Origin of the sequence: Paraeggerthella sp. Marseille-Q4926 (assembly GCF_916618935.1) — a bacterium.
GTDB classification, from domain to species: Bacteria; Actinomycetota; Coriobacteriia; order Coriobacteriales; family Eggerthellaceae; genus Paraeggerthella; species Paraeggerthella hominis.
This window is the reverse complement of sequence record NZ_CAKAKF010000003.1, coordinates 57,672-115,342: the sequence shown is the minus strand read 5'-3', so window position 1 is coordinate 115,342 and position 57,671 is coordinate 57,672. Positions and strand designations below refer to the sequence as shown.

Below are 57,671 nucleotides of genomic sequence, written 5' to 3'. Positions count from 1 at the left end.
CAGAAGGTGCGCGTCGACTACGTGACGGTGGACGGGCGCGAAACCTACTGGTACATCGAGTGGGAGGGCGCGCTGGCCGCCGTGCAACGCCGCTACCAGGAGGCCCAAAGCGATTCCCAGCGCGAGAAGCTGGCCACCTACTTCGCCGTGGTGCCGTGCCAGACGTGCGGCGGCAAGCGCCTGAAGCCGGAGATCCTGGCCGTGACCGTGGGCGGAAAGTCGATCCACGACGTAACGGAAATGAGCGCGGCGGATTCCCTGCGGTACTTCGAGGGGCTTTCCTTCGACGGCCAGGACGGCCATATCGCCGGACCCATCGTGAAGGAGATCAAGGCTCGCTTGAAGTTCTTGGTCGACGTGGGCTTGGACTACCTGACGCTCGAGCGCGCCACGGCCACGCTGTCGGGCGGCGAGGCGCAGCGCATCCGCTTGGCCACGCAGATCGGGGCGGGCCTTATGGGCGTGCTCTACATTCTGGACGAGCCGTCCATCGGCTTGCACCAACGGGACAACGAGCGCCTTATCGCCACGCTCGAGCACCTTCGCGACCTGGGCAACACCGTCATCGTGGTCGAGCATGACGAAGACACCATCCGAAGCGCCGACTTCGTGGTGGACATGGGCCCGGGCGCGGGCGAGCACGGTGGGGAAGTGGTGGCCGCCGGCACCCCGGAGGAGGTCATGCGCACGGAAGGGTCGCTTACCGCCGACTACCTGTCGGGCCGTCGCGCCATCGAGGTGCCCGAGACGCGCCGCAAGCCGCGCAGGGGGTCGCTCAAGCTGACGGGCGCGACCGAGAACAACCTGAAGAACGTCACCCTCGAAATTCCCTTCGGCACGCTGACCGTGGTGACGGGCGTGTCGGGTTCGGGTAAAAGCTCGCTGGTCACCGACACGCTGGCCCCGGCGCTGGCGAACCGCGTGAACCGAGCGCATCGCCGCACGGGAGCGTACCGCAAAATCACGGGCCTGGACAAGATCGACAAGGTCATCAACATCGACCAGAGCCCCATCGGGCGGACCCCGCGCTCGAACGCGGCCACGTACATCGGCTTGTGGGACGATATTCGCGCGCTGTTCTCCTCGACGCAGGAGTCGAAGGCGCGCGGCTACGGGCCCGGACGGTTCAGCTTCAACGTAAACGGCGGCCGCTGCGAGGCGTGCAAGGGAGACGGCCAGATCAAGATCGAGATGCACTTTCTGCCGGACATCTACGTGCCGTGCGAAGTGTGCGGAGGCGCGCGCTACAATCGCGAGACCTTGCAGGTCACGTACCGTGGCAAGAACATCGCCGACGTGCTTGACATGACGGTGGAGGACGCCTTGGCGTTCTTCGAGAACATCCCCGGCATCAAGCGTAAGCTGCAAACGTTGTTCGACGTGGGGCTGGGCTACATCCGCCTGGGACAGCCCGCCACCACGCTATCGGGCGGCGAGGCTCAACGCGTCAAGCTGGCCAGCGAGCTGCAGCGCCGCCAGACCGGCAAGACGTTCTACATCCTGGACGAGCCCACCACGGGCCTGCACTTCGAGGACGTGCGCCAGCTGCTCATCGTGCTGCAGCGCTTGGTGGACGCGGGCAACACCGTACTGGTCATCGAGCACAACTTGGACGTCATCAAGTGCGCGGACCGCATCGTGGACCTGGGTCCCGAAGGCGGCGACCGCGGCGGCACGATCGTGGCGCAGGGCACGCCGGAGGAAGTGGCCCAGGTCGAGGGCAGCCATACCGGTTCGTTCGTGAAGCGCATGCTGGGCTAGCGGGCGGATTTCGCGCCATTTATGCGGCGCAATGCATATATTGCGAGAATTTACCGATTCTTGTCTTTACCAAGGCCGTCGCGCGTGAGACTATACGCGGCGGCCTTGGCGCTTGACGGCGCCGGGGAAGCATTCGGAATCGATCAAGAGTCGGAGGAGACGTGGCGGAAGCGGTAGCGGCGACGGGTGGAAGGCGCCATGTGGCGCGCGGTGTGGCGTGCGCGTTGGCGGGCGGCATCTGCTGGGGCTTTTCGGGTACCTGCGCGCAGTTGCTCATGGAGTACGGCGCGCCGGCAACATGGATCACCTGCGTGCGCATGCTGATAGCCGCCGCATTCTTCCTGACCATAACCGCTATGCGCAACTGGCGCGATCTTGTTGCGGTGTTTCGCGACTGGCGCTCGCTTGTCGAGATAGCCGCCTTCGCGGTGTTCGGCGTCGTGCTCACGCAGATCAGCTACCTGTACGCCATCGAGTACACGAGCGCGGGGGTGGGCACCACGCTCGAGCAGGTGGGACTCGTCTTCATCATGCTGTACGTGTGCCTGCGCAAGCGCCGCTTCCCGAAGCTGCGCGAAGCGGGCGGCCTGCTGCTTGCCCTTGGCGGCATGCTGGTCATCGCGACCCAGGGCGACTTCGGCGGCCTGGCCATTCCGGTGGAAGGCCTGGCCTGGGGCCTTCTGTCTGCCGTCGCGCTGTCCTTCTACACGCTCATGCCCGTGCGCGTCCTGAAGAAATGGGGCGCCATGCTGGTGACGGGCCTGGCCATGCTGTTCGGCGGCTCGGCGGCCTCTGCGGTGTTCCAGCCCTGGACGGTGCCGGTCCAGCTTTCGGGCGGCGCGCTGGCGGCGCTTGTGGCCATCGTGCTGGTGGGCACGCTGGGCGCGTACATGCTGTACCTGCAGGGCGTGGCGGATGCCGGCCCGGTGAAGGCGAGCCTGCTCTGCTGCGTGGAACCGGTGTCGGCTACGTTGCTGGCGCTCTTTTGGCTGCATACCCCCGTTTCGGCGTGGGACATGCTGGGCTGCGCCATGATCGTGGTCATGATCTTCCTGGTGACCGAGCGCGAGCCGAAAGCGGCGCCCGGCGATGCGGCAGGCGCGCCGGCTGCGGATTTCGACGATCCGCCGCTGTTCGCCGGCCGGGCATCGGTTCTGGGCTACTACTCCTCGCGCCCTGCCGCGCGCGAGGACTTCGATCGCGTTGCAGCGCTGTTGGACGTGGGGCATGAGACGTTCGCCGAACTGGGGATCGACGAGGGGCGCAGCAAGAAGTACCCCTCGGCGCGCCGTCTCATGCACAGCATAAAGAACGGCACCACGCACGTGATCGAGGACGGCAACGGCCGCGTCATCGCGGTGTTCGCGGTGTCGTTCTCGCCCGACAAGAACTACGACAACGAGCTTGACGGCGCGTGGCTCACCGACACGAAGGCCAGCCCGCAGCCCTACGCCGAGCTGCACTGGGTCTCGGTCGACCGGCATGCGCGGAGGCGCGGCGTGGGCATGTTCATTTTGGACAAGGCGGATCAGATCGCGCGCGCGGGAGGCCGTTCGAGCGTGCGCGCCGACGTGTACCCGCAGAACCTTCCCATGCAGAAGCTCTTGGAGAAGCACGGCTACGAGCGATGCGGCGCCATGGTGATACGCGACGTGTTCGGGCGGGAGAAGCATCGCGTGGCCTACGAGAGGGTTCTACGCTCGCAGTTCTAAAACGGCCGTTTGACGGGGAGTTTTCGCTCAACTGCAAAAAAGTTTTCAAAGTATGCGGAAAGTCCTTTACCGGAGCTGTTCCCGCGTGCGAGAATGTGCTGACGAACATGCAGGCGCCACCCCGATCGAACGCGACTAAACGATGGACAGTCAGCCGGAGAGCACGCATCCCGACCTTATGCCCCGAAGCGCTTCGCTCGGCGCGGCGAAATGCGCGAGGGGAGGTCGGAATGGGCCAGACAGCTGATGCGACGAGCGCGAACGACGGGGGTTCTTCGAGCGAACGATCGCGCGGGCGTATTTTTCGAGGTGTCGTATGTGCTGCGCTGGGCGGCATCTGCTGGGGCTTCTCCGGCACGTGCGCTCAGTTCCTCACGGGAGACGCCGCCGTTCCCGTTTCATGGATCACGTGCGTGCGCCTGTTGTCCGCTGCGTTCATCTTTTTGGTGGTGTGCATGGTTCGCGAGCCGCGCAATCTGTTCGCGGCTTTGCGCGATGCGCGCTCGATCGGGCGCATCGCTGCGTTCGCGCTGCTTGGCGTGCTGCTTACCCAGGTAAGCTATCTGACGGCCATATCCTACACGAACGCCGGCACCGGTACGGTTCTGGAGCGGCTCGGCCTTATCCTCATCATGCTCTACGTGTGTCTGCGCACGCGGCGGCTGCCCAGGATAAGCGAGGCCGTCGGTCTGGTGCTGGCCATCGCGGGCACGGTGGTCATCGCCACGAAGGGCGACCTCGGGTCGTTGGCCATCCCTGCGGAAGGCCTGTTCTGGGGCTTTATCTCTGCGTTCGCGCTGGCGTTCTACACGCTTCTTCCCGGCAAGGTGCTCGAGAAATGGGGAAGCTTCATCGTAACGGGTTTGGCCATGCTCATCGGCGGCGTGGTGGCGACGGTGTTCGTGCAGCCTTGGACCATTCCCGTGACCGTGAGCCCGATGATGATCGGCGTCATGACCGCCATGGTGATCGTGGGCACGTTCGCCGCGTACCTGTTCTACCTGCAGGGCATCACGGACGCGGGTCCCGTGCGCGCCGGGTTGGTGGGGTGCGTGGAGCCGGTGTCGGCTACGGTCATCTCCGCGGTATGGCTGGGCACGCCGGTGGGCATGTTCGACATCGTGGGCTGCATCATGATCATCGCCATGGTGTTTCTGGTCACCGATCGCGGCAGCGGCAACGGCAAGGGGGCGGCTGCCTACGACGGTGCCTCCGAAGATCTTCCGCTGTTCCAAGGCCGTGCGTCCGAGCTGGGATACTACGCCGCGCGCCGGGCGACGCGCGACGATTTCAGGCGCGTGCAGCTGCTGCAGGAGGAGACCCATCGCGCCATCGCGCGCCTTGGAGTTGACGAAGGGCTGAAAAAGTACCCGTCGTCGCGGCGCATCATGCGCTCGATCGACGCCGGCAAGACGTACGTGGTGGTGACGGCGGGCGAGGCGAGCGACGGCGATTCGGAGAAGCCCGCCGAGCGCGTGCTGGGCATGTTCGCGGTAAACCCGGCGGGAGATCCCGCGTACGGGCGCGCGACGGGCGCGCGATGGCTCACCGATTCGCCCGAGCCGCCTGATGGCGAGCCTGATTACGCCGCGTTGCACTGGGTGTGCGTTCAGGAGAAGGCGCGCCGGTGCGGCGTGGGCGCCTATATCCTGGGCACGGCGGAGCGCATTGCGCGCGATGCCGGACGGCGCAGCGTGCGCGCCGACGTGTACCCGGAGAACCAACCCATGCGCGCGCTGCTTGAGAAGTGCGGCTACGTGTTCTGCGGCGATATCGAGATACGCGATAGGCTGGGCCGCGTGAAACGCAGGGTGGTCTACGAAAAGTGCTGGTAGCAGGTTAGCGCGCGCCTTGGTCGGACGTATCGGCAAAGGCGCGCGCCAACGTTGGAACCTGTCGAGATTCTGTCTGGTTTGCGCATCCGCCGCCGGCCTGCGCGCGCAAGGGTATAATAACCGGCATTATGTCTCCTCAATCACGTGAAAAAATAGCGCTGGCGGTGTTCGCCGCCTTGATCGTGCTCAGTTTGGGCGGCTTGGGATGGTACCTGGTCGCCGGGCATTCGTGGAACGTTGCGGCTTCCAACATCGACGACACGTTCGGCAACATGGACGGCTACACGGCCATCGTGTACGCGGGCACGGTCCCGCCCGAGGACCCCGATGCTGACGATGCGCTTGTCCCGGACGCGGGCGTCGGGTCGGCTTCTCCCCAAGAGTCCGAAGCGTCCAAGAGCCCCGAGGGCGAGCAATCGGCGGCTTCGGCAGCTGCTTCGGCTTCCGAGGCCGATGCCGCGCGCGCGAAGCCCGAGGCGCTTGACGAAGCGGCTCGCAAGAACAGCGCGCTTGAAACGGCGTCGTCGGCGGCCAGTTCTACGGCATCGAAAGCGAAGAAGCCGTTGACGGTCGAGGAAGCCCGTGCAAGCTACGAGGGCAAGGGCGCTACGGTGTTCGAGCTGGATACGGAATCTCCCGAGCGCTACGCCGAGGGCACCATCCTCAAGAAAGGCGCGCACCGGTTCGGTGTGTTCAGCGTGGACCGCCCGCTGTCGAAGCGCGCCCTCGAGAAGCAGGTGGCGTATTTCGTCGAGCACAAGGTCGACTTCATTGTGGCGGTGACTAACGACAAGGCGCATCTCGAGGGAGTATCCGGGGTGGACATCGTGGTGTCGACGCAGGACGAGGGGCTGTTCGTCATGGGCGAAACGCTTTCCGGAACCTTCTACGTCGACGCGCCGGAAATCGGCAAGGTCGGCGCCATCCTCATATCGCCGAGCAACGTGGTTTCCGCCAAGGTCATCGAGGACCTGTAATAACTCGTTCTTGCTGTATGCAATGCGCGGACGAGTCCTCGTTCGTCTCCCGGAAGGGTCGCTGCTACCGCTCCCGTTTTCCTGCGCGCCGTCTGCCACCGGAAACACGCCGTTGGCCTTCGCACCTTGTCAGAGGGCATTTTTGATGGAATGCCGTTCACCGAGTAAAAACAGCCCGGTTACGCATGTACGCGCATAAAGCCCCCCGTTTCATCAGAAACTGATGAGGTGGCTTTCGGCCGAAATGGTACGATCGCGACAGCGAGGCAGCGGAGGGCTGCTGCCCGCGGCCCTGCATGCGAACCGGGCACCATGCGAACAAGACGACGTCTCCCATGCCCTCGGCGCCGTTTCGCTCGTTGGTTCCCGAAGCGTGCATTCACTGGACGAGAAGGAAGGAGAACGAGGACATGAACCTGTCACGCAGGGGCTTTTTCAAAGCCGCTGGCGCAGCGGCAGCTGCGACCATGGCGTTTGAGCTGTCCTCTCAGTCGGAGGCGTTCGCGGTAGAGCCGTCTTCAGACTGGAAGCTCGTGAACACCGAGGAGTACACGAACATCTGCTGTTACTGCTCGGGTGGGTGCGGGGTTATCTGCTCGACGCGCGACGGCGAGCTGATCAACCTCGAAGGCGACCCCGATCATCCCATCAACCAGGGCGGCTTGTGCCCGAAGGGCGCGACGATGTTCCAGTTGCGCAACGTGGTTGATCCTCAGACGCGCGAGGTCATCAAGAACCCGAACCGTAAGACGAAGCCGCTGGTGCGCCGCCCCGGTTCTTCCGCATGGGAAGACATCACCTGGGACGACGCTATTGCGGAGATCGCGCGCTGGGTCAAGCAGACGCGCGACGCCACGTTCGAGGAGACGTCCAACGGCGTCACGGTCAACCGCACGCCCGGCATCGCAAGCCTGGGCGGCAGCCAGCAGAACTCCGAGGAAGAGTACCTCATCTTGAAGATGATGCGCTCGTTAGGGGTGATAGCCATCGACAACCAGGCTCGTGTTTGACACAGCCCCACGGTTGCCGGTCTGGCAGCTTCATTCGGTCGCGGCTCGATGACGGGCCATTGGTGCGACTACCAGAACGCCGACGTCATCATGACGATCGGCTCCAACAACGTCGAGAACCACCCTGTTTCCGCGAAATGGGTGCAGAAGGCGCTCGACCGGGGCGCGACATGGATCGTCGTCGACCCCCGCTACACCCGCTCGGCCGAGATGGCGGACATCTACTGCCCCATCCGCTCGGGCACCGACATCGCCTTCTACGGCGGCTTGTACAACTACATCATCGAAAACGACCTGTGGCAGCACGAGTACGTGTTGAACTACACGAACGCCTCGTACCTGCTCGATTCCGAATACTCGTTCGACGTGAACACGGGCATCTTCTCGGGCTTCGACGACAAGACGGCCACGTACAACAACCATAGCTGGCACTATCAAGTGGAGTCCGAAACGCAGTGGGACACCTCGGCTGCGGGCGACTACGCGTGGGTGAACAAGCCCATCACGCCGGCGTTCACGCCCCTGACGCTGGAAACGCCCAAGAAAGACGAGACCCTCCAGGATCCGATGTGCGTGTTCCAGCAGTTCAAGAAGCATTATTCCCGCTATGACCTGGATACGGTGTCCAGTATCTGCGGCATGGACAAGGACCTGCTCGAGAAGGTGTACGCCACGTACGCCGCAACGGGCGCGCCCGACAAGTCCGGCACCATCCTGTACGCGCTCGGCCAGACGCAGCATCACTACGGCGCTCAGAACTGCCGCGCCATGTCCATCCTGCAGCTTCTGCTGGGCAACGCGGGCATGCCGGGCGGCGGCGTGAACGCCATGCGCGGCGAGCCGAACGTGCAGGGCGCAACCGACATGGGCATGATGGTGCACGAGCACCCGGCCTACCTCAAGTGGCCGACCGAGTACGGCACGCCCACGCTGCGCGATTGGTGCGAGAAGGAAACCTACGCCGACGGCTACTACACCAACAAGCCGAAGTTCCTGGTGTCCTCGCTCAAGGAATGGTGGGGCGACGCGGCCACGGTCGAGAACGACTACGGCTACGATTGGTGGCCGAAGGTTCCCAAGAGCCCGGACTACACTATCATGAGCTCGTTCGAGCTGATGAACAAGGGCGTTATCAAGGGCTACTTCAACTGGGGCATGAACCCGTGCCACTCCGCTCCGAACGCCGGAAACGTGCGCCGCTCCATGGCGAAGCTCGACTGGCTGGTCGTGGCCGACTGGGTTATCACGGAATCCGCCACCTTCTGGGAAGCTCCCGACATGGACGCCTCCCAGATCGACACGACGGTGTACTTCCTTCCCGCCGCGTTGATCTACGAGAAGCCCGGCATCATCCTGAACTCGGGCCGTTGGCTGCAGTACCGCTACGCGGCCGTGGATCCGTGGGAGGAAGCGAAGCCCGACTACGAGATCTGCGACCTTCTGTGGACGAGCATCGTGGACCTGTACAAGAAGGAGGGCGGTGCGAACCCGGCCCCCGTTCTCAACGCGAAGTGGGACTACTACGTGGACGGCAAGATCGATCCGCGTCCCGTGGCATGGGCCCTCAACGGCTACAAGATCGCCTCGTCCGACTTCGGCAAGGCCGACGTGGACCTGCTGGGCACCTACGGCGACCTGCAGGCGGACGGCACCACGGCGTGCGCCATGTGGATCTACACTGGTTTCTGGGCTAACAAGAAGGCTCCGCTCGATCCGGCCGAACAGCCTATCGGACGCCGCAACACCGAGGACAAGTCGGGTATCGGCCTGAACTCCGAGTGGGCGTACTGCTGGCCGTCGAACCGCCGCATCCTGTACAACCGCGCGTCCGCCGACTTGGCGGGCAAGCCCTGGAACCCCCAGAAGAAGCTGGTCGAGTGGACCGGCGAGAAGTGGGACCAGGTGGACGTGGCCGACTTCGTAACGGTGAAGAACGGCACTCCCGTTCCGCCGAACAACAAGGCATTCTTCATGCTGTGGGAGCAAAACGCCCGTCTGATCAGCTACGGCATGAACGACGGTCCGGTTCCCGAGCATTACGAGCCCTTCGAGAGTCCGGCCGACAACCAGATGAACGGCTCGCAGAACTCGCCGTGCATCCGCTTCGCCGAGTACGAGTCGGTGAAGAAGGGCGATCGCAGCCAGTATCCCATCGCCGTGACCACCTACTCGGTCACCGAGCATTGGCAGACCGGCGGCCAGACCCGCTGCTGCCCGGCTTTGCTGGAGGCGTCTCCCGAGCAGTTCATCGAGATGTCCGAAGAGCTGGCGGCCGAAAAGGGCATCGCTAACGGCGACCTGGTGCGCGTGTTCAACAACCGCGGCTCGGTCAAGGTGCATGCGCTGGTGACGCCGCGCTTCAAGCCGTTCACCGTGAACGGCCAGACGGTTCACCAGGTGGGCATGACCCATCACTTCGGTTGGGCGGGCGAGTTCGGCACGGGCGACGTGGTGAACGACCTGCCGCCGAACGTGGGCGATCCCAACACGTTCGTACCCGAGTACAAGGCGTTCCTCGTGGACGTTGAGAAGGCGTAAGGGAGGGGATGAGAAATGACTGAGAAAGCAATCCTGTTCGACTCCTCCCGGTGCTCGGCGTGCCGCGGGTGCCAGGTGGCGTGCAAGATGTGGAACAACCTGCCCTCCACGCTGGAAAAGAACGGCAACCCTTGGACGGGTTCGTACCAAAGCCCGATGAACTTGAACGGCGACACGCGTCTCTTGATCAGCTTCCATGAAGAGGCCGGCGGGGACAAGGGGGTCATGTGGTCGTTCGGACGTCGTTCGTGCCAGCATTGCACGGACGCTCCGTGCGCGACCATCTGCCCGGGCGGCGCGCTTGCCAAGGACGAGGAGACGGGCTTCGTGTCCGTTGACGAGTCCAAGTGCATCGGGTGCCAGTACTGCAAGTCGGCATGTCCTTTCGACGTGCCGCGCTACCACGGTCCCAACGGCAAGATCAACAAGTGCACGGGCTGCCTCGACCGCGTCGAGCAGGGCATGCAGCCGGCATGCGTAACCACGTGCCAGCCCGAAGCCCTCAAGTTCGGCGACCGCGAGGAGATGCTGGCCATCGCCCGCGAGCGCGTGGCGTACCTGCAGGGCAAGGGCTTTGCGGATGCTTGCGTCTACGGCGAGGACGAAATCGGGGGCCTGCATGTGGTCCAGGTTCTCAAGTACGGCGTCAAGGCTCATGGCCAGGTTGAGAACCCGCAGGTCAGCCCCATGGTTGGTCTGACCCAGATCATGAAGCCGGTCACGGGTGCCGTTACGGGCCTGACGGTTGCGGGCTTGGCCGCCATGTTCGTCTTGGGCATCGGCTACAAGCGCGACAAGCTGGCGTACAACGCCGAGACGGAGGACACGTTGTCCGTCGACAGCGGAAACGTGCTCAAGCACGGCGACGGCCAGGACGAGGAGACGGTGATGGAGCACATCACCGAGAACCTTCCGGGCAAGAAGGGAGGCAACTGATGAGTAAGGGACCCGTTGCGGTTTCCGCTGAGGAAGCCGCCAAGAACAAGGCCTTCTTGGACCAGCTGGCGGCAAGCGGCAAGCAGCGCTACATCAAGCGCCATTCGCTGCAGGCTCGTCTGACGCACGGCATCACGATCATCGCGTGCATCCTGCTGTGCATCTCCGGTTTGTTCGTGTTCGTTCCGGCCCTGGCGGCCGCGGTGGGCGCGGACACGGTGTTCGCTATTCGCATGTCGCACCGCGTGCTGGGCGTCGTTTTCGTGGCGGTGCCGCTCATCAGCGCCATCATGGCTCCGAAGGGCGTGAAGCACGTCTTCAAGAACCTGTTCGATCGGTGGGATTCCGACGACAAGAAGTGGATGATGCTGTTCTTCCCGTACCTGTTCATGGCGAAATGGATTCACATGCCTGACCAGCGCGAGCTGAAGTCCGGCCAGCGCTTCGCCGACGGCATGCTGTGGTTCGCCGGCGCGCTCATGGGCGTGACGGGCCTTATCCTGCTGTTGGGCACGACGGTGTTCGACTTCGGCGCTGGCGTGTACGGCGTGACGCTGTTCCTGCACGACGTGGGCTTTTTGCTCATCGCCGTGTTCGGCTTGGCGCACATCTTCTTGGGCGCGGGCATCTTCCAGCCGTACCGCGGCACGGCCAAGCTGATGTTCGGCGACGGCATGGTGTCCGAGTCCGACGCCCTGTACCACTGGGGCCACTGGGCGCGCGAGGAGATCGCAAGCGGCAAGAACGTCGTGGAGAAGTAGAAGTAGTTGCAAGTAGAGGCTTTCGCTGCCGGGCGGGTTCGCGCCCGCCCGGTGCGGCGCAGGTCTTCCACAGGGGCGCTCTCGAGCGCTTGCCGTTTGGCAAGCCCGGGGTTTCGCGCAGAGCGTCCCGATGGATAACCTGATGCTCGATACATGACGAGAACATACGACGAGAGGGAACCAGGAATGAACCTGAAGCGCATCGACGCGGCCATAGCCGCGTACAAGACGAAATCTGAAGACGCGGACGCGGCCCGCTTGGCGTTCTTCCGCGAGGTGTGGGGCGTGCAGGACAGCGTGGCAGCCGGGGCCGCTGCGTTGTCGTACGAGGTGCCCGCCGCCGAGGACCTGCTTGCTTGGTATGCCGCATCGGAGCCGGTGCTCGCCCATGCGCCGGTGTCGATCGACCCGGGAACGCTTGCCGACGCGATCGAGCGCACGGCGGCGTGCCTGCTGGACAGCGGCGGCTTTCCTGCTACGGTGCAGGAGGCGTTCGCGCGCACGAAATGGGATCGAATGGTCGCAGCGAGCGACATGGCGCGCGCGGGGAGCGATCCTGCCGCGTACGTCGAGTCGTTCGGGGAGCTTCTGCGCGATGACGGCATGGACGAAGATCCCGCTCGCGTTGGGGCGCTGGCTGCATCCTTGGCGTTGCGCGCGCTGATCGACGGGCCGGCGGCCCAGGTCGGTTCCGCGTTGCGCAAGGCGGGCGCGGCCGAACCGCATCCGATGCGCTGTCCGGTGTGCGGCGGCGCCGCTACGGTGGCGCGCGTGGGAGACGTTCAGGCAGTGCAGGGCCGCGGCAAAGAGCTGTGGTGCGGCCAGTGCGGCACCGCGTGGGATTTCGAGCGGGTTCGCTGCGCGCGCTGCGGCACGCAGAACCAGGCGCACCTGCACTACTTCAACGTGGAGGGCGACGACGCGCACCGTATAGCCACCTGCGACGAATGCGGCGGCTACGTGCGCACCGTGTACCAGGAAGACATGCTGGCGCCGTTCTCCTTCGAGGTGGAGGACGTGGTGATGGCGCGCCTGGACCTGATCGCCTATCAGCAGGCCAACGCCCAGGCTGCCGGGAACCGCTGATCGCTTCGGCGCGTTCGCAGCCGTGCACGCGCAAAGCGCACCCGGCTGCGCGCCGGATGCAGGGAGAACGAACGAAAGGAGGCCGCTTGTGGCCATCGTGGAATACGCCGCGCCCGTCCCGCGGGAGACGGCCGAGCGACCTATTCGCATCTACTTGAACGACGCCCCGGTGGCGGTCAGCCAGGGAAGCCCCTACGGGCTGCACGAGCTTGCCGTGGGCTACCTGTTGTCGGAGGGATTGCTGAACGATCGCGACCGCCTGGTCGAGGTCACGGCGGATCCTGAGAAGGCGGAGGTGTACGTGGCTTCCGGCGAGCGCGCGGCCGACGGCTACGTGCCGCTGCATCGCGTGACGTCGTCGGGCTGCGCGCAGTCCGCGCTCATGCGCGGCGGGGCGTGCGTGCCGGATGCGGCGCGGCTGTCGACGACCGCGTGCTTCGATGCCGATGCGCTTCTGTCCTGCATGGACGAGCTGTGCGAAAGAAGCCCGCGGCGCAACACGGGCGAGTGCGTGCACGGATGTGGCTTGGGCGCGCCGGGGGCGGACCGCTTGCTGCTGGTGCGCGAGGACATAGGGCGCCATAACGCTATGGACAAGCTGATAGGGCAGGCGTGGCTCGATCGTGTGGACGTGCGCGACAAGGCCCTGTTCATCACCGGGCGCATCAGCGCGGAGATGGCGCTGAAGGCGTATCGCGGCGGGTGCCCCGTGCTGGTGTCACGCAAGTCGGCTACCGACGAAGCGGTTCGACGTGCGGCCTCTTTGGGAGTCACGCTCGTTTCGCATTGCCGCGACGGTCGACTGAGGGTGCTGTCCTGCCCCGAGCGCATCACGGGGTAAGGTTTTCCAAACGATGAAACGAAGGGCCGCTTCAGTGAGCGGCCCTTCGTCGTGATGCATGCGTTAGCGCAGATCGCTTACGTGTTGGTAGGAATCGCCGTACAGCGCGTAGCGGTAGGAGGCAACGTGCTCTTCTCCGTTCGCGGGGTCGAGGGCCAGGAAGTTGTCCAACGTCAGGTTGTCGGGGTCCTGCACGTTTTGGTATCCCATCAGGCAGATCCAGTGTTCGCCGTAGGGTCCGGATACGTGGATGACGGTGGGCCTGCCCGCGGCGATCTCGTCGTAGGCTTCTCGTAATAGGGCCGCGTCAGATCCGAGCGAGCGGAACGAGGAGTTCCCTCCGCCCCATCCGGGCCACGTGCAGCATCCGCATCCGTACGCCTCGTGGCCGTTCGCCTGCCCGGTAAGGATCGCGTCGCCGTAAGCGCACGCGTAGGCGGGACAGCAGATGGCGTGGCCGCCGTTGAGCTGGTTGCCGATGGCGGCGATGAGCGCGGGGTCGTAGTCGAGCCGCTTGTTTGACCGCTCGGCGGCGGCTCGCGCGGCCTCTTCGGTCACCCTTTGCTCGGCAAGCGCCTGCACTTGATCCAGATCGTGGGTCGGATCTTCGTGCGCGAACGGCAAAAGGTCGACAAAAGCCGTTTGGCTCAACGGGAGGGGTTCGGCGGTCTGTGCAAACGGGGACCGCGATTCGGCTGCGAAAGCGGCCGGTGCGCATGCGGCGCCGAGCGCCACGACAAGCGCGGTTCCGACCGCGCAGGAGAAACGAGTAGAGCGCGATGCCATGCAAGCATCCTTTCCTCGGCCGCGTAGGGTTCGTTGTGCTGGTGTGGTTGCGACCGCGAGGCAAAATGGTAACAAAACGGCAACGTCGCATGTCATACGTGTGCGAATGCGCGAGGAACCGTCACAAGCAGTCCTCGAATCCTTCACAGTAGCTTTGGCAGCTCCCCTGCGCAAAACGCCTTCGCGCCGGCGAGCGCAGCGCGTTTGCCGAGCGGAGCGTTCCTGTTGGGCGCGCTCTGGTTTCAGGTTGGGAGATCGGTCTGAAAACCGAAGGCGCTAAGGTTGCGGCGCGGGTGGGGAACGGCAAGGCGCAACTGAGTTCCAAGTTTTGAGAGCTGTACATCACGCAGCGTTCTGACCTGGTATGACGCATATCGTACCCCGTTTGCATGACAAAGAAAATCTGGGTATTGAGTACGAAATCACAGGTTTGCATGATAGCCGGCACGCCTTCGATGGGGCATAGTAAGCGCCATCGAAACCGGTGCGGCCCATCAAGGAGGTGCGCGCCGCCAGAACGCTGTAGGAGGCGCTTTACATGAAGATTCTTGGTATGGGTGTTCCCGAGCTCGTTATCATCCTGGCTGTCGTGCTGCTCATTTTCGGCCCGAAGAACCTCCCCAAACTGGGCGCGTCTCTGGGCAAGACCGTGAAGAACCTGCGCGAAGGCATGGGCGGCGGCAAGGACGACGCTTCCGACGCCGTGGAGCTGGCGGTCGAGGACGTCGTGGAAGACGACGAGCCTGCTGCCCAGCCCGTGAAGAAGACGGTGCGCGCGAAGAAGACCTCGCAGACCGCCTAGCAACCAACTTAGATCATTCCCTATTTTCCGGCGCGACCCCTCCCTCCCTCGCGCCCGCAACGCCCCGCCGCATTCGTGCCGCGGGGCGTTGCGTTTCCGGGGGCAGGAAGGTCGCGGGAGCTCGGGCGGTTCCCGCGACCTTCCTGCCCCCGTTCGTCTTCGACGGGGAACGGCTCGTCTTTCGCACTGCTCGGGAGAGCGCCTTAGCCTATGCGGGCTGTTCCGGCGGCGGTTTTAACTCACGGAGAACAGCCCCGAAAGATAGCTGTGGCTGCCGGGCATGCTCTCGATCGACCTGCTTCCGAGGGGCTCTATGGTTTCAGCATCGTATTGGTATATCGTCCAATCTCCAAGTATGTATATCGAGCCTTCGGTTACAACCATGTGCTGCGCTCCATGCTGGAAAGCATGCTCCTCGATAGCTCCCGTCGCCAGATCCACGATGCTGAGCGCGCTGTCGTCTTGCCCTTGGACGACGTTGTAATGGGCAACGTAAAGCTTGCCGTTCGCGAAAGCCACGCTCGAAGCGGCGCCCTTGCTCAATTGAATGGTGCTCGCCGTGTTGTCTTCGGTATCGAGCACGCCGATCTGCCTTCCCGTCAGGCCGGTGCCGCAATAGTAGATGCCTCCGTCATGCGCAACCGTCCGGTAGACGTCCGAGTCGTAGGCGCTGGAATCGATCGATTTCTCGAGGGTCAGGTTCTCGTCGTAGCGCAAGATCGTCGAAGAGCCGTCGTCAAGAGACGATGCGAAAGCGTACAAGCTGTCTTCGTGCCAAACGAGTTTCGATACGTAAACTCCTTCGACGGACACGCTCGATACGCTCCCGTCGTCGGTTCGGCAGCGATTGATGCGGGTTGCGTGGCTTGTTGCGTTGCAAGTGAATACGTATTTATCGCTCGCAGCCACGTCGTTCACGGTCGGCTGGTCGATGGCGTATGCCTTGGTGGAGAGGGAGCCTAGATCAACCTGGAGGACGGCGCTGCCGTCTTTGGCCTTGCTCCTTCCCAGGGACATAGTGAAAAGGCTGCCGTTGTAAACCAGGGGATCGCAAAAGGCGTTGCCCACTGCCGCATAGTTCAAAGGAAGCTCCGCTACCTCGTTCATTTCCTTATCGTACAGAACGACCCTGCTCGTCTTGGCCGTTTCGCGCGTTTCGATGATGCCGATAGAGGCGTTGGCGGAAGTGTCCCGTTCGCCGTTCGAAGCGCAGCCGTAAAAGCCGATTGCCGCAAAGGCCATCGTGCCGACGAGGAAGAGTATCGAAGCTCGTTTCATGGCGAATCCTTTGATCGCGAAAGGTGCAGGCGTCGCGTTTCCGCATGACGCTTGAAACGATTATAGGCTATCGAAAAAGCGCCTCGTCAAGACTGCGGCGGAATGACCCCCCCTACGGGTCCGAGCGTTTCGATGCTGGGCTGTTGTCGACATCGTTCGATCGGCTCGTTCTGCAGGGTATTCGCAGCACGTCTGCTTCAGCGGTTCGGGGAGGGATGCCCTTGCGCGCCAGGAGCCTCTTCTTTTTCGCCGCCTCGCGTGGTTGCGCACGAAAAACCTGCCAAAGATGGGAGTTTTTCGCGCGCGGCGGCCTATCGGGGCTTGCGGGCGGACGAAACTTTCGTGCCGTGCCGTGCCGTGCCGTGCCGTGCCGCATGGGGGGGGGTGCGGGCTCCCGGCACGTCTGCGCTTTTGAACTTCGGAGACTCGCGGGAGTTCGGACGGTTCCCGCGAGCGGTTCCCATCTCCTGCTATCATGGATGCGTACTGCGTATCGTATCGAATGGAATGGAGGGGTCAGTGCAGCTCGGCTTGCGACTCGACCGGATAACCGAGCCGTCCGCGGTGCGGGCCATCTTGGGGTTCGCCTGCAATCAGGGGTTCGTGTTCTCCCTGTTCTACCTGGGCGCCAACCGCGCCTTCGGGGAGGGGGAGTTCGCTTTCGAGCGCGCCGATTTGCTTCTGACCCTGGCGTTCATGGTGCTTTCGTTCGCGATGCTGCGCAACGCGTCTCCTCGCGCGCGCGATGCGCTGCTGTCCCGCACGCTGCTTTGGTGCTATGCGGGGCTGCTGGTGCTGGGGTCGGTCGTGTCGTCTTTGGCTGGGACGGGTGCATGGGGCATCGCCGTGGAAGGGCTGCTCGTGGGCGTTCCCGCCGGGTTCATGCTGGCTGCTTGGGGCCGTGCGTTCGGCGTTCGCCCGGTTGATCGCTGCGTGCCCGAGGTGTTCATTGCCGCGGCGGTCGCTGCGGGGTTGTGCTTGGCGTTCTCCCTTATCCCGGTCGAGCATGCGCTGCTCGCTCTCAAGCTGCTGCCGTTGGGAAGCGCGTTCGCGCTGCGCGGCTTGGAGCCTTTCGCGCGAGAAGAGGATGCTTCGTCGCGCAAAGGGCCGTCCGCCGGGCTGCAGAGCTTCAGGTTCGGCGATCTGGTCGCCACGCGCGAGCAGCATGACGAAACGGCGCGCCTGTCGAAGAAGATCATCGCGGGAACCGGGTTGTTCGGCCTGACCGCGGGTTTCATGGAAACGTTCGCGTCGGATCCGGGCATGGCTTCGACGCCGGCGTTCTCGGCCAGCTTGCTGCTGCTGGTCCTGTTCTGCGTGGCGGCGCTCCAGTTGATCTCGAGCGGGGCCTCGGCGGGTTCGGATGCCGCCGATCAGCAAGGTCCCCTCGACGGCGTGTACCGCCTTGCCGTGCTGGTGATGATGGCCGGCTTTCTGTTCGTGCCGGTTCTGGGGTCGTTCGGGGTTCCGGGCGAGTCCATCATGCTGGCAGGCTATCTGGGGCTTACGTACGTGCTGGTTTCCCTATTCCTGGTGATGGCGAAGCTGACCGGCCAGGATGCGGCGCTGTCCTTCGCGCGGGGCTTCGCCATGCTCTACTTGGGCGAGATGGCCGGAATCGCCTTGGGCAACGCCATCGAGCTGTTCGAGCCCGTCGAGCAGGCTCCGTACGCTATCGCCGCGTTCGCAGGGCTAGCGGCCCTGTACGCGTATTTGTTCCTGTTCACCGAGCGCGACTTCCGCGCGCTCTCGGTGATCGTGCGCGACGCCGATCGATTCGACGAGGCGTGCCGGGCCATATCCCAGGATCATGCGCTTTCGAAGCGCGAGTCCGAAATCCTGCCGCTTGCGCTGCGCGGCCGCACCGGCGAGCGCATAGCGGGCGAGCTGTTCATCTCGAAGAGCACGGTGGACACGCATTTGCGGCGCATTTACGCGAAGACGGGCACTCATGGGCGTCAGGAACTCATTGACCTGGGCGAGCGCACGGTGCGCCGCCTTGGCGGCAAGTAGCGCGCTTCAGGGCTTTCGCCCCGGCGTGCAAGGAGGACTGCATGGTTGACGAAGAATTGAAGAGCGCGCTGCTCCGCCGTTTGGGCGACGAAGCGGTGCGATTCGATGTGCCCATGGCGCAGCTCACGACGTTTCGCGTCGGGGGTCCGGCGGACTGCCTGGTGGAGCCTCGCGACGAAGAGGGCCTTGCCTTCGCGTTGCGGGCGTGCCGCGAGGCGGGCGTCGAGGTGCGCATCGTGGGCCTGGGCAGCGACCTGCTGGTAAGCGACGAGGGTCTGCGCTGCGTCGTGGTGCGCATCGCCGACAACCTGTCGGACGTGAGCGTTTCGGGCAACATCGTGCGCGCCTGCGCGGGCGCTTCGAACGCGAAGGTCGCGCGCGTAGCATGCGAGGCCGGGCTGGCCGGATACGAATTCGCCAGCGGAATTCCGGGTACCGTCGGGGGCGCCGCCATCATGAACGCTGGCGCTTACGGGGGAGAGTTTCGCGACGTGGCAAGGTCGTTGCGCTGCCTGACGCCGGATGGCCGCATCGTGGAGGTGAGCGCCGAGGAAGCGGACTGGTCGTATCGTCACAGCATGATGGACGACGAGCGCTGCGTGGTGCTGTCCGCGGTTTTGGAGCTTTCATTCGACGATCCCGCGGCCATTGCGGAGCGCATGGAGGATCTGGAGCGGCGTCGGGCCGAGAAGCAGCCGCTCGAGCTGCCCAGTGCGGGCAGCACCTTCAAGCGCCCGGAGGGCTACTTCGCAGGAAAGCTGGTGCAGGATGCCGGCTTGCGAGGATATCGCGTGGGCGGGGCGCAGGTTTCGACCAAGCATTGCGGCTTCGTGGTGAACGTGGACGGAGCGAGCGCCGCGGACGTGCGCCGCGTGATAGCCGACGTGCAGGATCGCGTTCAGGCGAGCGCGGGCGTTAGGCTGCAGCCCGAGGTGCGGATGTGGGGCTTTCGGGAGGAAGCGCGCTGACGAACGCTGCGAGCAGCGTGCTGGCGAAGCGCTTGCGCCTGCCCGTCTCTATATGATATAAAAGAAGTAACAAATAATCGAGAGCGACGATGCTTCGCAGACGAGGGGGCGGGCGTTGATAGACAAGGCTATCTTCGCGCTACAGGGCGTGCGCGCGGCGCTTGTCGTATTGGTCGCATTTGCCTGCGCGCGTGCGTTCGCCGTGGTGGGGCAAGCTTGGGCCCTTGCTGCCGCGATCGTGGATTTGTGGAAGGGCGCTTCGGTGTCCGACCAGGTTTTCTGGATAGCGCTGTTCGTCGCGTGCTTCGTTGCGCGGCAGGTTCTTTTGTACGCGCAGGAAACGTACCTCGATCGCTACGCGGCCGCGCGGGCCGACGAGCTGCGCCAGCGGCTGCTCTCGCGCGTGTTCGAAACGGGCGCGGCGGTGGTGCAGAAGCACGGGACGGGCAACGTGACCACCCTTGTTTTAGAGGGCGTCGACCAGGTGGAGACCTATGTTCGCCTGATTCTGCCGAAGGCCGTGGGCGTCGTGGTCATCCCCCTGGTGCTTCTGTGCTGGATATTCCCGCTCGATTGGGTTTCGGGCGTGATCGCTCTGGTGGCGTTTCCCTTCATTATCCTGTACATGGTCATCCTGGGACACACGGCGCAGGATGAAGCCGCCAAGCAGCACGCGACGTTTCAGATGCTGTCGAACACGTTCATCGACGCGCTGCGCGGCATCGACACGCTCAAGCTGTTCGGTCGCGGTCGCTCCTACGGCAGCAGCATCTACGCGGCGAGCGAGCGCTTTCGCGAAGCGACCATGAAGACCCTGCGCGTGGCCACGCTGTCGAGCACCGTGCTGGATTTGTTCGCAACCGGCTCGCTGGCGGCTGTGGCGATCATGCTGGGGTTTCGCCTGGTGGACGGGACGCTTGCCTTTTTCCCGGCACTCGTGGTGCTGGTGATGGTTCCGGAGTACTTCAAGCCGGTGCGCGAGTTCGCCGCCGACTACCACGCCTCGCTCGACGGAAAGAACGCGCTGGTTTCGATCCTCGGCATCGTCGACGAGCCGCAGGCCGCGCCCGTCGACGATGCTTCGGATCCCGTGCCGACCTGGGGGCCGGACTGCACGTTTTCCGCCTGCGGTGTGGGTTTCTCGTACCCGGGTTTCAAGGCGCTCGAGGACGTGCGGTTCGAGGTGCGCGGCTTCGCGCGCGTGGGCATCGTCGGTGCGAGCGGCGCTGGCAAGAGCACCCTGGTCAACCTGTTGGGCGGCTTCGCCGATCCAAGTGCGGGGTCGTTTCGCGTGGGAGGCGCGACTGCGGCCGGGCTGCATCGGGTCGATTGGCAGCGGCAGACGGCCTACATTCCTCAGAATCCGTACGTGTTCCATGCCACGCTGCGCGAGAACATCGCGTTTTACCGCCCCGATGCCGACGAGGCGGACGTTTCCCGCGCAGTCGAGGCGATGGGCCTTGGCGATCTGGTTTCCCAGCTTCCTGACGGCTTGGATACGGTTATCGGCGAGGGGGCCCGGTCCCTTTCGGGCGGACAGGCGCAAAGGATAGCCCTTGCGCGCGCGTTTTTGGATGCTGATCGGCGGATTCTCTTGTTCGACGAACCGACGGCGCACCTGGATATCGAGACGGAATGGGAGCTCAAGGAGCGCATGCTGTCCCTTATGGAGGGGCGTCTGGTGTTTTTCGCCACCCACCGGCTGCATTGGATGTCCGATATGGACTACGTGCTGGTGGTCGACGGGGGTCGCGTGGTGGAGGCGGGTCGTCCCGAAGAGCTGGCCGTGCACGACGGACCGTATGCGCGGCTTGCGTCTCGGTTGGGCGGTGATGTCGCATGAGCGGCGTGGATGCGAAGGGGGCGAGGGCTATGCGCAGGACGTGGCGTGAGGATCGCTGGGTCGTGCCGTTCTTCAAGCGGTACCGCAAGGTACTTGCGCTCGCGCTGCTCCTGGGCTTCGCGACGTTCGCTTTCGCGGCCGGCCTCATGTTCACCTCCGGCTTTCTGATAAGCGGCGCCGCCGGCGTGCCCGAGTCCATTTTGGCCCTCAATTTGCCGCTCATCTTCGTGCGCATATTCGGCATAGGCAAGCCGCTGCTTCATTACCTGGAGCGGCTGTGCAGCCACGACTGGGTGCTGCGCATGACGTCCGACCTGCGCCTGAAGCTGTACCGGTCGCTTGAGAAGGATGCGCTGTTCTTTCGCGCGACGCATCGTACGGGCGATGTGCTGGGTCTTTTGTCCGAGGATATCGGGCATTTGCAGAACCTTTATTTGAGAACGGTGTTCCCGACGGTGATCGCCTGGGTGCTATGGTTCGCCCTGGTGGCGGCTGCGGGATTCTTCTCGCCGTTTCTGGCGTGCATGCTGCTTGTCATGCTGGGGTCGGCGGTCCTGCTGCTGCCTGCGGTTTCGGTGCTGGCATGCGGCGCGCGCCGCATGCGCTACAAAGCGCTGCGAAACGATCTGTACGCCGAGCTGACCGACAACGTGCTGGGCGTGTCCGACTGGGTGTTCTCCCAGCGCGGCGACGAGTACCTGACGCGCTACCGCGCGGCCGAGCGCTCCATGAGGGAGCTGGCCGCCGCCGAGGAGCGCTTCGCCCGCCGCCGCGACGTGGTGCTGCAGGTTCTGTTCGCCGTGACGGCCGCCCTGCTTCTTGTTTGGGCGGGTTCGCATTTCGGCGGGCAGGGCGCCGATACGGCGAACTGGATCGCAGCGTTCGTGCTGGGCTTCTTCCCGCTCATCGACGCGTTCGCGCCGCTGTCGGCGTCGGCGGTCGACGCGTTCTCGTACGGCGACTCGCTCGAGCGCTTGAACGAGCTTCCGGATGTCGACGAGCGCTCTGCGGAGCAAGCCGCGCAGCCGTGCGCGCCCCTCGATATGCTGGTGGAGGGCGTAACGTATGCGTATCCGGGATCTCCACGGCCCGTGCTCAAAGGGATGCAGCTTGAGGTTCCCGCAGGCCAGAAGGTCGCGATCCTGGGACGCAGCGGTGCGGGGAAGAGCACGCTCGCATCGCTCATGCGCGGCGACCTCGTTCCCGACGAGGGGCGGGTTACGCTCGGCGGCGTGCCGACGCGCGACCTGGGAGACGACGCGTGCGCGTACATCGGCGTGATTCAGCAGCGCGTTTACCTGTTCAACATGACTCTTTTGGAGAACGTGCGCATTGGGAGGCCCGACGCGTCCGTTGACGAGGTGCGAAACGTTCTCGAGCAGGTAGGCTTGCGCGACATGGTCGACCGGCTTCCCGATGGGCTGGACACGATGGTCGACGAGGCTGGCCTGCGGTTCTCGGGCGGCGAGAGGCAGCGCATCGCGCTTGCGCGCGTGCTTTTGCAGGATGCGCCCGTTGTCATCTTGGACGAACCGTGCGTCGGGTTGGATCCTTTGACTGAGCAGGCCCTGCTGTCCACGCTCTTCAAGACGCTGGCCGATCGCACTGTCATCATGATCACGCATCACCTGCTGGGCGCTTCGGCTTGCGATCGGGTGGTGTTCGTGGAGGACGGCCGCGCGGTTTTGGACGGAGCCCCGTGCGAGCTCGAGCGAACGAGTTCGCGCTATCGCCGCCTGCTCGCGTTCGACCGGGGGCGGCGGCTGCAAGACGTCGACGAGTCGTGCGAGGGCTGAGGCGCTTGCGGTTTCTGCTAGTATGGAGTCATGGACCAAGACCGCCCGACATACCGAGACTTTGCCGTATGGGCACGTCAACCGCTCGACGAGGTCGAGCGCGATTGCGAGGTGCAGGCGTTTCGGGCCAGCGGGCCGGGCGGGCAATGCGTGAACACCACGGACTCGGCGGTGCGCATGGAGCACCGCCCAAGCGGGATCGTCGTGGTTTCGCGCGAGTCGCGCAGTCAGTTTCGCAATAGGCGGCTGTGCTTGCAGAAGCTGCATGCCGCGTTCGAGCGCGCGGCGATACCCCCGAAGGCTCGCCATGCCACGAAGCCTTCCCGAAGGGCGCGCGAGGCGCGCCTGGCCGACAAGCATCGCCGCGCCCAGGTGAAGTCTCGGCGCGGGCGCGTGGAGGGGGAGTAGCTGCGGTTTTGCCGAGTCGTTGGGACGGGCGGCGCTCGGGTTTCCCCCTAAGTGCGCTCCGGTTCGTCGTCGATGCGCTTGAGGATATCGCCCGGCTGGCAGTCAAGTTCCCGGCAAATGGCGTCAAGCGTTTTGAAACGCACGCCGCTCACTTTGCCGTTCTTTATCTTCGAGAGGTTGCCGTCCGCGATGCCTACGCGCCCCGCCAAATCTCCAAGCGATATTTTCCGGTCAGCCATCATCCGATCAAGGCGCAATACAATAGTCATGACGTTTCCCTAGATGATCTCGAAGTTCTCGTCTTGGATAAGGTAGCCGTATTCGAATATCTGCCCAAGGCAGAAGATGATGCCCGCCGCAACCAAAGCGATGATGCCCGTTTCGTTGAATATCGTGAAGTAAGGCTGGCCGGTGGCGAAGCTGAGCAGCGCGTATCCCAGCCACTGCGGCAGCAGCACGGCGGCGAGCAGCAATGCCGCTATCGTTTTGATCTTGCGCGGTAGTTCTTTGAAGAAAGGGGTTTGCTCGCGCCCGATACGAAGGAGCGTGAGGGCCACGTACACGAACAGGATCGCAAGGAGCGTCAGCTGGACCAAGCTGGAGACGGTTTTCACGGCAAGCCGGTCTCCGAGAATGGGGCTTAGGCTTGCCAGGGAGGGTAGGCCGAAGAACGCGAAGGTTCCGCTACATCGTCTTCGCCCAGGTTCTGTCAAAACGAACGAGTTTTGCTGGCCCTCAGGTCAGGATAAATGCAGTGCGCAAGTCTCTGACCAGGCATGATGAAAAGTGCCCCTTTGTAACCTGCCTGCGAGAGGCGGAAAATCCCCGCAAAACTCGTCCGTTTTGACAGAACCTGGAAATCTCTGTGGCGAATTGAAGCGCTCCCGCCAACCTTGCCGATCCCCATGTTCAATCCGAAAAACCTGCCGGGTTTTCGGGTCGCAAGCACGAAAGGCGCCCCGAAGCGCCCCGGCATCTCGCTGCGCGGCGCGCCGCGCAGGCGTCGAGCGCACCTCGCGCGCAGCTCGTCCGTCGCTTGCACCCGCACCCCGCCCGTACCTCGCACGCAGCGCGCCTGCCGCATCCGAGCGCGCGTAATCCGCCGCTTCGGCGCGTCTGGTGATTCTTGGAACTTTGCGCCTTGTCGGTCTCGCTCCGGTATCCTTGTTGGTCGCTTACAGGAACCCCGACATTTCAAGGACGGCATCCATGCTCAAGGTGAACCGTGCGGTACTGCACGTTTTCGATTTCGTTTCGTGCGTCAACGTCTTCTCTCAGGAAGAGCTTGACCTGGACAGCAAGAACGCCAAGCGCTACGTGACGAGCCATGCGAAAAAGGCGCTCGGCAACCTGGACAACAAGCGCGGCGAGTTCTCCGAAGACAGCATGTTCGCCGAAGAGATTCGCGCGTATTTTCTGGGGCAGCGCGACTTCATCGACTTGTCCGTGCAGGTAGCCGAGTTCATCGCTACCGAGCTGGGCCGCATGGAGAAGGCCGAGTCGACCGATCTTCTGGTCATCGACTTCGAGGACGACACCGACTCTAACGTGCGGAACATGACCGACGAGGAGGCCGAGGCGGCCTATCGCGGCGAAGGGAAGCGCTACTTCGCGCTCCTTCTGCTGGAAAGCAAGCAGGCGTTCATGCACGAGGTGGGCCGCGGCGAGGAGGGCGGTACGCGCGTGGACGTGGCGCGTCACCATGCGATCCTTCCGAACCCCTCGCAAAAGGTTGCTTCCTACGCGTTGATCGAGTCGAAGTCGCTCGCGGTGCTGTTCTGCGACAAGAAGCGCACCATCGCTGGCGAAGACCGCTGGCTCATCCCCGACGGGTTGCTGCAGTGTTCCATGGAGGCGTCGAGCAAGGAGGTGTTCGACACGGTCGCGCGCATCGTGGAAGAAGTTGCCGAGGAATACGGCGCCAACACGGCGATGGCGGTTTCGAAGGCGAAGGCCTATGTGGCCGAAAACGCCGAGGAGTCGGACGAGCTTGCGCCGTGGGATCTTGCTGACGAGGTGTTCGAAGACGAGCCTTTGCAGAAGCGCTTCGAGGAAGCGCTCGCCGAGGAAGCGCTGCCGGAGCGCGTGGTCGTGGAGAAGGCGGTGGCCCAGCGCGTGGCGAAAAGCCACAAGATCGTTACCGATACGGGCATCGAGGTGAAGTTCCCGGCCGAATACTCGCAAAGCCCCGAGTTCATCGAGTTCGTCAGCGCGCCGAACGGGCTGATCTCCATCGAGCTGAAGAACATCGGGCGCATCGAGAACCGCTAAGCGCCCGCGGCTTCAGGAGGGGCGAGGGACCGATCGAGCCGTGGCGAAGCGGGAGGGGGATGCCCCGTTGCTGCGCCTTGCCCGGTCGGTTCTGGGATTTTGTCCATCTGCCCCTGCGCCGCTGGCAGAGTTTTCCGGCTTCCTCCTTTCTTTCCGATCAAGTTGCTATACAATAGATTAACTTTTCATCCGACAGGCACCGCCGACCACGCTCGCTGGCGACGATGCTGCGATTCGCCAGAAGGAGGTCTAGCGACTATGGAGCCGAACATCGAAGAGGTGGCAGGGCGCATTCGGGCGCTACGCGAAGACCTCGACATCACCATGCAGGAAATGGCGGATGCTACCGGACGTTCCGTGGCGGAGTACGCCGCGCAGGAATCCGGTGATCAGGACCTGTCGTTCACGTTTCTGTACAAGTGCGCCGAGCGGTTGGGCGTCGACGTCATTGAGCTGCTGACCGGCGAAAACCCGCATCTGTCCGGCTACTCGCTCACGCGCGCCGCCGATGGCCTGTCCATCAAGCGCCGCGCAGGCTTCGAGTACCTGCACAAGGCTCCTCACTTCAAGAACAAGCTGGCAGAGCCGTTCCTGGTAACCGCTCCTTATCTGGAAGAAGAGCAGGACCGCCCCATTCACCTGTCCTATCACGTGGGTCAAGAGCTCGACTACATCATCTCGGGACGCATGCGCTTCGCGTACGAGGACCATGTTGAAGAGTTGGAAGCCGGAGATCTGCTTATGTACGATTCCGGCCGCGGCCACGGCATGATCGCCACCGGAGGCGAGCCGTGCACGTTTCTGGCCATTGTCATGAAGCCCCACGGGGAAACGATTATCTAGGCGCTGCCGACCGCCGCTCGCGCACTGCGGGCGATCGCGCGCCTGACAGCGCCTTCAATTCGATGATCGTATCCGTCTCGCGGCGGACTGGCCGCCGCATATCCTGCAAGGAAGAACACCTATGAGAAACATCAACCTCCGTTACGTGAACGAAGCCTACGACTGCGAAGGCAAACTGTCCGATTTCCAGGTCAAATGCCCCGAAGCCTTCAACTTCGGCTACGACGTGGTGGACGACATCGCGCTGAACGACCCCGATCGTCGCGCCATGGTGTGGTGCAACCCCGAAGGCGAAGAGCACGTGTTCACGTTCGGCGATATGAAGCGCTGGTCGGACAAGACCGCCAACTTCCTGGCGGACGCCGGCATCGGCCGCGGCGACTACGTCATGGTGATCCTGCGCCGCCATTACCAGTTCTGGTTCGTGGCCACGGCGCTGGCGAAGCTGGGCGCGGTCATGGTGCCCGCCACCTTCATGCTCAAGGAGCACGACCTGGAGTATCGCCTGAACGGCGCTTCCATCAAAGCCATGATCGCCACGTCGCTGGGCGACATCGCCGAAGTAACCGACGCCGTGGAGGCGTCGTGCCCGTCGCTCACGGCGAAGATCCTGGTGAACGGCGCGGGCGGCGGATTGACGCCCGAAGACGAAACGGGTGCGATCGTGCTGCCCGAAGGCGAGCTCATCGGCCCCGCCCTGTCCGGGCCGGAAGGCGTGTGTGCGGCTCCCGCCGTGCGCGAGGGCTGGCTCGATTTCAACACGGGGGTGCGCGCCGCCTCCGACGAGTTCGCGCGCCGCGAGACGGCCGCCGCCGATCCCATGCTCATGTATTTCTCGTCCGGGACGTCGGGCAATCCGAAAATGGTGCTGCACGATTCCGAATACGCTATCGCGCACCTGGTCACAGCCAAGCATTGGCACAACGTGGATCCCGAAGGCGTGCATTTCACCATCGCGGACACGGGTTGGGGCAAAGCCGTGTGGGGCAAGTACTACGGACAGTGGCTCATGGAGGCGTGCGTGTTCACGTACGACTTCGACCGGTTCCATCCGTCCGAGATCCTTTCGCTCATCGGGCGCTACGGCATCACCACGCTGTGCTGCCCGCCCACCATGTACCGCATGATGATGGCCGAGGACATCGATTCGTTCGACCTGTCCACGCTTGCGTACTCCACCACGGCGGGCGAGGCGCTCAACCCCGACCTGTTCGATTTCTGGAAGGAGCACACGGGACTCACCATCTTCGAAGGGTTCGGGCAGACCGAAACGCCGCTGACCATCGCGAACCTGACGGGGTCCTCTCCGCGTCCCGGCTCCATGGGCAAGCCCATCCCGCTGTACAACACGCAGATCCTGCGCGAGGACGGCTCGCGATGCGAAACGGGCGAAACGGGCGAAGTGTGCATCGACGTGCGCGAGAAGGCTCCCGGCATCATGCTGGAGTACTACCGCGATCCCGAGAAGACGGCGGCGGCCATGCACGACGGCTGGTACCACACAGGAGACACGGCCTGGCGCGACGAGGACGGCTACTTCTGGTACGTCGGCCGCAACGACGACGTCATCAAGTCGAGCGGTTACCGCATCGGCCCCTTCGAGATCGAAAGCGTGCTGCTCGAGCACGAGTCCGTGCGCGAGTGTGCGGTCACGGGCGTGCCCGACCCGGTGCGCGGCAAGGCCGTCAAGGCCACCGTGGTGCTGGCGGAAGGGTTCGCGGGCTCCGACGCGCTCACGCGCGAGCTGCAAACCTGGGTCAAGCACCGCACGGCTCCGTACAAGTACCCGCGCATCGTGGAGTACGTCGAGGCGCTGCCGAAAACCGTGAACGGCAAGATCCGCCGCGCGGCCATCCGCGAGGTGGACGAGAGCGCGAAGCCCGTGGAAGGGCTTGTGTGATGAGCGCGCAGCGCTATGCCCCCGACGCGTCGGTGGTGGTCGTGTGCGGCCACTACGGCGTGGGGAAGACGAACTTCTCGCTCAACCTGGCCTTTGACGCGCGCGAGCGCGGCGTGGACGTGACCCTGGTCGATTTGGACGTGGTGAATCCCTACTTCCGCTCGAGCGACTACCGCGCGCTGCTGGAAGAACGGGGGATTTCCGTGATCGCTCCGGTGATGGCGGGAACCACGCTCGACAGCCCCAGCTTGTCCGGGGCCGTCGGCCCGGCCGTCGAGTCGGCTCGCAAGGACGACGGGCGCGAGCGCCTGCTCATCATCGACGCCGGGGGCGACGACGTGGGCGCGACGGCGCTCGGCCGGTTCGCCGGTTCGGTTGCGGCGGCTCCCTACGAGATGCTGTACGTGGTGAATCGCAGCCGCAACCTTACGCAGGACCCGGCCGAGGCGGTCGACGTGCTGCGCGAAGTGGAGGAGAAGTGCCACCTGCGCGCCACTGCGATCGTGAACAACACGCACCTCAAGCAGGATACCGACGAAGCTACGGTGAGGCAGGGCGTGCCCTTCGCGCAAGCGGTCGCGGAGCAGGCGGGCCTGCCTTTGGCGTGCACGACGGTCCCGATAAGCCTCGCAGACCGGAAAACTGCCCTCTTTGGACTGAATGACGGTCGGCAAACGCTCTATCCTGTGCAAGTATATGTACGTACTCCTTGGGAATAATGCGAGAGTACGCGTTTCAACGGGTTTGTCCGTCTGATGCGCGTTGAGCTCCTGTGCCCGCGGCGCGGCGCAGGAGCCTACAAGACGAGGAAGGTTCCATCATGCCGAGAATACTGGTAGACGATCATTTTTGCAAAGGGTGCGGCCTGTGCGTCGACGCGTGCCCGACGCACATCATCGAACTCGATCACGAGCGCATCACCGCGAAGGGCTACCATCCGGCGCGCCTGATCGATGCCGAGCGCTGCACGGGCTGCATGTCCTGCGCGCTCATGTGTCCCGACGTCGCGATTACGGTGGTGAGGTAGCTATGGCAGAGAAAGTGCTCATGAAGGGCAACGAGGCGATGGCCGAGAGCGCGATTCGCGCCGGGTGCCGCTTCTTCTTCGGATATCCCATCACGCCGCAGACCGAGCTTGCCGCGTACATGTCCAAGCGCTTGCCGAAGGAAAACGGCACGTACCTGCAGGCGGAAAGCGAAGTCGCGGCCATCAACATGGTGTACGGCGCCGCGTCCGCGGGCGCGCGCGTCATGACGTCCTCCTCGTCGCCGGGAATCTCGCTCAAGGGCGAGGGCATCTCCTACATGGCCGGCTGCGACCTGCCGAGCGTCATCGTGAACGTGCAGCGCGGCGGCCCGGGCCTCGGCGGCATCCAGCCGTCGCAGTCCGATTACTGGCAGGCCACGCGCGCAACCGGCCACGGCGACTTCCAGATCATGGTGTACGCGCCTTCGACCGTGCAGGAAATGGCCGACTGCGCCTACCTGGCCTTCGACAAGGCCGACGAGTACCGCATCCCCGTCATGATCCTGGCCGACGGCATGCTGGGCCAGATGATGGAGCCGGTGGTCCTTCCCGAGCGCAAAGAGCAGCTGCCCGAGAAGCCCTGGGCCACCACGGGCCACAAGAACGCCCGCGCCCACAACATCATGGACTCGCTGTACCTCAAGGCGGAAGACCTCGAGCGCCTCAACCGCGAGCGGTTCGAGCGCTACGACCTGATCAAGGCCAACGAGCAGCGTGCCGAGTCGTTCATGGTCGACGACGCCGACATCGTGCTGGTCGCGTTCGGCGCCTCCGCCCGCATCGCGCGCAGCGCGGTCGTGTCGGCTCGCGAGAAGGGCATCAAGGCCGGCCTCATCCGTCCGATCACGCTGTGGCCGTTCCCGACCGACGCGCTGGAGCACGTCATGGGCACCGCCAAGACGTTCCTGTCGGTCGAGATGAACATGGGCCAGATGGTCGACGACATTCGCTTGGCGGCCGCGGGCCGCGTTCCGGTCGAGTTCTTCGGCCGCACGGGCGGCATCATCCCCACGCCGGTGGAGGTGCTTGCCAAGATCGAGGAGCTGCAGGGAAAGGTAGGTGCGTAGCATGAGCGCCGAAGAGAAGATCGTGTTCGAGCGTCCGCATGCGCTCCTTCCCGTCATCACCAATTACTGTCCGGGCTGCCCGCACGGCATCGTGCATCGTTTGGTGGCCGAAACCATCGACGAACTGGGCGTCGAGGGCGACACGATCGGCGTCGCGCCGGTCGGCTGCGCCGTCACCAACCCCGACTTTTTCTCCTGCGACATGGTCCAGGCCGCGCATGGGCGCGCGCCGGCGGTGGCCACCGCGGTGAAGCGCGTGCTTCCCGACAGCGTAGTGTTCTCCTATCAGGGCGACGGCGACCTGGCTTCCATCGGCATGGCCGAGACCATCCACGCGGCAACGCGCGGCGAGCACATCACCGTCATCTTCATCAACAACGCCATCTACGGCATGACGGGCGGCCAGATGGCTCCCACCAGCTTGCCGAACCAGGTGACGCAGACCTCGCCGTACGGCCGCGACGTGTCCACGGCGGGCTACCCGGTGCGCGTGTGCGAGATGCTGAGCACGCTCGACGGCGTGGCGTACCTGGAGCGCGTGACGGTGGACAGCCCCAAGAACGTGCGCAAGGCGAAGAAGGCCATTAAGAAGGCGTTCCAGAACCAGATCGACGGCGTGGGGTACTCGCTGATCGAAGTGGTGTCCACGTGCCCGACGAACTGGGGCCTCACGCCGCAGGATTCGTTTGCGTGGATGCGCGAGAACATGCTGCCGTACTATCCGCTGGGCGTGTACAAAGACGTGGTGGCCGACGGGTTCGCCAATGCAGCCGAGGCTGCGTCGGCGCGCAACGCCGATTGCCCGGTGGCGCATCCGGTGACGGAAGGGGGTGCGCGATGAGCCGCACCATGAACGCCGTTCTGGCGGGCTTCGGCGGCCAGGGCATCCTGTTCGCCGGCAAGATCATCGCCATCGCCGGCCTGATCGAGGACCGCGAGGTTTCGTGGCTGCCCTCCTACGGCCCCGAGATGCGCGGCGGCACCGCGAACTGCAGCGTGTGCCTGGCCGACGATCCCATCGGCAGCCCGCTCGTGCTGACGCCCGACGTGCTGGTGGTCATGAACCAGCCTTCGCTCGACAAGTTCGAGGGCAGCGTGCAGGAAGGCGGCACCGTGGTGGTGGACTCCACGCTGGTGCAGCGCATCCCCGAGCTTCCCGGCGTGAACGTGTTCGCCGTTCCGGCCACGCAGCTGGCCGAAGAGAACGGCTACAAGGGTCTGGCGAACGTGATCCTGGTAGGGAAGCTGTTCGCCGAAACCGGGTTCTGTTCCGAAGAGACGCTTAAGGCGGCTGTCGAGAAGTGCGTGCCCGCGAAGAAGATCGCGAAGCTCCCGGCGAACCTTGCCGCGCTTGAGCTGGGAATGAAGTCGTAGGTCGTGCCGAGGGGCGCATCGCAAGAGCGCCCCGCCCGCGCGCGGCGCGGGCGAGTGAGGTGGAGGGAGCCACATGGTAGCTGAACTGGCCGAGATCGGCCTGCGCATCAAGGGTCTGCGCGAGGCGTGCGACGTCACGCCCGAGGACATGGCCGCCGAGCTTGAAGTGCCGCTGGAGAAGTACCTCGAATGGGAGGAAACGGGCGCTGACGTGCCTATTTCCGCCATTTACCACCTGGCGCACACCTTCGGCGTGGAATTCACCGAGATCCTGACGGGAACCGCGGCGAAGCTGAACACCTACCAGGTGGTGAAGAAGGGGGAGGGCCGCGAGGTCGACCGCTATCCCGGCTACCACTTCGAGGATCTGGCTTGGCGCTACACCGGCAAGATCATGCAGCCTTTGCTGGTGGTGCTCGATCCGTCGGACGAGCCGGCGAAGCTGGTTACGCACACCGGCCAGGAGTTCAACCTGGTCCTCGAGGGCACGGTCGTCGTGACGTGGGAGGACAAGGAATTCGAGCTGCACGCCGGAGACAGCATCTACTTCAACCCGGAGCATCCGCACGGTCAGCGTTGCGGAAGCGACGTGCCCGCCAAGTTCGTCACCATCATCGCGGAGTGACCCGATCCGCCGTTCTCCGAACGGCGGATCCGCTCGACGCTGCGAAGCGCTGCGGCGGCCCATCTTGCCGCTCCAAGCCCTCGTCGCGTACCCACGGTACGCTTCCTCGGGCTTTCACGGCAATCTGAGCCACCGCAGCGCTTCTCGCTGACCTTGCTGGACCGATAAGGCGTGAGAAAGGAAAGCTGCGCCCGTGAATCACATCTTGAAGAAATACTGTCCGCGCATCGAGTTCGATTCGTACGAGGACTTTTACGAGAACTTTCAGATCGACGTGCCCGAGGCGTTCAACTTCGGTTTCGACGTAGTGGACGAATGGGCGCGCGTGGAGCCGGGCAAGCAGGCGCTCGTGTGGTGCGACGACCACGATGCCGAGCATGCGTTCACGTTCGAGGAGCTTGCGCGTCTATCGAACCGCGCCGCTCACGGCTTCGCGCGACTGGGCATCGGCAAGGGCGACGTGGTCATGATGATCCTGCGCCGCCGCTGGGAGTACTGGGTGTGCGCCGTGGCGCTGTGCAAGCTGGGCGCCACCATCATTCCTGCGTCGTTGCAGCTGACGAAGAAGGACATCGTGTACCGTGCGGCCAGCGCGCAGGTGAAGGCTGTCGTGTGCGTGAACGACGAGTACGTGTGCGAGCAGATGGAGGAGGCGCTGCCCGAGTCGCCGTCCATCGCAAATCGCATCATCGTGGCCGGTCAACGAGACGGTTGGACCACGTTCGACCAGCTGATCGAGGGCGAGTCCGACGAGTTCGAGCGCCCCGTGGGCGAAGCCGGCGTCACGAGCAAGGACATCATGCTCATCTACTTCACGTCGGGCACCACCGGCATGGCGAAGGCCGTGTGCCACAACTTCGCGCATCCTCTGGGCCATATCATCACGGCGAAGTACTGGCAGCAGGTGGAGGAGAACGCGCTGCACATGAGCGTGACCGACAGCGGCTGGGCGAAGTTCGGCTGGGGCAAGATCTACGGGCAGTGGATTGCCGGCGCCACCGTGTTCGCCTACGACATGGACAAGTTCGTGCCGGAAAAGCTGCTGCAGAAGATCCAGGATCATAAGCTGACCACGTTCTGCGCGCCGCCCACCATGTACCGCTTCATGCTGCAGGAAGACGTGAGCGCCTACGACCTGTCGAGCGTGCACACGTTCGCCACGGCAGGGGAGCCGCTCAACGCCGAGGTGACGCTTGCGTGGGAGCGGCTGACGGGCAAGAAGATCCGCGAGGGCTTCGGCCAGACGGAGGGCCCGGTGCTGCTGGCGACGTTCCCGTGGATCGATCCGCGTCCCGGCTCTATGGGCAAGCCGTCCCCGCTTTTGAACGTCAAGTTGCTCGATGACGACGGCGTGGAGGTCCCCGATGGCGAAGAGGGCGCGATCTGCGTCACGGGCCTGAAGGAAGCGTATCCGCCGGGCCTGTTCGTAGGGTACTACCAGGACGAAGAGCGTACGCGCGAAGCCGTGGGCGGCGCGTACTACAACCTGCACGACATGGCGTGGCGCGACTCGGACGGGTACTGCTTCTTCGTCGGCCGCAACGACGACGTCATCAAGTGCTCGGGCTACCGCATTGGGCCTTTCGAGGTGGAAAGCGCGCTCATCGAGCATCCGGCGGTGGTCGAATGCGCCGTGACGGCTGCGCCCGATCCCATCCGCGGCAAGGTGGTCAAGGCCACGATCGTGCTCGCTCGGGGCTACGAGCCGTCCGACGAGCTGGTCAAGGAGCTGCAGAACCACGTGAAGCACGTGACCGCCCCGTACAAGTACCCGCGCATCGTGGAGTTCGTCGACGAGCTTCCCAAGACCATCGGCGGCAAAATCAAGCGCAAGCTGATCCGCAACAACGACGGTATCGAGGACTAACGGCGATCGGGCCGGCCTCGTTTCCCGGCCCGATCGGCTTCAACGGCGCTCTCGGAAAGATTGTCGCCCGAAACGTACGGTTTTCGCTTGGAAACCGTACGTTTCGGGCGACAATCGTTTCTACCACAAGCCTGCTGCGTACACGAGGATGCCCAGCATGATGACCGCGAGCGCGATCGCCTTGGGGCGGCTGACCCGCTCCTTGAAGATGAAGACACCGAACACGGTGACGTAGAGGTAGCTGGTCGCCTCGAGCACCGGCGCCATGGACAGCGGGATGCCGCGAAACGACACCACCAGCATGAACGTGGACGCCAACATGAGCACGTATCCGCCGATCACCAGCGGGTTGAGGTATTCCTGCATGAAGCTGCCATGCGGCTTCACCGCTTCTTTCTTGAGCATGACCTGCGCGATGGAACTGACGAACACGCCGAGCGCGCCGATGGCGATGTAGGGGATCATCTCAGCGAAGGGCATGGTCGACCGCCTTCTTCGCCGGTTCGGGCTGATCCGCGTCGGCTGCGTCGGCGCGCGAGTACAGCACCACGCCGGCTACGACGATGGCCGCGCCGAGCACCTTCAGGAAGTTCAGCTCCTCTTGGAAGAAGAGCACTCCCCAAACCAGTCCCCAGAACACCGTGATGGCCCGGTTGGAGAACGCCGTGGTCAACGGCAGGCGCTTTATCACCTGCTGCCAGCCGATGGCGTACAGGAACAGCACCGCCAGCACAGCGGCGTAGAGCAGGTAGAATCGCACGTCGTCGAACGCGAACGAGGCGGCCATCTTGCCGAACAGGTCGGTGAGCGAGTACAGCACGAACAGCAGGTGCAGCGAGACGAACGATTTGAGGTTGACGTGCTTCACGATTACCGACCCGCAGAAGCGAAGAACGCGCACGCAGCTTCGATGACGTGCGCGCGATGCTCTTCGGAAAGCGCGTAGTACAGGGGCAGGCGTACCAGGCGCTCGCTTTCCTTCGTGGTGTGACGATCTTCTCCGAAGAACCTTCCGAACTTCTTGCCCGCAACGGAGGAATGTAGCGGAACGTAATGGAACACGCAGAGAACTCCCTGTTCGCGCATGTGCGCGATGAACGCGCTGCGCTGCTCGAGGTCCCTGCACTTGAGGTAGAACATGTGGGCGTTGTGGGTGCAGTCGGGCGGTACGACGGGCAGCGAGCACGCTTTCGCTTCGGCGTACGGGGCAAGCGCCTCGTAGTAGGCGTTCCAAGTGGCCAGACGGTCGTCGTTGATCTCGTCTGCGCGTTCGAGCTGCGCCCACAGATAGGCCGCGTTCAGCTCGCTGGGCAGGTAGCTCGAGCCGTAGTCGACCCAACTGTACTTGTCCACCTGGCCGCGGAAGAACCGCGACCGGTCGGTGCCTTTCTCGCGCAGGATCTCGGCAGCTTCGTTGTAGGAGGGGTCCTTGGTCAAAAACGCGCCGCCCTCGCCCATGGAGTAGTTCTTCGTCTCATGGAACGAGAAGCAGCCGAAGTCCCCGATAGTGCCCAAGGCTTGCCCTTTGTAGGTGCTCATAACGCCCTGGGCAGCGTCTTCGACCACCAGGATGCCGCGGCTGTTCGCGATGCCGTTGATGGCGTCCATGTTGCACGCCACGCCCGCGTAATGCACGACCACGATAGCGCGAGTGCGCTCGGTAATCGCCTGCTCAACCTGATCTTCGTCGATGTTCATGGTGTCGGGGCGTATATCCACGAACACAAGCTTGGCGCCCGCCAGCACGAAGGCGGTCGCGGTGGACGAGAACGTGTAGCTGGGCAGGATCACCTCGTCGCCCGGCTTGATGCGGCACAGGAGCGCCGCCATTTCGAGCGCGGCCGTGCCGCTTGTGGTGAGCAGGGATTTCTGCACGTCGAAGCGCTGCTCGATCCACTCGCTGCAGCGCTTCGTGTAGGGGCCGTCCCCGCAGACGTTCCCGCTTTCGATGGCGTTTCGGATGTAGTCGTACGCTTGCGGCACGCGAGGCGGCTCGTTGAAGGTGATCATGAGGATTCCTCGCTTTCAGCGGATGCGTTGTCGAAGGTGGCGGCGCTTGGGGCGCCGGGCCTTGCGGGTCGCCAGGAAGCTTCGCCGACGTCCGTGAAGCTTCCGTCGGCTTTGCGGACGTAGACGTGCGGGGCGAAGCGAATGAAGAACCCGGGCGTGAACGACATCGAATAGGCGCCTGCGTGCTTGATGACGATCAGGTCGCCTTCTGCGAGTTCCGCCTCGTTCTCCAGGATGCAGAGCCGATCGCTTTCCATGCAGGTGTAGCCGCAGAGCACTTGGCGCGCCAGGCGGCGCGGGGCGGCTTCGGGATCGTGCCGGACGATCTCGTAGGCGTAGGCGGTCTTCTTCATCTCGTGGTCGATATTGATGCGGGACAAATCGCATGTCACGAATCGATCGTAGGTGGTGTCCTTCGCGTCGAGCACGCGTCCAACGTAGCGTCCGGGGGTGCAGATCACGGCCCCGCCCGGCTCCACCAGCAGCCGCGTGCGTTCGGGGTCGAACGCAGCGGACAGCTCGGCGGCGATGGCCTGGGCGTAAGCGTCGTAGGCTCCACGGTTCGCTTCGCCTCCGCCGAAGAAGCCTCCGCCGATGTCGACGAATTCCAGGTCAAGGTCGAGTTCACGGGCGATGACGGCCGCATGGCGCGCAAGGACGCGGTACACCTCGACCGTGCGGCTGCGTGTGGTCACGTGCATGTGCAGCCCTGCGATGCGCACGTTCGGCCCGATCGCGCGGACGGCCTGCACGGCGCGCGCCAGCTCGCCGTTCTCGTAGCAATAGCCGAAACGTCCGCCCGCGGCTCCCGTGACGGTTTGACCGGGGCAGTGCGACTCGAGGTCGATGCTCGCACGCAGGCCGACGGAAAGCACGCGATCGGTCGTGCGCGCGATCTCCGCAAGCCAGCGCAGCTCGCGCGCCGAGTCCAGGTTGACCAGGCTTCCCTGCTCAAGCGCCGATTCGAAGCGCGCCCGTCCCTTGATGGGCCCGTTGAAGACGATGCGCTGCGGTTCGAATCCGCATGCGAGCGCCAATTCGTACTCCTCGTCCGAGACGGCTTCCGCCATGCAGCCGCACGTGCGCGCCGTGCGAAGAATCCAGGGCAACGGGTTGGTCTTGATCGAGTAGGCAACCTCGGAGGCGGGACTCCAATGCGCATGCAGCGCGCGGGCGAAGTCGTGGAAGTTGTCCGCCAGCTCCGTTTCGTCGAACACGAAGCAGGGCGTTTCCAGCTGGAAGAGGGATTCGTTCATCGAGAGGCTCCTTCGCCGATTTGGTTCTCGGACGAGACGTTGCAGCGAGTCCTGATCAGAAACTGGGGGTTCTTGTTGGTCGTCATGAACAAGCGGCCGACGTATTCCCCGATCACGCCCATGAACAGCATGATGACGCCCGAGCACACCAGCATGGTCACCATGACCGAGGCCCAGCCCATCGGCATCGTGGGGTTGTGCAAGCGCTCGAAGAACAGCCAGATCGCGCCCACGAGGCCCGCACCGCCCATGAGCAGGCCCAGCACCGAAGCGATGCGCAGCGGCGTTACCGAGAAGTTCAGGATGGTCGACCACAGTCGCAGCAGGCTTTTCAGGGTGTATCCCGACTGGCCTTCCGCGCGGTCGTAATGCTCCACTTCCACGTTCACTATGCGGTCGGTCGTGCGGAATACGAGGCCCTGCACGTACACCGAGGCGCTTGAGTACTCGACCATGACGTCGCTCACGCAGCGGCGCATGATCAAGAAGTTGCTGTCGGTGACGCCTTTCGGGCATCCAGCCAGCACGCGGATGGTGAACATGGCGAAGCGCGAGCCCAGCCTGCGGTACCAGTTCTCCCGATGCTGGCGAAAGGCGGCGAACACCACGTCGACGCCGTCTTCCAGGCCCGCGATGAGCGCGAGGCATTGCGACGGGTGCGTCTGCATGTCGTCGTCCATGAGCATGACCGCGTCTCCGCTCGCCTCGCGCAGACCGGCCATGATGGCGTTGTGCTGACCGAAGTTGCGCATGAGGTCGATGCCCTTCACGCGCTCGTCCTCGGCGCATAGCTTCGAGATCTCCCGGAACGTTCCGTCTTTCGATCCGTCGTTGACCAGGATGAACTCGTAATCATAGCCGGCATTGACCAGCTCGGTGCGGGTCATGCGCACCACGTCGCCAATCATGCGCTCCGAATAGTAGCAGGGGATGACAACGGATATGTTCATGAGACAGGCTGCTCCTTCGCAGTTGTTTCGCTCGCTTGTGATGCGCGGCAGGCGCTGGGAAGCCGGTTGGGCACGGCGAGGTCCTTGCCGTCGGGGTCGGCGATGGAGAAGCTTTCGAACATCCGCGCGCTTGCGGCGTCCAGCTCGCCGTACGACTCCGCTGCAAGGAACGCGCGCGCGGCATAGGGCTGTCCGCCGCGCGCGTTCTTGACCGTTTGCCCTGGTGCGTAGTACAGAAGGGTCTCCTGCACGCAAGGGCCTTGCAGCGCGGCTTGCGCGGCGTCAAGGCTTGCCACGATGCCGTCGCGCGCGTGAAAGTACAGCCCGCAGCTGCATTTCGGCATGGAGCGCGCGTCGTGGGCTTCAAGGCGGCGTGCAAGGGCGTCGCGGTCGAGCGCCGTGTCAAGCAGCAGATCCTCCACGGACAAGCCGGACGCGTATTCCAGCAGCTCGTGCTCGTAGCCGAACACGCGGCCCGTCACCTCGCATACGCGTATGCCCGAGTCGGGGGACCAGAAGAACTGCATGCATAAAGGGCCGTGCTCGATCCCCGCGAACTCGACGATGCGCTGCGCGTATGCGAGCGCATCGGGCAGGACCTCGTCGGTGAAGCGACTCGGGTACACGATCCTGCTGACGTGGGGAAGATCCTCGAACGCGCACACGGTCTTTTCGCGGTCGGCTACGGAAACGGGGAACACGCGCCCGTGCGACGCCCAGGTGATCATGTTGAACTCGTGCCCGCCGTTGTACTCTTCGAGGACCACGCTGTTCGCGCGCCTCGATTCCTCTGCAACCGAGGCAGCCGATTCGATCGCTTCGACTGCGGTGCGCACGACGCGGACGCCGTACGAGCCGTAGGCATCGACCGGCTTGATGACGCAGGGGAAGCGCAGGGACTCGCACGCCCGTTCGACCTGGTCGAGCGGCATGACGCAGCTGTTCGGGTAGGGCACGCCCAACTGGTCGAACATGTTCTTCATGAGCTGCTTGTTCCTGAGGAATTCCAACTTGTCCAGCGAACAGGGGGCGGGAAGGCCCGCCGCATGCGCAACGCGGCAGCCCTCTTCGAACAGCACGTCGGAAAACGAGGTGATCAGCGCGTCGACGGCTTCGTCGCGACATAGGTTGACCAAGGCTTCGGTGTCCGTGACGGGAATCGTGAACGAGGCATCTGCATGCGCGCGAGCGGGGCCGTGCTCGTAGCCGTCGGCCACGAGCACGCGACAGCCGCGTTCCTTGGCGCGTTGCACCAGAAGCGCGAACTCGTCCATCGAGCCGAGTATCAAAAGGGTTTTCCGTTGGTCGTGCATGGGGTTACCTCGAATTCCGTTCGTGCTCTTCTTGCCGCTGCGGGCTTGCCTGCACGTCCGCGCGCGCCGATGCCGATGCGGTCGTCTGCGCGCGCCGTACGCGGGTGCTCAGGATGCGACGCACGAGCGCCAACCCGGCAAGCGCGGCCAAGCCGATGCCCGACAGGATCATGCCTTCTCGCAGGCCCGGGGTCAGGTAGCGCAGCTCGATCTCGTGATGGCCGGGTTCAAGCTCCAAGGCCATGAACGCGGTGTTCGCCCGCTTGATTTCGGCGGGCTTTCCGTCCACCGTGGCGGTCCATCCCTTCGAGTACGGCACGCTCAAGAAGAGGGCTTTGGGCTTGCTTGCGTCGATCGAGGCCGTGATCTCGTTCGTGCCGAACTTCAAATCTTCTACCGGGTCGGCTTTCAACGCATCGATGCGGTTCGACATGTTTTTCACAGGCTGGCAAACCACCGACATGTTCGTGAAGCGATAGTCTCCCTTGAGGTCGAAGTGCAGCGTGATCGATGTTTGGGGCTCTTTCGAATACCCCATGTTGACCAGCCATTCGTCCTTGCCGCCGTACAGATGGGAGGCGTTCGTGTAGTTGTCGATCTGGCGCATGCCGGGCGCTTTGTCGGAGCCGAGCCCGATATTGTAGCGTCGGGGTTCGGTCCAGTTCATGTCCTTTTGAAGCAGAAGCGCCTTGCGGAACCAGGCGAGGTTGTCGAATTCCCCTTTGCGCTTGGACTCTTCGACAGGCGACACGCCTTTGAAGTGCAGTCCGTCGACGTAGAAGTACGTCTCGCTGTTGGCGATGCCTTCGAAGCTCAAGGTCAGCGTCGCTCCCGGTTTCAAAACGCGTATCACGCCGTCTTCCACCGAAAGGCCGTTGCTTGCCGACACGACGGAGGGCACCGTGCGGGATTCCTGCTTTCTGTCGGTTGCGGGAAGCGACGACTCGTCGAGCACCACGCCCTGCAGCAGCGCTTCCTGCCGCTGGGCGGGGGAGAGGGAAAGGTACTCGCTGCGGGGAACGTACGAATCGTAGGCGAAGGCCAGCGGCAGGACGTTGGATCCTTCGTGCACCTGGTACGGGATGTCGCGCACGACGCCCGACGCTACGATCTTGTTCGGATCGTCGTACAGGTACACCGGGGGAAAGCCCGCTTTGGTGCTCAGGTAGTATTTCACGCCCATGAGCGACTCCAGGATTGCTCGGCCTCCCAGATCGTTGTACGAGAAGTTGATGTTGGTCCTGTTGAGGGCAAGCTCGGTATGGAAGTCGTCGATGGCGCTGTTGTACGAGCTGTTGTAGAAATCGAAGCCCTTGAGCCCCAGCACCAAGCTGTCGTTGCGCGTGCGCTCGATGGCCGACGAGCTTCCGTCGTAGCGCCACAGCCCGGGAGCGTTCAGGTCCGAGACCAGGTGGTTGGGGGAGTCGGACGTGATGCGGGGGTAGGCGTAGCCCAACGGCGACGAGAGCTTGCCCACGCCGCCTTCGTCAGGGGATACGAAATAGAAGGCGTTCACGGTCAGGCCCGCCGTCAGGCAGCAAACGACGGCCATCCGTCGCGTCTTGGCCGCCATGCCCCGTTGCGCCACGACGAACAGGGTGGCCGCCAAAACGACACCGGCGGCCAGCATGGCCTCGGTGCGCATGGGCGCCACGGCGAAGACGATGGCCCCGTAGGCGATAGACGCGATGACCAGCACCTTTACGGATCGCTTGTCAAGATGGAGCATGCTCGGAAGCATGCGGGCCACAATGAAGCAAACCACCAGGGCGTAAGCCCATACCCAACGGTTGGTGGCGTAGTTCATGCCGTTGAGGAAGCTTCCGACGGCAGGGACCATGAGCATGATGGTGCCTGCGACGAACGCGATCTTGAGCGACGTGTTCTGCCGGCGCTTCGAAAAGAGCAGGACGCAGGAAAGAAACGCCAGTCCGCCGAACCCGATGTAGCAATCGCTCCCGACGCCCGCCATGCTCAGGAACCCGGATGCGAGCGAGGTGTAGTAGTGATGCGAATAGAACAGCGGGACGGTGACCGAGTTGTCGGTGAATCGCTCAAGTCCAAACAACCCGACAAGCGAAGGAACCAGCGCGAAGCAGGCGATCAAAACGCCGATGGCCAGGAGGCCGAAAAAGCGTAGGGTCCAACCAAGGAAACGCACCGCGTTGACGCTTTTCTGCGTTTGGAAGACGCGCACCGCGCAGTAGGGGAGCAGCAGCAAGCACGCCATGTACGAGAAGTAATAGGATATGATGAAGAATGCGGCGACTGCTGCGATGAACGTGTAGGGCCGCTCTTTCGCGATCACCTTTTCCACGCCGAGCAGCAGCAAGGGGAACAAGACGAGCGGCCACGCTCCAGCCGGCCAGTAGGCAACCGCCATCGCGGTGCCGCACAGCGCGTACAGCAAGGCGCCTACCAAGGTGGGGAACCGCCCGATTTTGAAGCGCAAGGCAAGAAGCGAGAACGCAGCTCCGGCCAGGTACAGGCGAAACACCACAAGGAATTGGAAGAGGTATTCCGAATAGCGTTCCGGGCACAGGCCGGAAAGCAGGTTGAGCGGGTCGAAGAACGTGTCGAGCGTGGAGGGAACGTCCATGCCGTAGCCCAGTTCGTGCACCCAAAGCGGAATCTGGAGCCCTTGCCCGGAAAGCAGGTTGCTGACGATTTCCCTCAGCCATTGGCCTTCGTACACGAAGAAGGGATAGTACTGCTCGATGCCGTCGATGTTCCAGATCAAGGCGCGGCCGTTGGACGGGTAGACGAACAACGTGATGAACGCTACAACGATGAAGGCCGCCGTGTAACAGCCGAAGTAGACGCGTCGTTTGCGGGACGGGTCGTTTCCCTCCCAAGCGCGTATGTGCTGCTTTTTGCGCTCGACCCTGCTTCGCAGGCTCGAAGATGCTCGATCCGTGGTTTTGGAGGGCGCCAAATTTGCTCGCTTCTGATATGGAACAATATTCTCGATAAAGTGCACGATTTATCCAATTCTATTCTACTACGGATCTTCGGAACGGAACTCGTGGGAACCGGTCGTTTCCGATTTGTAATTTGCAGTTTGGAAGCGGGCGCGCCTCTCGCTTCCGCAGCGGCTCGGTCTTTTCGTCAAGCGGTTCGCCGTCGAGAACTTAGCTGCGAGCTAATGCTTTTATCGGTACGTTTCCCTAGCATATGCGGCATCTGCCCAGTGAAGGTTTCAAAAACCTCATGAAGAAAGGAACCATATGCGCGAATATCGAAGCTCCGAATACCCGGACGGCATGGGCCGAATGCGGGTCCATGCCCTTCCTCTGCCCTTGTCCGCCATGGCGGTGGCGGGATTTGTCTTGAGCATTGTTGCGCTTGCGCTTTCCGCCGTGCCCATTATCAACAACATCGCGTTTCTTCTTGTGTTGCTGGGCTTGCCGTTCTCTATCGTTGGATTGGTGGCTGCGAACCGCAAGACGAAAAGAGGGAAGGCTTTGGCGATAGCCGGCATCGTGCTTTGCTCGCTGTCGCTCGTCGTCGTGATCGCGTCGCAGAATGCGTACAGCACCGCTGTTGAGGAAGCGTTTTCGGGGCCGAGCGTAACGGGCTCTTCCGATTCGGCTCAGCTGCAGGGCGCTCAGGAGAATACAGCTTCCGCACAAGGGGCTGACTACAGTTCCATGGCGGTTGGCTCGGCAGCCGATTTGAGCAATGGACTGACGGTGAGCGTCGATTTCGTGCAAACCGGACTGGTTAATTACGATGGATCGCCCATTACCGGCGTTACGGTAACCTACGTCAACAAAGGATCGAGCGAGGCGTCGTTCAACATGTTCGACTGGAAAGGCCAGGATGCGAACGGCGCGCAGCGCTCGACAACGGTTTACATGAATGGCGAGAACGCTCTGAGCAGCGGAACGCTTGCGGCGGGAGGAACGGTTTCCGGCAACGTCTACTTTGACGGCGATGTTTCGAAGGTCCTCTACTACTCGTCGGTTTTCAGCAAGAGTTCCCAGGTGGCATGGAATATCTCGTAACGAGGGCCTGCCGTGTTGCGAGGATGCGGGATACGTGCTGATACAATGGAAGCAAGGAAGAAGCGAAAGAAAAGGAAGCGTCGCGTGAAGGAGCCTCTGACCGAAGAACTGCTCGAAGAGCTTCTCGAGGCTCCCGATCCGATACGGTTCGCCGAAGAGAACCACATTGCCACGCGCAGTCTTTCGGATTACTTGGAACAGCTTCTTGACGAAAAGGGTCTTGAGCGGGCTCGCGTCGTTCGAGAGGCGGGTTTGAACGAGACGTTCGGCTATCAGATATTCATGGGCCAGCGAGGCGCTTCGCGCAACAAGGTGCTGCAGCTCGCCTTCGCCATGCGCTTGTCGCTTCGCGAGGCGAACAGGTTGCTGCAAGCTGCCGGATCGAACGGGCTTTACTGCAAGAATCGACGCGACGCGATAGTCATATTCTGCCTTGAGCGCGGGCACAGTCTTCAAAAAACCGATGAAGAGCTGTATCGCTTTGGGGAAGAGACCATTTGCTGACGGGCCGCTGTTCGCTATGGTCCGCTTCCGATCCTTCGGGATCTGCTACCATGGGTTTCACTATGCATGATGAATTGGCCGAACACTTGAACGCGCTCGAGCGGGACGAGTGCTACCGCGTCGACGCGGTTTTGAAGAACGCCGCTCACGAAGTGACCGAGCGGGTATTCTTCGTCGGCGCGAACGGCGCCGAACTCGGCCCGTTCGTCAGGAAGCGGATCGATCGCGCATCCGGCTTGGGAGCCGCCTATCGCAACATGTGCCGCGCGCAAAGGTCGGGCCGCCGTTTCCGCTATCTTCCGCGCATTATCGAATGCTGCGAGGCGGGCGGCGAGTTCGTCGTGATCATGGAGCATGTGGATGGGGAGACGCTTTCGGACGTCGTGTATCGCTGCGATCCTTCCGTAGCCCTCGCCTGTGACGTGTTTCCACGGCTGTGCGACGCGGTTGCGGAGCTGCACGAAGCGTTCGATCCCCCGATCATCCATCGCGACCTCAAGCCTTCGAACATCATGCTCTCTCAAGATAGCTTGACCATCATTGATTTCGGCATTGCGAGATCGTTCAAGGAGGATGCCGAAGAGGACACCTGTCGTTTCGGGACGAGAGCCTATGCCCCTCCCGAGCAATTCGGGTTCGGTCAGACCGATGTGCGCAGCGACATCTACGCGCTGGGCATGCTCTTGTACTTCTGCTTGGCCGAGAAGACGCCCGACGCGAAGGTGCGCAAGGCGAAGTTTCGATCGCCTTTGGTTCCCGAGCCGTTTCGTCAGGTGATCGAGCGCGCCGTTTCGTTCGATCCCGAGGGTCGCTATGCGAGCGTGTCGGCTCTCAAGCAGTCGTTTGCCGACGCGTTGTCGGAGTTTTGCGAAGTGGACCAGGCTCGGCCCGCTTCGGCGGCGACGCGCTCGGCGACGGGGTCCTTGGGAAGCGGGCAGGTTGCGCCTTCGGATGGGAAGGGCGGCGGCTTTGCGCGCATTGGCCGCGCGCTTTCGAAAATCCCGCGGTGGGCGGGCATTGCGTGGGACGTAGCGCTGGCCGTCTTGTTCGCGGCTTTGAGCGTTATGTGCGTCTTGCTGACCGTAGATGCTTCCTTGGGCTCGGCGCAGTATGCAGCCGCTCCTCTGTGGTTGCGCGCGGTTTCTTACGGAAGCCTTGATCTGCTTATCGTGGCGCCGATCCTGTTCGTCTTGAGCGATAGGCGTCCTTTGCGGGCGCTGTTCCCTCCGCTTGAGCGCATAGCGATCGAGCGCGACATGGCCGTATCCCTTGTCGTGGTGGTTATCGGCTTGATCGTGTTCTTTTGGACGGGGTCGCAGATTCCCCCTATCGATAGCATTCGTTGACGAATGTGCCGACCCGATCGGACGAGCGACGGCTTCGATTGGCGGCGCGGAGCAAGGGCTTCCGAACGTGAAATGGCGGAGATGCGTGCGAATCGAACACACCCGAGACGTTCTGCGCGCCTCACAACGGCTTTGAAGGCCGCGGGGCCCACCAGGACCCATCCATCTCCCCATGAAAGATGCGCCGGAACCGGCGCATCGCTATAATACCGCAACTTGATCGGAGCACGCCGACGTTTAGGCGAAAACCCCACATCTACCCGTTCAGGACGCGAACGTCTCCTTCTCGACGCGTCACGCCGTTCGCGTCGAAGTACTCGAGCAGGGGGATGGCGTACTTTCTGCTGGTTTCCATGGCGTCCTTCAGCTCGGCGGCTGTTGCCGGACCGTGCGCCAGCCGGTTTCTCACGGCTTTCTCGAAGGCTTCGAGCGCCGCTGCGTCGAAGCAGAAGTCTTTTCCGACCCGTCGCGCAAGCCCTTGCTTTTCCAAGATTCCGAGCGCCTTGTACCCGAGCGAGGAATCCAGGTCCGCGTGGCTTACAAGGTCGGCGATGGTCGGCGGGGCCCCTGCCGCGCTCGCGAGCGCATCGCCCAGCTTTTTGGCCGCTTGCTCCTCTTTCATGCGCGCACCCGCGCCTGCGCGCGGGTGGCTGACCTCGCCGCCCGCCACCACGGCGGCGCCTTGGGCGACTGCGTAGGCCAGCAGCGCGTCGAAGCAGGCGGCGTCTGCGCGCGGCAGGCTTCTTTGCCGCAGGGCGTCCTTCGCGATTCCCGTGGAATCGGGGTTCTGGGAATGGAACCTCAACAGCTCGTTCTCGATGGTCGAGCGCGCTTTCTGCAGCGTCTGCGCGCTCGCGTAGCGGGTTTGCGGGCCGTCTAGGCGCACGGCTGCGCGCTTGGTTGCCAGCGCTTCAAGCTCGCGCGCGGCCTGCGACGCTTCCAGCCCCGAGGCTTCCGCCAGCTCGTTGGCCAGAATGGGCAGCGTCGCCAGGGAGAATGCCGCCTGGGCCACGGCCGCTTCGTCGTCGGCGCGCAGCGCTTCCAGCAGATGGCGGGCAGGCTCGGACAGCGTGGTGGTGCGGCGGGGGTGCGCGCGCAGAATCACGCCGCCGCCTATGACGTGCACCGGGGAGTAGGAGCGGATGACGAAGCGGTCCCGCCATGCGGCGGGCAGGGGCTCGTCGAGGCGGATCTGCGCGAGCGCGCGCTCTCCGGGCGCGAGGCTCGTCCGGCCCTCCATGAGCAGCACGCGCGCCGTGACCTCGCGCGTTCCGTGGGCCACGTGCACGCGCGAGCCGCTTTCCAGGGGCTTCGCGTCTCGGCCGGGAATTCCCAGGTAGGTCAGGTCGGCGTCGAAGCGGTCTGTCGGGCGCATCGCGCCCGGCGTTGCCAGGAAGTCGCCCGGACGCACCTCGGCCGTCGAGAGCGCGTTCAAGTTCAAGGCCACGCGATGGCCGGCTTTGGCGCGCTCGACCGGGCTTCCATGCACCTGGATGCCGCGGATGCGCGTGCGCAGGCCGCCGGGGAGCACCTCGACCTCGTCGCCGACGGACGCTTCTCCGTTCCAAAGCGTGCCCGTCACCACGGTGCCTGCGCCTTTGATGGTGAAGGTTCGGTCGACGGGCAGGCGCAGGTGCGCGCCCTTTTTGACCCGGGACGTGGCGCGCGCGGCGCGAACCAGCTCGTCTTTGAGCGCGTCGAGCCCACGTCCCGTTCGGCTGGAAACGCGTACCACGGGCGCGTCCGCGTACGGCGTGGTCTCAAGGCGGCTGCGGATCTCGTCGGCCATGAACGCCGCCCATTCGTCGTCGACCAGGTCGATCTTGGTCAGCGCGACGACGACCGATGAAATGCCCAGAAGCTCCAGTACGGCAAGGTGCTCGACGGTCTGGGGCATGACACCGTCGTCGGCCGCGATGCACAGCAGGGCCAAATCGATGCCCGTGGCGCCAGCGATCATCTGGCGCACGAAGCGCTCGTGGCCCGGAACGTCCACCACGCCCATGGTCAAGCCTCCGGGCAGGGAAAGCTGCGCGAAGCCCAGCTCGATGGTGATGCCGCGCTTCTTCTCTTCGGACAGGCGGTCGGGATCGGTTCCGGTGAGCGCGAGCACGAGCGACGACTTGCCGTGGTCGATGTGCCCGGCGGTGCCCAGCACCAAGTCAGGGTGCGACGGCGTGCTCATGAGCAAGTCTCCTTCCGTGCGTCCAGGTTGTTGAAGTAAGCGCCCAGCGATTCGGCTATCGCGGGAAGGTCCTCTTCGCTCAAGGTGCGGGCGTCGAGCAGCACGCACTCCTTCTTGATGCGGCCCACCACCGGAACGGGCGCGCGCTTCACCAGGTACTCTTCGCATTCCTGCGCACTGCCCTGCAGGAACGACACGCGTACGGCGAACGTGTCGATGTCGCACATGGGAAGCGCTCCGCCGCCGGCGCGCCCGGTTTCCGGCACCACGTCGACGCGGGCGAAGCGATCGGCTACGGTTTTCGATACCTGTTCGCTCAGGCGCTCGGCGCGCGTGCGGACGACGGCTGCGTCCTCCGAGAGCATGCGAAGCGTCGGGACGGCCTGCATGGCTCGCTCGGGGTCCAGGTAAAGGCGCAGCGTCGCCTCGAGCGCGGCAAGCGTCATCTTGTCCAGGCGAAGCGCGCGCGCGAGCGGGTTCTTCTTCAGGCGGTCGATGTGGCGCTTCGAGCCCGCTATGATGCCCGCCTGCGGGCCTCCGAGCAGCTTGTCGCCGGAAAACGAGACCAGGTCGACGCCCGCTTGCAGCGATTCGGCCACCGTGGGCTCAGCGTAATCGCCGAAGCAGTCCAGTCGCAGAAGCGCGCCCGACCCCTGGTCTTCGTAGACCATTACCTCGGGAAGGGGCGGCGTCTGCGGATTGGCGCGCCGGCGTTCGTTCTCGGCGTCGGCGATGCGTCGCAGCTCGCGTATGCCCACGCTTTCGGTGAACCCGACCATGCGGTAGTTCGAGGGATGCACCTTCAGCAGCATGGCGGTGTCCGGGCCGAGGGCGCGCTCGTAATCGGCCGGATGGGTCTTGTTCGTGGTGCCCACTTCCACCATGGCCGCGTTCGACAGCGCCATGATGTCGGGAATGCGGAAGGATCCGCCTATTTCCACAAGCTCTCCGCGGGACACGACGCCCTCGTGCCCTGCGGCGAACTCCGTCAGCACCATCATGACGGCGGCGGCGTTGTTGTTCACGGCGATGGCCGCTTCCGCCCCGGTCAAGGCGCAGATCAGATGCTCTACATGATCGTGGCGGCTGCCGCGCGCAAGGGCGTTCACGTCGTACTCCAGCGTGGAGTACCCGCGCGCCGCTTCCACGACGGCCTCGACGGCTTCCTCGGCAAGCGCGCTGCGTCCGAGGTTCGTGTGGACCACCACGCCCGTGGCGTTTATCACGCGGCGCAGCGACGGCGCAAGGTTGGCGAGCGCGCGGGCGCAGGCGTCGTCCGCGACGGCGTTCGCGTTCACAGCGGTTCGGCGGCCCGCCAGCACCTCCTGGCGCGCTTCGTCGATGGATGCGCGGGCGCAGTCGGCCAGGATGCGTCGGGGCAGCAGCGTATCGAGCGCGCGCAGCTGCGGCGCGTTGAGCGTTTCCTCCACCTGCGGGAGGGTTCGGAGTATGTCTTGAACGGAAGCGGGTTTCATGGACTGCCTTTCTTTGACGCGCGTGGATCGCGTAAGAGTATACCAAGGCGCGCCCGCGCGCGGCTCCTGGGCCAAGAACCGGCTTGCGGGGCCGCGTCGGCGGTCGGGGCGGCTCGGTTCGGAAGGCTTCGGGGCGCACGAAACGACCTTCCGCAAGCCTTTCCGCCAGATTTCCCGTAGGCGCGGTGCGACGAATGTGCAACAATGCGATGTTGTTCGGTGATCGGGCCTGCAACAGGCTCGGACGGTGAGGAATCAAGGATGAACGGCAACGGTGCTGCGGCCTTCGCCGGGCGAGCGGCGCGTTGTCGGCGACGAGAGAAGGGGATGCGGGCTCCATGAACGTGAGCAACGAGGATTTGAGGGCTCTCAAGCCCGACGCGCTGTCTCCCGCGGAGACGGCGTTGAAGGCCGAAACGCTTGGCAAGACGAAGGCGGCCATGCCGTTGGGCAAGTGCTTCGTCTCGGCGATGCTCGCGGGCGCGTTCATCGCGCTCGGCGGCCTGTACTTCTGCGTGTTTTTGGGCGATCCCGCCATGCCCTTCGCCGTGCAGCGCATGGTGGGCGGCGTGTGCTTTTGCCTGGGTTTGGTTCTGGTGCTGTGCTGCGGCGCCGAGCTGTTCACGGGGAACACGCTTTTGATCTGCGCTAAGGCTTCGCGCAAGATCAGCTGGAGCGCTACGTTGAAGAACTGGACCACAGTGTGGATCGGAAACCTGGTAGGCGCGCTCGTCATCGTGGGGATGGTGTACATGGCGCAGGTGTTTCAGATGAACGGCGGCGCGGTGGGCGAAGCCATGGTGAGCATCGCCGCCGGAAAGGTGTCGCCCGACTGGATCACGCTGTTCTTCAAGGGCATTTTGTGCAACGTCTTGGTATGCTTGGCCGTGTGGATCGGCTTTTCGGCGCGCACGGTTGCCGATAAGGTTCTGGGAGTGCTTCTTCCCGTGTCGGCGTTCATCGCCTGCGGGTTCGAGCACTGCGTGGCGAACATGTTCCTGCTGCCGTTGGGGTTCGTTCTGAACGGCATGGGCTTCGGCGCTGCGGACGCGGTCACGCTAGGCGGGATGCTGGCGAACCTGTCGGCGGCTACCCTTGGCAACATCGCGGGCGGCGTTCTGGTGGGCTTGGCGTACTGGTTCATTTACCGGAAGAAGGAGTCTTAATTGGAGCAAGTTGACGCGCGCGGGCAGGCGTGCCCGCTGCCGGTGGTACGCGCGAAAAAGGCGCTCGCGGCTATGGACGCCGGTCGGCTGGAAGTCCTCGTGGACAATGCGACGGCCGCGGACAACCTGGAATCGCTCGCCCGCGCCCTCAAGTGCACGGCGCACCGCGAGGATCGTGACGACGGGGCGTTCGCGGTGACCTTTTCGAAGGGCGCGGTTGCTGCGGGCGCTTCGCAAGCTGCTCTTGCGGCGGAGCCTGCTGCGGTTTCCGATGCCGGGGCTGCAAGCGCGGTCGTCATCGCGTCAGAGTTCATGGGGTCGGGCGACGACGAGCTGGGCGCGGTGCTCATGAAGGGCTTCGTGTTCGCGCTGACGCAGCTCGACCAGCTGCCTTCGACGGTGCTGCTGTACAACTCGGGCGTGAAGCTGGCGTGCGAAGGGTCGGCTTCGCTCGAGGATTTGACCGCGCTGCAACGCGCGGGGGTCGAGGTTATGAGCTGCGGGACCTGCCTGGCGCACTTCGGCTTGACCGAGCGTTTGGCGGTGGGAGAGGTTACCAACATGTACGCCATCGTCGAGAAGCAAGCGGCTGCCGCTACGGTGATCAGGCCGTAATCGGCTGCGGCAAGGAAGGAAGCGCGCCATGATCTACCTGGACAACGCCGCGACGACCGCGCGCAAGCCGCCCGAGGTCGCGAAGGCGGTCGCCCGCGCCATCGACGGGTTCGGCGGTGCGGGCAGGGGCGCGCATGGAGCTTCGCTCGATGCCGGGTTGGCGGTCTTTCGCGCCCGTGAGCGCCTTGCGCGCCTTCTGGGCGCGGCGGGTCCGTCGCGCATCGCCTTCGCCTGCAACGCCACCGAGGCCCTTAACGCCGCCGTGCTCGGCCTTTTGGAGCCAGGCGCGCATGCGGTTACCACGGCGGCTTCCCACAATTCGGCGCTGCGGCCGCTGTACCGCATGCAGGACGAGCACGGCTGCGGCTTGTCTATCGTTGACGTGGGGCGGGACGGCTCCCTCGATTACGACGCCTTCGACGCCGCGTTTCGCCCGGACACGAAGCTTGCCGTGGTGACCCATGCCTCGAACCTGACCGGGGACGTTTACGACATCGCCCGATTGGCCCGCATCAGCCACGATCACGGCGCCCTTCTGGTGGCGGATGTTGCCCAGACGGCCGGTTTGCTCGACATCGACATCGAGCGCGACGGCATTGACGTTGCGGCGTTCACCGGGCACAAGAGCCTGTACGGCCCGCAGGGCACCGGCGGCCTGGCGGTGGCCTCGCATGTTGAGGTCAGGCCGTTCAAGGTTGGCGGCACGGGCGCGCGCAGCTACGACAGATCCCAACCTGCTCAGATGCCCGACCGTCTGGAGGCGGGCACGCTCAACGCCCATGGAATCGCAGGGCTGGAGGCGGGCTTGGCCTACATCGAGGAGCGGGGCGTCGCGTCGCTTGCCGCCCAAGCGACCCAGCTTGCCCGACGGTTCGAACGCGGCGTGCGCGCCGTTGCGGGCGTGCGGGTGTACGGCGGGGGCGGCGATGCCGGCAGGTGCGGGATCGTCGCGCTCAACGTGGGAGCGTGCGACTCTTCAACGGTGGGCGACATCCTGAACGCCGAGTTCGGCATCTGCACGCGTGCCGGCGCCCACTGCGCGCCGCTCATGCACGAGGCATTGGGCACGCGCGAGCAGGGTGCGGTGCGGTTCAGCTTCAGCTCCTTCAACACCGAGGCCGACGTGGACGCGGCGATTCGCGCCGTGGTCGAAATAGCGGCGGAGGTCGAAGGTCGATGAGGAGCAAGACGCCGAAGGCGGTTGCGACGTTCGCGTCTTCGAGCGATGCGCTGGCCGTGGAGTCGCAGGCGCGCGACGGCGGAATTCCCGGTCGAGCCATTCCCGTGCCTTCGGAGATAGCGGCTGGCTGCGGCATCGCCTGGTGCGTTCCGGCGGCAGAGCGCGACGTGCTCGAAGCCGCGCTGCGGGAGCGCGGCTTGGCTTTCGAGGGCATGCACGAAGTCTACCTGTACTGAGGGCGACGAGCGGTTTCGGATCGACGTTGCTCGACGCGTGCTCAAATCATCCTGATGCGTCCCGCTTCGCCCGCTTCCACCCAGCCGATGCGCGAGGGCGCGCGCCCCGTCCTTCGCTCGAACGCTTCCGAGAACGCGTCGGCTTCGTTTGGGCTGACGGCCACCAGCAGGCCGCCTGAGGTTTGCGGATCGCACAGAACGCCCATGCGGTTGTCGAATTCCTCGTCGTCCAGGCCCTCTGAAGACACGTACGCGCTGGCCCACTCGATGATGCCGAAGCTCTTCCCGGGTCGGCAGTAGTCGCAGGAAAGCTGGTACACGCCGTCGAACAGGGGCAGCGCGTCCCAGTCGAGCCGGGCGGCAGCCCCGCTTGCGGCAAGCATCTCGTGAAGGTGCCCCGCCAACCCGAAACCGGTCACGTCGGTGGCGGCGTGGACGTTCGCTTGGAGCATGGCGCAAGCGGCGTCCTTGTTGAGTTCCATCATGGAGTCAATGACGGGCCGCATGCCCGCTTCATCGACCAATCCGGCGCGATAGCCCGCGTTCATGATGCCCGATCCCAGCGTTTTGGTGTAGAACAGCACGTCGCCCGGCTGCGCCCCGCCGTTGCGCACGATGCGGTCGGGATGCACGGTTCCGAAAACCGAAAGCCCGTATTTGGGCTCGTCGTCTTCGATGGAATGGCCGCCCACCACGAACGCTCCGGCTTCGCGCACCTTGTCGGCCCCTCCGCGCAGCACGTCGCTTACCACGTTCGTGCCCAAGCTGCAAGGGAACGCGAGGATGTTGAGCGCCGTCAAGGGCTTGCCGCCCATGGCGAACACGTCGGAAAGAGCGTTCGCCGCTGCGATGGCTCCGAATTCGTAAGGGTCGTCCACGACGGGCGTGAAGAAATCCAGCGTGAGCACGGCGGCCGTTTCGTCGTCGAGACGGTACACGGCGGCGTCGTCGGACGTGTCGAATCCCAGCAGCAGATCGGCGTCGGGCGGCGGCGCGATGTCCTTCAATATGGCTTCGAGGTCACCCGGACCCCACTTCGCTGCTCAACCGCCTTTTTCGGTCAGGCGGGTTAAGCGTATGCGCTCGGTTTCGCTCATGATGCGTCGCTTTCTGCTCATCGGCCGCCGCGTCGGGCGGCGCGTTTCGGTCGAGTATAGCATGGGCGGCGAACGGCGACGCGCGTACCCGCCGGGCGAGCGTCGACCTGGGGCTGACGGTGGGATTCGCGCCCGCGGCGCCGAGACGCGACCCGGAAGCGAGCTTCGCAGAACCCGGCTCCGCCCCGGTTTCGCTCGTTCTGTCAAAACGGGCGAGTTTTGCTGGTCCTCGAATCAGGATAAAAGGTGCTGGCAAGCTCATGACCAGGTGCGATGCAAAACACCTTCAGCCGGCAGTTTCTTCAAAGGCGGAAAACCGCCGCAAAACTCGTCCGTTTTGACAGGGTGCCACTACGATGCCCGTCGCAGCCTCGGGGAACGCCGCCGCGGCGCTCGTAGCAGCCTCCGGGAACGCGGTCAGACCGCGTTGGTCTCGCCTTGTTCGCTAGCTTCGGCGGTGTTGCGGCGGTTGCGGCCGAGTGTCGCCTGCCCGGATGCCTTCCTTCGGCGCGAAACCTCGTAGTATCATGGGAGGCCGACAACAGGAGGAGACGCCCATGAGGATATTGACGATCAGCGCGCAGAAGCCGGACAGCACGGGCAGCGGCGTGTACCTGGCCCAGACCGTGCGCGCGTTTCGCGCCGCCGGCCACGAAGTCGCGGTGATCGCGGGTGTCGACGCGGACGACGATCCTGCGCTTGGCGAGGGCGTCCTGTTCCATCCGGTGCGCTATCGCACGCCCGACCTGCCGTTTCCCGTGTGCGGCATGAGCGATCAGATGCCGTACGCCTCCACGCGCTATCGCGATATGACACCGGATATGGTGGCACGCTTCGAGGCTGCGTTCTCGGCCGCCATCGCCGACGTGGCGCGTACGTTCGAACCCGACCTGGTGATCTGCCACCACCTGTACCTGGTTGCCGCGGTGACGGTGGAGGCGGGCTTGCCCTGCCCGGTGACGGCGGTGTGCCATTCCACCGACCTGCGCCAGATGCGCAGCCACGGTTTGGAGCGCGAGCGCATCGTGTCGGCCGTGCGCGCGCTCGATCTGGTGTTCTCGCTGCACGAAGCGCAGAAGCGCGAGATCGAGGACGTGTACGGCGTGCCCGCCGAGCGCATTCGGGTGGTGGGCACGGGCTACGATCGCACCGTGTTCCGCGAAGATCCGAACTCTCGCACGGTCGATCGCGCCGAGGTTGCCTACGTGGGCAAGATCAGCCGGAAGAAAGGCGTGGAGAGCCTGCTTCGGTGCTTGGATCTTCTGTCCCTGCCGAAGGGTCGGCTTGCAGTGCGCTTGGTGGGCGGCCATTCGACGGAGGACGAGCTTGCGCGCATGCGCGCGCTTGCAAAGGAAGCGCGCTTTCCCGTGGAGTTCGCGGGCAAGGTGGATCAGGACGAGCTGGTGCGCACGTACCAGAGGGCGCACGTGTTCGTGCTTCCCTCGTTCTACGAGGGCTTGCCGCTCGTGGTGATCGAGGCGCTTGCCTGCGGGTGCCGGGTGGTGGTCACCGACCTGCCCGGCATTCGGGAATGGCTGGACGAATCGGTGCCCGGCGCGCCCGTGGCGTACGTGCAGCCGCCTCGCATGGTTGGGGTCGATGAGCCGGTGCAGGAGGACCTGCCCGCGTTCGAGCAACGGCTGGCTCGCGCCATCGAGCGCAGCGCGCAGGAAGCGCTGCAGCCCGCGCGCTGCGAGGACGCTCCCGTCGACATGGCGCGCCTTTCGTGGAATGCGCTCGGAGCGCGCATGTTGGAGCTTGTCGCCGCGACGTCATTGCAGGTCGGTGCGGCGGCTCTCTGACGTGGGCGGGCAGTATATCAGGTACGGTATCGTGATCAGCGCCACGTCGCGGCGCTCTATCAGCTCGGACTCCAGAAGCAGCGTGGTCTGATTGTGCAGCGGCATCTGCCATGGTTTCGTCACCAGTTGGGGCATGACGATGGTGAGCGTCTCGTGCTTTTCCAGGAGCGCAAGCCGTGCATCGATGTGGTTGATGAGGACTTCCTGAACGTTGCGGTAGGGGGCTTTCTCGATGACGAGCGGCGCATCGACCCCCAGCCTTTGATAGTCGGCCTTGAATCGTCGCGTGGCGGCCGCGCTGACTTTCACGTGGTACACCTCGATGTCGTTGCTCAGGCTTCGCGCGTAGTTGAGCGTTTTGATGAACGGCCGGTTGACGGAGTAGGCGGGCACGACCACGTGGGTGCGGGGTATGTCCACCTGCAAAAGCGCACGGGCCTTCTCGTCGTCGTGGATGGCCAGGCTTTCCTTGACGTCGCGGTAGTGCCTGTTGATGACTGACATGACGGCGACGATGCAGCCGATGGCCACCAGCGAGATCCATGCCCCGGCGAAGAAGTTCGTGGTGATGATGACGACGAACACGCCTGCTGTGACAATCGCTCCGAAGCCGTTGATGCTGGCGCGACGAAGCCAGGGACCCGTGCGGTTGCGCCGCCAATGGACGACCATGCCGCCTTGGGCGATGGTGAACGACAGGAACACGCCGGCCGCGTACAGCGGGATGAGCATGTGCGTGTCCCCGGAGAACGCCAGCACCAAAACGATGGCGAATGCCGAGGCGAACAGGATGCCGTGCGTGTACACGAGCCGCGATCCCTTGTCGGCGAAGCGCTTCGGAAGGAATCCGTCGAGGGAGAGCAGGGACATGAGCTGCGGCAGGCCGTTGTAGGCGGTGTTGGCGGCTAGAAGCAGGATGAGCGCCGTGGCCGCTTGGATCACGTAGAACATGATGCTGTCCGCCCCGAACACGCTGGTGGCGATCTGCGCCACCACGGTCATCTCGGAAGACGGCGTGACCTGGCAGAGCATCGCGAGCAGGCACACGCCGCCGAAGATGACCAGCACCACGATTCCCAGCAGGTTCAAGGTCGCCTTGGCGTGCTGGCGCGCCGGAGCCGCGAAGTTCGGCACGCTGTTGCTGATGGCCTCGACGCCGGTGAGCGCGGAGCATCCCGAAGAGAACGCTCTCAACACGAGGAACAGCGTGAGGTCGCCCGTTGTTTGGGAGAGGGCCGCCGCCTGCTGAACCGGCGTGGTCAGGCCGAGGGCCGACTTGACCACGCCGGTCACGATCATGACCAGGACCGATGCAATAAAGAAATAGGTGGGCAGCCCGAACATCTTCGACGACTCGCGCAGGCCGCGCAGGTTCCCGATCGTCATGAGCACGACGAACGCCACGATCAGGGGGACTTTGAAAGGGGTTGCCGCGGGCAGGGCCGACGTGACGGCCGCCGCGCCCGAGCACGAGCTCACGGCGATGGTGAGCACGTAGCCCAGGATGAGGCCCGAAGCCGCCACGAGCGACGGGACGCGCCCCAGGTTCTCGCGCGCCACGCTGTAGGCGCCGCCGCCTTGAGGATAGGCGTCGATGACCTGGCGGTAGCACAGCACCAGCATGAACAGGAGCGCGATGATGGCTCCGGCCACGCCGAGCATGGGCGTGTAGCTTGCCAGGGCGAGCACGGGAACCAAGACCAGGAGGATTTCCTCGCAGGCGTAGGCGACCGACGAGATCGCGTCGCTCGAAAGGACCGGCAGGCCCCATACCACGCCGTATTTCTGCGACTCGATCTCCGAGCTTTTGAGCGGCTCGCCGATGAGCCGATACTTCAACGCGTTCGCGTTCAACATGACCCTCCTACCGGTTCGCCTCGGGACGTTGCGCTCGAGGCGGCGAAACCCCTCAGTTCGAGGTGATGACGGTCTACTCCTATTTCCCCGTACGGTCAAGATGCGAAACGGTGCGTGTGCGGCATCTTTTCGGCTGCGCACACGCCGTTCGCCGCGCAGTTCAGCGAGGCTTTTGAACTGGTTTTGCATACATTCCCCGTAAATCTTGAATAAAGGGGTTACCAAATCGCGGAAAACCGCATATACTTCCACCAGTCCTTTAAAAGCGGTACAGAGAGACCGACAAGGTAACAACTTAGCAGCGTTCACCCGAACAAGAACGCGCATGCTGTAAGCCTTTGTCTGTC

General features: G+C 64.0%; 48 protein-coding genes and 1 tRNA gene (1 of these 49 only partly in view). 33 read left to right on the top strand and 16 right to left on the bottom strand.

The window, feature by feature from the left end; genetic code table 11:
- The 9 genes from uvrA to LG373_RS05560 form a co-directional block, all read left to right on the top strand.
- Positions 1-1,761, top strand: the 3' portion of a protein-coding gene (uvrA, locus tag LG373_RS05605) for an excinuclease ABC subunit UvrA (RefSeq protein WP_114565773.1). It extends 1,119 nt beyond the left edge of the window; the window shows 1,761 of its 2,880 coding nt (coding positions 1,120-2,880); the start codon falls outside the window, past its left edge; the stop codon is at positions 1,759-1,761.
- A gap of 161 nt (positions 1,762-1,922) precedes the next feature.
- Positions 1,923-3,473 (top strand): GNAT family N-acetyltransferase, encoded by a 1,551-nt coding sequence (locus LG373_RS05600; RefSeq protein ID WP_114565772.1) that lies wholly within the window; start codon positions 1,923-1,925, stop codon positions 3,471-3,473.
- A 230-nt stretch (positions 3,474-3,703) separates the two neighbouring features.
- The gene (locus LG373_RS05595) at positions 3,704-5,308 is read left to right on the top strand and encodes a GNAT family N-acetyltransferase (protein WP_225749254.1); all 1,605 of its coding nucleotides are present in this window, start codon (positions 3,704-3,706) and stop codon (positions 5,306-5,308) included.
- A 128-nt stretch (positions 5,309-5,436) separates the two neighbouring features.
- A complete protein-coding gene (locus tag LG373_RS05590; RefSeq protein WP_114565770.1) occupies positions 5,437-6,285 on the top strand; it encodes an alcohol dehydrogenase in 849 nt (282 codons plus the stop codon).
- 410 nt (positions 6,286-6,695) lie between these two features.
- A complete protein-coding gene (locus LG373_RS05580; RefSeq protein WP_255616275.1) occupies positions 6,696-9,833 on the top strand; it encodes a molybdopterin-dependent oxidoreductase in 3,138 nt (1,045 codons plus the stop codon).
- A gap of 15 nt (positions 9,834-9,848) precedes the next feature.
- On the top strand, positions 9,849-10,769 hold the full coding sequence (locus LG373_RS05575) for a 4Fe-4S dicluster domain-containing protein (protein ID WP_114565767.1): 921 nt from the start codon (positions 9,849-9,851) through the stop codon (positions 10,767-10,769).
- On the top strand, positions 10,769-11,530 hold the full coding sequence (locus LG373_RS05570; RefSeq protein ID WP_114565766.1) for a cytochrome b/b6 domain-containing protein: 762 nt from the start codon (positions 10,769-10,771) through the stop codon (positions 11,528-11,530). Before LG373_RS05575 ends, LG373_RS05570 begins: the two co-directional genes overlap by 1 nt.
- 186 nt (positions 11,531-11,716) lie before the next feature.
- Positions 11,717-12,616: a formate dehydrogenase accessory protein FdhE gene (locus LG373_RS05565; protein ID WP_225749251.1), complete on the top strand. Its 900-nt coding sequence runs from the start codon at positions 11,717-11,719 to the stop codon at positions 12,614-12,616.
- An 88-nt stretch (positions 12,617-12,704) separates the two neighbouring features.
- Complete coding sequence (locus LG373_RS05560; protein ID WP_225749250.1) at positions 12,705-13,457, top strand: formate dehydrogenase accessory sulfurtransferase FdhD; 753 nt, start codon at positions 12,705-12,707, stop codon at positions 13,455-13,457.
- 63 nt (positions 13,458-13,520) lie between these two features.
- Here LG373_RS05560 and LG373_RS05555 read toward each other — a convergent pair whose 3' ends face one another.
- Complete coding sequence (locus LG373_RS05555; protein WP_225749249.1) at positions 13,521-14,243, bottom strand: hypothetical protein; 723 nt, start codon at positions 14,241-14,243, stop codon at positions 13,521-13,523.
- 538 nt (positions 14,244-14,781) lie between these two features.
- Here LG373_RS05555 and tatA point away from each other — a divergent pair.
- Positions 14,782-15,045, top strand: coding sequence for a twin-arginine translocase TatA/TatE family subunit (gene tatA, locus LG373_RS05550; protein ID WP_114565762.1), 264 nt, complete (start codon positions 14,782-14,784; stop codon positions 15,043-15,045).
- Positions 15,046-15,279: 234 nt separating this feature from the next.
- Here the strand turns inward: tatA and LG373_RS05545 are convergent, their stop codons facing one another.
- Positions 15,280-16,323, bottom strand: coding sequence for a hypothetical protein (locus LG373_RS05545; protein WP_225749248.1), 1,044 nt, complete (start codon positions 16,321-16,323; stop codon positions 15,280-15,282).
- A 519-nt stretch (positions 16,324-16,842) separates the two neighbouring features.
- On the opposite strand from LG373_RS05545, the gene LG373_RS05540 reads away from it, so the two are divergent.
- From LG373_RS05540 to LG373_RS05520, 5 genes are all read left to right on the top strand, one after another.
- Positions 16,843-18,336 carry a helix-turn-helix transcriptional regulator gene (locus tag LG373_RS05540; protein WP_114565947.1) on the top strand — a complete coding sequence of 498 codons (1,494 nt, stop codon included), beginning with the start codon at positions 16,843-16,845 and terminating at the stop codon, positions 18,334-18,336.
- A gap of 41 nt (positions 18,337-18,377) precedes the next feature.
- Positions 18,378-19,304 (top strand): UDP-N-acetylmuramate dehydrogenase, encoded by a 927-nt coding sequence (murB, locus tag LG373_RS05535; RefSeq protein WP_225749247.1) that lies wholly within the window; start codon positions 18,378-18,380, stop codon positions 19,302-19,304.
- Positions 19,305-19,419: 115 nt separating this feature from the next.
- Complete coding sequence (gene cydD, locus LG373_RS05530; RefSeq protein WP_225749246.1) at positions 19,420-21,147, top strand: thiol reductant ABC exporter subunit CydD; 1,728 nt, start codon at positions 19,420-19,422, stop codon at positions 21,145-21,147.
- A gap of 29 nt (positions 21,148-21,176) precedes the next feature.
- Positions 21,177-22,943: a thiol reductant ABC exporter subunit CydC gene (cydC, locus tag LG373_RS05525; protein ID WP_225749245.1), complete on the top strand. Its 1,767-nt coding sequence runs from the start codon at positions 21,177-21,179 to the stop codon at positions 22,941-22,943.
- Positions 22,944-22,973: 30 nt separating this feature from the next.
- Positions 22,974-23,351 carry a peptide chain release factor-like protein gene (locus LG373_RS05520; protein WP_114565757.1) on the top strand — a complete coding sequence of 126 codons (378 nt, stop codon included), beginning with the start codon at positions 22,974-22,976 and terminating at the stop codon, positions 23,349-23,351.
- A gap of 47 nt (positions 23,352-23,398) precedes the next feature.
- On the opposite strand, the gene LG373_RS05515 is transcribed toward LG373_RS05520, so the two are convergent.
- Positions 23,399-23,620, bottom strand: a complete 222-nt coding sequence (locus tag LG373_RS05515; RefSeq protein WP_216528558.1) for a helix-turn-helix transcriptional regulator — start codon at positions 23,618-23,620, stop codon at positions 23,399-23,401.
- A 9-nt stretch (positions 23,621-23,629) separates the two neighbouring features.
- A complete protein-coding gene (locus LG373_RS05510) occupies positions 23,630-23,965 on the bottom strand; it encodes a hypothetical protein (protein ID WP_225749244.1) in 336 nt (111 codons plus the stop codon).
- 595 nt (positions 23,966-24,560) lie between these two features.
- Here LG373_RS05510 and LG373_RS05505 point away from each other — a divergent pair.
- The 10 genes from LG373_RS05505 to LG373_RS05460 all read left to right on the top strand — a co-directional run bounded on the left by LG373_RS05505 (position 24,561) and on the right by LG373_RS05460 (position 34,325).
- Entirely contained in the window at positions 24,561-25,622 is a 1,062-nt protein-coding gene (locus tag LG373_RS05505; RefSeq protein ID WP_225749243.1) for a nucleoid-associated protein, read from the top strand.
- Positions 25,623-25,880: 258 nt separating this feature from the next.
- Entirely contained in the window at positions 25,881-26,465 is a 585-nt protein-coding gene (locus tag LG373_RS05500) for a helix-turn-helix domain-containing protein (protein ID WP_114565753.1), read from the top strand.
- A 121-nt stretch (positions 26,466-26,586) separates the two neighbouring features.
- Positions 26,587-28,365, top strand: coding sequence for an AMP-binding protein (locus tag LG373_RS05495; RefSeq protein ID WP_114565752.1), 1,779 nt, complete (start codon positions 26,587-26,589; stop codon positions 28,363-28,365).
- Positions 28,365-29,084, top strand: coding sequence for a ParA family protein (locus LG373_RS05490; protein ID WP_114565751.1), 720 nt, complete (start codon positions 28,365-28,367; stop codon positions 29,082-29,084). Before LG373_RS05495 ends, LG373_RS05490 begins: the two co-directional genes overlap by 1 nt.
- 101 nt (positions 29,085-29,185) lie before the next feature.
- Positions 29,186-29,392: a 4Fe-4S binding protein gene (locus LG373_RS05485; RefSeq protein ID WP_114565750.1), complete on the top strand. Its 207-nt coding sequence runs from the start codon at positions 29,186-29,188 to the stop codon at positions 29,390-29,392.
- 2 nt (positions 29,393-29,394) lie between these two features.
- On the top strand, positions 29,395-30,459 hold the full coding sequence (locus LG373_RS05480; RefSeq protein ID WP_225749242.1) for a 3-methyl-2-oxobutanoate dehydrogenase subunit VorB: 1,065 nt from the start codon (positions 29,395-29,397) through the stop codon (positions 30,457-30,459).
- Between the two features lies 1 nt (position 30,460).
- Complete coding sequence (locus LG373_RS05475) at positions 30,461-31,300, top strand: thiamine pyrophosphate-dependent enzyme (protein WP_114565748.1); 840 nt, start codon at positions 30,461-30,463, stop codon at positions 31,298-31,300.
- Positions 31,297-31,833 (top strand): 2-oxoacid:acceptor oxidoreductase family protein, encoded by a 537-nt coding sequence (locus LG373_RS05470; RefSeq protein WP_114565747.1) that lies wholly within the window; start codon positions 31,297-31,299, stop codon positions 31,831-31,833. Before LG373_RS05475 ends, LG373_RS05470 begins: the two co-directional genes overlap by 4 nt.
- Before the next feature lie 73 nt (positions 31,834-31,906).
- On the top strand, positions 31,907-32,458 hold the full coding sequence (locus tag LG373_RS05465) for a helix-turn-helix domain-containing protein (RefSeq protein ID WP_216528555.1): 552 nt from the start codon (positions 31,907-31,909) through the stop codon (positions 32,456-32,458).
- 193 nt (positions 32,459-32,651) lie between these two features.
- Complete coding sequence (locus tag LG373_RS05460) at positions 32,652-34,325, top strand: AMP-binding protein (RefSeq protein WP_114565745.1); 1,674 nt, start codon at positions 32,652-32,654, stop codon at positions 34,323-34,325.
- Positions 34,326-34,445: 120 nt separating this feature from the next.
- Here LG373_RS05460 and LG373_RS05455 read toward each other — a convergent pair whose 3' ends face one another.
- Genes LG373_RS05455 through LG373_RS05425 form a run of 7 tightly spaced genes read right to left on the bottom strand, consistent with a single transcriptional unit; the run spans position 34,446 to position 42,789 of the window.
- A complete protein-coding gene (locus LG373_RS05455) occupies positions 34,446-34,805 on the bottom strand; it encodes a multidrug ABC transporter (protein WP_225749241.1) in 360 nt (119 codons plus the stop codon).
- Positions 34,792-35,193: an EamA family transporter gene (locus LG373_RS05450; protein ID WP_225749240.1), complete on the bottom strand. Its 402-nt coding sequence runs from the start codon at positions 35,191-35,193 to the stop codon at positions 34,792-34,794. The genes LG373_RS05455 and LG373_RS05450 overlap by 14 nt, the downstream gene beginning before the upstream one ends.
- 2 nt (positions 35,194-35,195) lie before the next feature.
- Positions 35,196-36,335, bottom strand: coding sequence for a dTDP-4-amino-4,6-dideoxygalactose transaminase (gene rffA, locus LG373_RS05445; protein ID WP_114565744.1), 1,140 nt, complete (start codon positions 36,333-36,335; stop codon positions 35,196-35,198).
- Positions 36,332-37,591, bottom strand: coding sequence for a hypothetical protein (locus LG373_RS05440; protein WP_225749239.1), 1,260 nt, complete (start codon positions 37,589-37,591; stop codon positions 36,332-36,334). The genes rffA and LG373_RS05440 overlap by 4 nt, the downstream gene beginning before the upstream one ends.
- Positions 37,588-38,541: a glycosyltransferase family 2 protein gene (locus LG373_RS05435; protein ID WP_114565743.1), complete on the bottom strand. Its 954-nt coding sequence runs from the start codon at positions 38,539-38,541 to the stop codon at positions 37,588-37,590. The genes LG373_RS05440 and LG373_RS05435 overlap by 4 nt, the downstream gene beginning before the upstream one ends.
- Complete coding sequence (locus LG373_RS05430; protein WP_225749238.1) at positions 38,538-39,854, bottom strand: acetyl-CoA carboxylase biotin carboxylase subunit family protein; 1,317 nt, start codon at positions 39,852-39,854, stop codon at positions 38,538-38,540. Before LG373_RS05430 ends, LG373_RS05435 begins: the two co-directional genes overlap by 4 nt.
- A gap of 4 nt (positions 39,855-39,858) precedes the next feature.
- The gene (locus LG373_RS05425) at positions 39,859-42,789 is read right to left on the bottom strand and encodes a YfhO family protein (protein ID WP_225749237.1); all 2,931 of its coding nucleotides are present in this window, start codon (positions 42,787-42,789) and stop codon (positions 39,859-39,861) included.
- 292 nt (positions 42,790-43,081) lie between these two features.
- Here LG373_RS05425 and LG373_RS05420 point away from each other — a divergent pair, with 292 nt between their 5' ends.
- The 3 genes from LG373_RS05420 (at position 43,082) to LG373_RS05410 (ending at position 45,711) form a co-directional block, all read left to right on the top strand.
- Positions 43,082-43,861 (top strand): DUF4190 domain-containing protein, encoded by a 780-nt coding sequence (locus LG373_RS05420; protein WP_216528549.1) that lies wholly within the window; start codon positions 43,082-43,084, stop codon positions 43,859-43,861.
- Between the two features lie 84 nt (positions 43,862-43,945).
- Positions 43,946-44,365: an XRE family transcriptional regulator gene (locus LG373_RS05415; RefSeq protein ID WP_216528548.1), complete on the top strand. Its 420-nt coding sequence runs from the start codon at positions 43,946-43,948 to the stop codon at positions 44,363-44,365.
- Between the two features lie 62 nt (positions 44,366-44,427).
- Entirely contained in the window at positions 44,428-45,711 is a 1,284-nt protein-coding gene (locus LG373_RS05410; protein ID WP_225749236.1) for a serine/threonine-protein kinase, read from the top strand.
- A 73-nt stretch (positions 45,712-45,784) separates the two neighbouring features.
- Here LG373_RS05410 and LG373_RS05405 read toward each other — a convergent pair.
- The 3 genes from LG373_RS05405 to selA form a co-directional block, all read right to left on the bottom strand.
- Positions 45,785-45,881, bottom strand: a tRNA-Sec gene (locus tag LG373_RS05405).
- An 86-nt stretch (positions 45,882-45,967) separates the two neighbouring features.
- On the bottom strand, positions 45,968-47,896 hold the full coding sequence (selB, locus tag LG373_RS05400) for a selenocysteine-specific translation elongation factor (RefSeq protein WP_225749235.1): 1,929 nt from the start codon (positions 47,894-47,896) through the stop codon (positions 45,968-45,970).
- Entirely contained in the window at positions 47,893-49,371 is a 1,479-nt protein-coding gene (gene selA / locus LG373_RS05395; RefSeq protein ID WP_225749234.1) for an L-seryl-tRNA(Sec) selenium transferase, read from the bottom strand. Before selA ends, selB begins: the two co-directional genes overlap by 4 nt.
- A gap of 338 nt (positions 49,372-49,709) precedes the next feature.
- Between selA and LG373_RS05390 the strand changes: the two genes are divergently transcribed.
- From LG373_RS05390 to LG373_RS05375, 4 genes are read left to right on the top strand one after another with little or no spacing between them, the layout of a single operon-like run.
- Positions 49,710-50,537, top strand: coding sequence for a formate/nitrite transporter family protein (locus tag LG373_RS05390; protein ID WP_216528544.1), 828 nt, complete (start codon positions 49,710-49,712; stop codon positions 50,535-50,537).
- Positions 50,538-51,152, top strand: a complete 615-nt coding sequence (yedF, locus tag LG373_RS05385; RefSeq protein WP_114565735.1) for a sulfurtransferase-like selenium metabolism protein YedF — start codon at positions 50,538-50,540, stop codon at positions 51,150-51,152. It begins immediately after the preceding gene.
- Positions 51,153-51,180: 28 nt separating this feature from the next.
- Complete coding sequence (locus tag LG373_RS05380; protein WP_225749233.1) at positions 51,181-52,332, top strand: aminotransferase class V-fold PLP-dependent enzyme; 1,152 nt, start codon at positions 51,181-51,183, stop codon at positions 52,330-52,332.
- Positions 52,329-52,568, top strand: a complete 240-nt coding sequence (locus LG373_RS05375) for a DUF3343 domain-containing protein (RefSeq protein WP_114565733.1) — start codon at positions 52,329-52,331, stop codon at positions 52,566-52,568. The genes LG373_RS05380 and LG373_RS05375 overlap by 4 nt, the downstream gene beginning before the upstream one ends.
- Before the next feature lie 41 nt (positions 52,569-52,609).
- Here the strand turns inward: LG373_RS05375 and selD are convergent, their stop codons facing one another.
- Positions 52,610-53,665 (bottom strand): selenide, water dikinase SelD, encoded by a 1,056-nt coding sequence (selD, locus tag LG373_RS05370; RefSeq protein WP_225749232.1) that lies wholly within the window; start codon positions 53,663-53,665, stop codon positions 52,610-52,612.
- Positions 53,666-54,222: 557 nt separating this feature from the next.
- Here selD and LG373_RS05365 point away from each other — a divergent pair.
- Positions 54,223-55,467, top strand: a complete 1,245-nt coding sequence (locus LG373_RS05365) for a glycosyltransferase family 4 protein (protein WP_225749231.1) — start codon at positions 54,223-54,225, stop codon at positions 55,465-55,467.
- On the opposite strand, the gene LG373_RS05360 is transcribed toward LG373_RS05365, so the two are convergent.
- Positions 55,438-57,324: an APC family permease gene (locus LG373_RS05360; protein ID WP_225749230.1), complete on the bottom strand. Its 1,887-nt coding sequence runs from the start codon at positions 57,322-57,324 to the stop codon at positions 55,438-55,440. The two genes, LG373_RS05365 and LG373_RS05360, sit on opposite strands and share 30 nt — an antisense overlap.
- Between the last annotated feature and the right edge of the window lie 347 nt (positions 57,325-57,671).

What these genes read in the sequence shown, in the direction of transcription:
- LG373_RS05490 (WP_114565751.1), top strand. Translation starts at nt 28,365, where the DNA reads ATGAGCGCGCAGCGCTATGCCCCCGACGCGTCGGTGGTGGTCGTGTGC.
- LG373_RS05365 (WP_225749231.1), top strand. Translation starts at nt 54,223, where the DNA reads ATGAGGATATTGACGATCAGCGCGCAGAAGCCGGACAGCACGGGCAGC.
- LG373_RS05390 (WP_216528544.1), top strand. Translation starts at nt 49,710, where the DNA reads ATGAACGTGAGCAACGAGGATTTGAGGGCTCTCAAGCCCGACGCGCTG.
- LG373_RS05575 (WP_114565767.1), top strand. Translation starts at nt 9,849, where the DNA reads ATGACTGAGAAAGCAATCCTGTTCGACTCCTCCCGGTGCTCGGCGTGC.
- LG373_RS05545 (WP_225749248.1), bottom strand. Translation starts at nt 16,323, where the DNA reads ATGAAACGAGCTTCGATACTCTTCCTCGTCGGCACGATGGCCTTTGCG.
- LG373_RS05435 (WP_114565743.1), bottom strand. Translation starts at nt 38,541, where the DNA reads ATGAACATATCCGTTGTCATCCCCTGCTACTATTCGGAGCGCATGATT.
- LG373_RS05500 (WP_114565753.1), top strand. Translation starts at nt 25,881, where the DNA reads ATGGAGCCGAACATCGAAGAGGTGGCAGGGCGCATTCGGGCGCTACGC.
- LG373_RS05515 (WP_216528558.1), bottom strand. Translation starts at nt 23,620, where the DNA reads ATGACTATTGTATTGCGCCTTGATCGGATGATGGCTGACCGGAAAATA.
- LG373_RS05505 (WP_225749243.1), top strand. Translation starts at nt 24,561, where the DNA reads ATGCTCAAGGTGAACCGTGCGGTACTGCACGTTTTCGATTTCGTTTCG.
- LG373_RS05495 (WP_114565752.1), top strand. Translation starts at nt 26,587, where the DNA reads ATGAGAAACATCAACCTCCGTTACGTGAACGAAGCCTACGACTGCGAA.
- LG373_RS05570 (WP_114565766.1), top strand. Translation starts at nt 10,769, where the DNA reads ATGAGTAAGGGACCCGTTGCGGTTTCCGCTGAGGAAGCCGCCAAGAAC.
- LG373_RS05420 (WP_216528549.1), top strand. Translation starts at nt 43,082, where the DNA reads ATGCGCGAATATCGAAGCTCCGAATACCCGGACGGCATGGGCCGAATG.
- LG373_RS05555 (WP_225749249.1), bottom strand. Translation starts at nt 14,243, where the DNA reads ATGGCATCGCGCTCTACTCGTTTCTCCTGCGCGGTCGGAACCGCGCTT.
- LG373_RS05465 (WP_216528555.1), top strand. Translation starts at nt 31,907, where the DNA reads ATGGTAGCTGAACTGGCCGAGATCGGCCTGCGCATCAAGGGTCTGCGC.
- LG373_RS05595 (WP_225749254.1), top strand. Translation starts at nt 3,704, where the DNA reads ATGGGCCAGACAGCTGATGCGACGAGCGCGAACGACGGGGGTTCTTCG.
- LG373_RS05475 (WP_114565748.1), top strand. Translation starts at nt 30,461, where the DNA reads ATGAGCGCCGAAGAGAAGATCGTGTTCGAGCGTCCGCATGCGCTCCTT.
- selA (WP_225749234.1), bottom strand. Translation starts at nt 49,371, where the DNA reads ATGAAACCCGCTTCCGTTCAAGACATACTCCGAACCCTCCCGCAGGTG.
- murB (WP_225749247.1), top strand. Translation starts at nt 18,378, where the DNA reads ATGGTTGACGAAGAATTGAAGAGCGCGCTGCTCCGCCGTTTGGGCGAC.
- LG373_RS05430 (WP_225749238.1), bottom strand. Translation starts at nt 39,854, where the DNA reads ATGCACGACCAACGGAAAACCCTTTTGATACTCGGCTCGATGGACGAG.
- rffA (WP_114565744.1), bottom strand. Translation starts at nt 36,335, where the DNA reads ATGATCACCTTCAACGAGCCGCCTCGCGTGCCGCAAGCGTACGACTAC.
- LG373_RS05360 (WP_225749230.1), bottom strand. Translation starts at nt 57,324, where the DNA reads ATGTTGAACGCGAACGCGTTGAAGTATCGGCTCATCGGCGAGCCGCTC.
- selB (WP_225749235.1), bottom strand. Translation starts at nt 47,896, where the DNA reads ATGAGCACGCCGTCGCACCCTGACTTGGTGCTGGGCACCGCCGGGCAC.
- LG373_RS05375 (WP_114565733.1), top strand. Translation starts at nt 52,329, where the DNA reads ATGAGGAGCAAGACGCCGAAGGCGGTTGCGACGTTCGCGTCTTCGAGC.
- LG373_RS05455 (WP_225749241.1), bottom strand. Translation starts at nt 34,805, where the DNA reads ATGCCCTTCGCTGAGATGATCCCCTACATCGCCATCGGCGCGCTCGGC.
- LG373_RS05520 (WP_114565757.1), top strand. Translation starts at nt 22,974, where the DNA reads ATGGACCAAGACCGCCCGACATACCGAGACTTTGCCGTATGGGCACGT.
- LG373_RS05470 (WP_114565747.1), top strand. Translation starts at nt 31,297, where the DNA reads ATGAGCCGCACCATGAACGCCGTTCTGGCGGGCTTCGGCGGCCAGGGC.
- LG373_RS05590 (WP_114565770.1), top strand. Translation starts at nt 5,437, where the DNA reads ATGTCTCCTCAATCACGTGAAAAAATAGCGCTGGCGGTGTTCGCCGCC.
- LG373_RS05410 (WP_225749236.1), top strand. Translation starts at nt 44,428, where the DNA reads ATGCATGATGAATTGGCCGAACACTTGAACGCGCTCGAGCGGGACGAG.
- LG373_RS05380 (WP_225749233.1), top strand. Translation starts at nt 51,181, where the DNA reads ATGATCTACCTGGACAACGCCGCGACGACCGCGCGCAAGCCGCCCGAG.
- LG373_RS05480 (WP_225749242.1), top strand. Translation starts at nt 29,395, where the DNA reads ATGGCAGAGAAAGTGCTCATGAAGGGCAACGAGGCGATGGCCGAGAGC.
- LG373_RS05485 (WP_114565750.1), top strand. Translation starts at nt 29,186, where the DNA reads ATGCCGAGAATACTGGTAGACGATCATTTTTGCAAAGGGTGCGGCCTG.
- LG373_RS05565 (WP_225749251.1), top strand. Translation starts at nt 11,717, where the DNA reads ATGAACCTGAAGCGCATCGACGCGGCCATAGCCGCGTACAAGACGAAA.
- LG373_RS05440 (WP_225749239.1), bottom strand. Translation starts at nt 37,591, where the DNA reads ATGAACGAATCCCTCTTCCAGCTGGAAACGCCCTGCTTCGTGTTCGAC.
- tatA (WP_114565762.1), top strand. Translation starts at nt 14,782, where the DNA reads ATGAAGATTCTTGGTATGGGTGTTCCCGAGCTCGTTATCATCCTGGCT.
- cydC (WP_225749245.1), top strand. Translation starts at nt 21,177, where the DNA reads ATGCGCAGGACGTGGCGTGAGGATCGCTGGGTCGTGCCGTTCTTCAAG.